The sequence below is a fragment of the Brevundimonas sp. S1H14 genome, assembly GCF_047716865.1.
Lineage (GTDB): Bacteria > Pseudomonadota > Alphaproteobacteria > Caulobacterales > Caulobacteraceae > Brevundimonas > Brevundimonas naejangsanensis.
In genome coordinates, this window is sequence record NZ_CP136679.1 from 492783 (window position 1) to 545960 (window position 53178).

At 67.8% G+C, this 53178-nt stretch carries 61 protein-coding genes, 1 tRNA gene and 1 other RNA gene (1 of these 63 cut by a window edge); 44 read left to right on the plus strand and 19 right to left on the minus strand.

Annotated features, from left to right (window positions below; genetic code table 11):
• The 4 genes in view from atpA to RSD66_RS02310 are tightly spaced (at most 37 nt apart) and all read left to right on the plus strand, a layout consistent with a single transcriptional unit that may run on beyond the window.
• Positions 1-245 carry the end of a F0F1 ATP synthase subunit alpha gene (gene atpA / locus RSD66_RS02295; RefSeq protein ID WP_025976884.1) on the plus strand. 1288 nt of this gene lie to the left of the window's left edge, so only the last 245 of its 1533 coding nucleotides appear in the window; the start codon falls outside the window, past its left edge; it ends in the stop codon at positions 243-245.
• A 37-nt stretch (positions 246-282) separates the two neighbouring features.
• The gene (locus RSD66_RS02300; protein ID WP_415288842.1) at positions 283-1152 is read left to right on the plus strand and encodes a F0F1 ATP synthase subunit gamma; all 870 of its coding nucleotides are present in this window, start codon (positions 283-285) and stop codon (positions 1150-1152) included.
• A 37-nt stretch (positions 1153-1189) separates the two neighbouring features.
• Positions 1190-2710, plus strand: coding sequence for a F0F1 ATP synthase subunit beta (atpD, locus tag RSD66_RS02305; protein WP_415288843.1), 1521 nt, complete (start codon positions 1190-1192; stop codon positions 2708-2710).
• Between the two features lie 3 nt (positions 2711-2713).
• Entirely contained in the window at positions 2714-2983 is a 270-nt protein-coding gene (locus tag RSD66_RS02310) for an ATP synthase F1 subunit epsilon (RefSeq protein WP_003167474.1), read from the plus strand.
• Between the two features lie 99 nt (positions 2984-3082).
• Here the strand turns inward: RSD66_RS02310 and RSD66_RS02315 are convergent, their stop codons facing one another.
• Entirely contained in the window at positions 3083-3559 is a 477-nt protein-coding gene (locus tag RSD66_RS02315) for an RNA pyrophosphohydrolase (RefSeq protein WP_415288844.1), read from the minus strand.
• A 78-nt stretch (positions 3560-3637) separates the two neighbouring features.
• Here RSD66_RS02315 and RSD66_RS02320 point away from each other — a divergent pair, with 78 nt between their 5' ends.
• Complete coding sequence (locus RSD66_RS02320; protein ID WP_415288845.1) at positions 3638-4033, plus strand: Tat pathway signal protein; 396 nt, start codon at positions 3638-3640, stop codon at positions 4031-4033.
• A 35-nt stretch (positions 4034-4068) separates the two neighbouring features.
• On the opposite strand, the gene RSD66_RS02325 is transcribed toward RSD66_RS02320, so the two are convergent.
• Positions 4069-5043: an ABC transporter ATP-binding protein gene (locus tag RSD66_RS02325; RefSeq protein WP_415288846.1), complete on the minus strand. Its 975-nt coding sequence runs from the start codon at positions 5041-5043 to the stop codon at positions 4069-4071.
• A gap of 188 nt (positions 5044-5231) precedes the next feature.
• On the opposite strand from RSD66_RS02325, the gene RSD66_RS02330 reads away from it, so the two are divergent.
• The 13 genes from RSD66_RS02330 (at position 5232) to RSD66_RS02390 (ending at position 14455) form a co-directional block, all read left to right on the plus strand.
• Positions 5232-5522, plus strand: a complete 291-nt coding sequence (locus tag RSD66_RS02330; RefSeq protein WP_024355137.1) for a hypothetical protein — start codon at positions 5232-5234, stop codon at positions 5520-5522.
• Positions 5523-5579: 57 nt separating this feature from the next.
• Complete coding sequence (locus tag RSD66_RS02335; RefSeq protein ID WP_415288847.1) at positions 5580-5819, plus strand: zinc-finger domain-containing protein; 240 nt, start codon at positions 5580-5582, stop codon at positions 5817-5819.
• A gap of 8 nt (positions 5820-5827) precedes the next feature.
• Positions 5828-6268, plus strand: a complete 441-nt coding sequence (locus tag RSD66_RS02340) for a VOC family protein (protein WP_415288848.1) — start codon at positions 5828-5830, stop codon at positions 6266-6268.
• The gene (locus RSD66_RS02345; protein ID WP_024355134.1) at positions 6265-6882 is read left to right on the plus strand and encodes a DUF6655 family protein; all 618 of its coding nucleotides are present in this window, start codon (positions 6265-6267) and stop codon (positions 6880-6882) included. Before RSD66_RS02340 ends, RSD66_RS02345 begins: the two co-directional genes overlap by 4 nt.
• A gap of 139 nt (positions 6883-7021) precedes the next feature.
• Positions 7022-7708 carry a nicotinate-nucleotide adenylyltransferase gene (locus RSD66_RS02350; RefSeq protein ID WP_346524163.1) on the plus strand — a complete coding sequence of 229 codons (687 nt, stop codon included), beginning with the start codon at positions 7022-7024 and terminating at the stop codon, positions 7706-7708.
• 114 nt (positions 7709-7822) lie between these two features.
• Positions 7823-8257, plus strand: a complete 435-nt coding sequence (gene rsfS / locus RSD66_RS02355) for a ribosome silencing factor (RefSeq protein WP_024355132.1) — start codon at positions 7823-7825, stop codon at positions 8255-8257.
• A 26-nt stretch (positions 8258-8283) separates the two neighbouring features.
• Positions 8284-8748, plus strand: a complete 465-nt coding sequence (gene rlmH, locus RSD66_RS02360) for a 23S rRNA (pseudouridine(1915)-N(3))-methyltransferase RlmH (RefSeq protein ID WP_003167484.1) — start codon at positions 8284-8286, stop codon at positions 8746-8748.
• A complete protein-coding gene (locus RSD66_RS02365) occupies positions 8748-9842 on the plus strand; it encodes a murein hydrolase activator EnvC family protein (RefSeq protein WP_119412568.1) in 1095 nt (364 codons plus the stop codon). The genes rlmH and RSD66_RS02365 overlap by 1 nt, the downstream gene beginning before the upstream one ends.
• A 135-nt stretch (positions 9843-9977) precedes the next feature.
• A complete protein-coding gene (locus tag RSD66_RS02370) occupies positions 9978-11420 on the plus strand; it encodes a S41 family peptidase (protein ID WP_415288849.1) in 1443 nt (480 codons plus the stop codon).
• A 121-nt stretch (positions 11421-11541) separates the two neighbouring features.
• Positions 11542-12744, plus strand: a complete 1203-nt coding sequence (locus RSD66_RS02375) for a divergent polysaccharide deacetylase family protein (RefSeq protein ID WP_415288850.1) — start codon at positions 11542-11544, stop codon at positions 12742-12744.
• 83 nt (positions 12745-12827) lie between these two features.
• Positions 12828-13802: a hypothetical protein gene (locus RSD66_RS02380; protein ID WP_415288851.1), complete on the plus strand. Its 975-nt coding sequence runs from the start codon at positions 12828-12830 to the stop codon at positions 13800-13802.
• Positions 13803-13853: 51 nt separating this feature from the next.
• Entirely contained in the window at positions 13854-14051 is a 198-nt protein-coding gene (locus tag RSD66_RS02385; RefSeq protein ID WP_119412572.1) for a hypothetical protein, read from the plus strand.
• A gap of 77 nt (positions 14052-14128) precedes the next feature.
• Positions 14129-14455, plus strand: coding sequence for a hypothetical protein (locus RSD66_RS02390; protein ID WP_415288852.1), 327 nt, complete (start codon positions 14129-14131; stop codon positions 14453-14455).
• On the opposite strand, the gene bioB is transcribed toward RSD66_RS02390, so the two are convergent.
• Positions 14452-15468: a biotin synthase BioB gene (gene bioB / locus RSD66_RS02395; RefSeq protein WP_415288853.1), complete on the minus strand. Its 1017-nt coding sequence runs from the start codon at positions 15466-15468 to the stop codon at positions 14452-14454. The genes RSD66_RS02390 and bioB overlap by 4 nt on opposite strands.
• Before the next feature lie 75 nt (positions 15469-15543).
• The gene (locus tag RSD66_RS02400; protein WP_415288854.1) at positions 15544-17028 is read right to left on the minus strand and encodes a globin-coupled sensor protein; all 1485 of its coding nucleotides are present in this window, start codon (positions 17026-17028) and stop codon (positions 15544-15546) included.
• Between the two features lie 253 nt (positions 17029-17281).
• Between RSD66_RS02400 and ahcY the strand changes: the two genes are divergently transcribed.
• Complete coding sequence (gene ahcY / locus RSD66_RS02405; RefSeq protein WP_415288855.1) at positions 17282-18673, plus strand: adenosylhomocysteinase; 1392 nt, start codon at positions 17282-17284, stop codon at positions 18671-18673.
• 60 nt (positions 18674-18733) lie between these two features.
• Here ahcY and RSD66_RS02410 read toward each other — a convergent pair whose 3' ends face one another.
• The 3 genes from RSD66_RS02410 to RSD66_RS02420 form a co-directional block, all read right to left on the minus strand.
• The gene (locus RSD66_RS02410) at positions 18734-19858 is read right to left on the minus strand and encodes a hypothetical protein (RefSeq protein ID WP_024355122.1); all 1125 of its coding nucleotides are present in this window, start codon (positions 19856-19858) and stop codon (positions 18734-18736) included.
• 113 nt (positions 19859-19971) lie between these two features.
• Positions 19972-20655 (minus strand): Fe2+-dependent dioxygenase, encoded by a 684-nt coding sequence (locus tag RSD66_RS02415; protein ID WP_415288856.1) that lies wholly within the window; start codon positions 20653-20655, stop codon positions 19972-19974.
• 120 nt (positions 20656-20775) lie between these two features.
• Positions 20776-22833: a TonB-dependent receptor gene (locus tag RSD66_RS02420; RefSeq protein WP_415288857.1), complete on the minus strand. Its 2058-nt coding sequence runs from the start codon at positions 22831-22833 to the stop codon at positions 20776-20778.
• 229 nt (positions 22834-23062) lie between these two features.
• On the opposite strand from RSD66_RS02420, the gene RSD66_RS02425 reads away from it, so the two are divergent.
• Positions 23063-23266, plus strand: a complete 204-nt coding sequence (locus RSD66_RS02425; RefSeq protein WP_119412578.1) for a twin transmembrane helix small protein — start codon at positions 23063-23065, stop codon at positions 23264-23266.
• Positions 23267-23299: 33 nt separating this feature from the next.
• Positions 23300-23872, plus strand: coding sequence for a cob(I)yrinic acid a,c-diamide adenosyltransferase (locus RSD66_RS02430; protein WP_024355119.1), 573 nt, complete (start codon positions 23300-23302; stop codon positions 23870-23872).
• Between the two features lie 30 nt (positions 23873-23902).
• Here the strand turns inward: RSD66_RS02430 and RSD66_RS02435 are convergent, their stop codons facing one another.
• Entirely contained in the window at positions 23903-24244 is a 342-nt protein-coding gene (locus tag RSD66_RS02435; protein ID WP_415288858.1) for a hypothetical protein, read from the minus strand.
• A gap of 125 nt (positions 24245-24369) precedes the next feature.
• On the opposite strand from RSD66_RS02435, the gene RSD66_RS02440 reads away from it, so the two are divergent.
• The 5 genes from RSD66_RS02440 (at position 24370) to RSD66_RS02460 (ending at position 29552) form a co-directional block, all read left to right on the plus strand.
• A complete protein-coding gene (locus RSD66_RS02440) occupies positions 24370-25134 on the plus strand; it encodes an electron transfer flavoprotein subunit beta/FixA family protein (protein ID WP_003167502.1) in 765 nt (254 codons plus the stop codon).
• Positions 25134-26063: an electron transfer flavoprotein subunit alpha/FixB family protein gene (locus tag RSD66_RS02445; protein WP_415288859.1), complete on the plus strand. Its 930-nt coding sequence runs from the start codon at positions 25134-25136 to the stop codon at positions 26061-26063. The genes RSD66_RS02440 and RSD66_RS02445 overlap by 1 nt, the downstream gene beginning before the upstream one ends.
• Before the next feature lie 247 nt (positions 26064-26310).
• Positions 26311-26592 carry a DUF167 domain-containing protein gene (locus RSD66_RS02450; RefSeq protein ID WP_415288860.1) on the plus strand — a complete coding sequence of 94 codons (282 nt, stop codon included), beginning with the start codon at positions 26311-26313 and terminating at the stop codon, positions 26590-26592.
• A gap of 116 nt (positions 26593-26708) precedes the next feature.
• Positions 26709-28205, plus strand: a complete 1497-nt coding sequence (locus RSD66_RS02455; RefSeq protein ID WP_415288861.1) for an amidohydrolase — start codon at positions 26709-26711, stop codon at positions 28203-28205.
• A gap of 3 nt (positions 28206-28208) precedes the next feature.
• Positions 28209-29552 carry an amidohydrolase family protein gene (locus tag RSD66_RS02460; RefSeq protein WP_415288862.1) on the plus strand — a complete coding sequence of 448 codons (1344 nt, stop codon included), beginning with the start codon at positions 28209-28211 and terminating at the stop codon, positions 29550-29552.
• A gap of 102 nt (positions 29553-29654) precedes the next feature.
• Here RSD66_RS02460 and RSD66_RS02465 read toward each other — a convergent pair whose 3' ends face one another.
• Positions 29655-30446: an SDR family oxidoreductase gene (locus tag RSD66_RS02465; protein ID WP_415288863.1), complete on the minus strand. Its 792-nt coding sequence runs from the start codon at positions 30444-30446 to the stop codon at positions 29655-29657.
• Positions 30446-30742 (minus strand): 4a-hydroxytetrahydrobiopterin dehydratase, encoded by a 297-nt coding sequence (locus RSD66_RS02470; protein ID WP_024355112.1) that lies wholly within the window; start codon positions 30740-30742, stop codon positions 30446-30448. Before RSD66_RS02470 ends, RSD66_RS02465 begins: the two co-directional genes overlap by 1 nt.
• A gap of 123 nt (positions 30743-30865) precedes the next feature.
• On the opposite strand from RSD66_RS02470, the gene RSD66_RS02475 reads away from it, so the two are divergent.
• The 3 genes from RSD66_RS02475 to RSD66_RS02485 are packed head-to-tail and all read left to right on the plus strand — an operon-like array spanning position 30866 to position 33761.
• Positions 30866-31651, plus strand: a complete 786-nt coding sequence (locus RSD66_RS02475) for a class I SAM-dependent methyltransferase (protein ID WP_415288864.1) — start codon at positions 30866-30868, stop codon at positions 31649-31651.
• Positions 31639-33222 carry a 2-polyprenylphenol 6-hydroxylase gene (gene ubiB / locus RSD66_RS02480; protein WP_415288865.1) on the plus strand — a complete coding sequence of 528 codons (1584 nt, stop codon included), beginning with the start codon at positions 31639-31641 and terminating at the stop codon, positions 33220-33222. The genes RSD66_RS02475 and ubiB overlap by 13 nt, the downstream gene beginning before the upstream one ends.
• Positions 33223-33242: 20 nt before the next feature.
• Complete coding sequence (locus tag RSD66_RS02485) at positions 33243-33761, plus strand: hypothetical protein (RefSeq protein WP_415288866.1); 519 nt, start codon at positions 33243-33245, stop codon at positions 33759-33761.
• Positions 33762-33773: 12 nt separating this feature from the next.
• Here the strand turns inward: RSD66_RS02485 and arfB are convergent, their stop codons facing one another.
• The 6 genes from arfB to RSD66_RS02515 form a co-directional block, all read right to left on the minus strand.
• On the minus strand, positions 33774-34175 hold the full coding sequence (gene arfB / locus RSD66_RS02490; RefSeq protein ID WP_415288867.1) for an alternative ribosome rescue aminoacyl-tRNA hydrolase ArfB: 402 nt from the start codon (positions 34173-34175) through the stop codon (positions 33774-33776).
• Positions 34172-34630 (minus strand): YaiI/YqxD family protein, encoded by a 459-nt coding sequence (locus RSD66_RS02495; RefSeq protein ID WP_415288868.1) that lies wholly within the window; start codon positions 34628-34630, stop codon positions 34172-34174. Before RSD66_RS02495 ends, arfB begins: the two co-directional genes overlap by 4 nt.
• Before the next feature lie 130 nt (positions 34631-34760).
• Positions 34761-36701: a threonine--tRNA ligase gene (gene thrS, locus RSD66_RS02500; RefSeq protein ID WP_415288869.1), complete on the minus strand. Its 1941-nt coding sequence runs from the start codon at positions 36699-36701 to the stop codon at positions 34761-34763.
• Complete coding sequence (yidD, locus tag RSD66_RS02505) at positions 36698-36946, minus strand: membrane protein insertion efficiency factor YidD (protein WP_024355105.1); 249 nt, start codon at positions 36944-36946, stop codon at positions 36698-36700. The genes thrS and yidD overlap by 4 nt, the downstream gene beginning before the upstream one ends.
• 80 nt (positions 36947-37026) lie before the next feature.
• The gene (locus tag RSD66_RS02510; protein WP_415288870.1) at positions 37027-37497 is read right to left on the minus strand and encodes an iron-sulfur cluster assembly scaffold protein; all 471 of its coding nucleotides are present in this window, start codon (positions 37495-37497) and stop codon (positions 37027-37029) included.
• 38 nt (positions 37498-37535) lie between these two features.
• Entirely contained in the window at positions 37536-38348 is an 813-nt protein-coding gene (locus RSD66_RS02515; RefSeq protein WP_415288871.1) for a tetratricopeptide repeat protein, read from the minus strand.
• Positions 38349-38437: 89 nt separating this feature from the next.
• Here RSD66_RS02515 and RSD66_RS02520 point away from each other — a divergent pair, with 89 nt between their 5' ends.
• Both RSD66_RS02520 and RSD66_RS02525 read left to right on the plus strand, forming a co-directional pair.
• Positions 38438-39820, plus strand: a complete 1383-nt coding sequence (locus RSD66_RS02520; RefSeq protein ID WP_415288872.1) for a leucyl aminopeptidase family protein — start codon at positions 38438-38440, stop codon at positions 39818-39820.
• A gap of 80 nt (positions 39821-39900) precedes the next feature.
• Positions 39901-40701 (plus strand): NlpC/P60 family protein, encoded by an 801-nt coding sequence (locus RSD66_RS02525; protein WP_415288873.1) that lies wholly within the window; start codon positions 39901-39903, stop codon positions 40699-40701.
• A gap of 76 nt (positions 40702-40777) precedes the next feature.
• Here RSD66_RS02525 and RSD66_RS02530 read toward each other — a convergent pair whose 3' ends face one another.
• Complete coding sequence (locus RSD66_RS02530) at positions 40778-41479, minus strand: c-type cytochrome (RefSeq protein WP_415288874.1); 702 nt, start codon at positions 41477-41479, stop codon at positions 40778-40780.
• Positions 41480-41627: 148 nt separating this feature from the next.
• On the opposite strand from RSD66_RS02530, the gene RSD66_RS02535 reads away from it, so the two are divergent.
• Positions 41628-42350 carry a 3-deoxy-manno-octulosonate cytidylyltransferase gene (locus RSD66_RS02535; protein ID WP_415288875.1) on the plus strand — a complete coding sequence of 241 codons (723 nt, stop codon included), beginning with the start codon at positions 41628-41630 and terminating at the stop codon, positions 42348-42350.
• A gap of 35 nt (positions 42351-42385) precedes the next feature.
• On the opposite strand, the gene nudC is transcribed toward RSD66_RS02535, so the two are convergent.
• Positions 42386-43303, minus strand: a complete 918-nt coding sequence (gene nudC, locus RSD66_RS02540; RefSeq protein ID WP_415288876.1) for an NAD(+) diphosphatase — start codon at positions 43301-43303, stop codon at positions 42386-42388.
• Between the two features lie 71 nt (positions 43304-43374).
• On the opposite strand from nudC, the gene ffs reads away from it, so the two are divergent.
• The 3 genes from ffs (at position 43375) to RSD66_RS02555 (ending at position 45983) form a co-directional block, all read left to right on the plus strand.
• Positions 43375-43468, plus strand: an RNA gene (ffs, locus tag RSD66_RS02545) — signal recognition particle sRNA small type.
• Positions 43469-43672: 204 nt separating this feature from the next.
• On the plus strand, positions 43673-44062 hold the full coding sequence (locus tag RSD66_RS02550) for a DUF3597 domain-containing protein (protein ID WP_024355097.1): 390 nt from the start codon (positions 43673-43675) through the stop codon (positions 44060-44062).
• 55 nt (positions 44063-44117) lie between these two features.
• Entirely contained in the window at positions 44118-45983 is a 1866-nt protein-coding gene (locus tag RSD66_RS02555) for a DNA polymerase III subunit gamma/tau (RefSeq protein ID WP_415288877.1), read from the plus strand.
• Positions 45984-46017: 34 nt separating this feature from the next.
• Here RSD66_RS02555 and RSD66_RS02560 read toward each other — a convergent pair whose 3' ends face one another.
• Entirely contained in the window at positions 46018-46632 is a 615-nt protein-coding gene (locus tag RSD66_RS02560) for a malonic semialdehyde reductase (protein ID WP_415288878.1), read from the minus strand.
• Positions 46633-46803: 171 nt separating this feature from the next.
• On the opposite strand from RSD66_RS02560, the gene RSD66_RS02565 reads away from it, so the two are divergent.
• The 9 genes from RSD66_RS02565 (at position 46804) to RSD66_RS02605 (ending at position 53159) form a co-directional block, all read left to right on the plus strand.
• Positions 46804-47133: a YbaB/EbfC family nucleoid-associated protein gene (locus RSD66_RS02565; RefSeq protein WP_415288879.1), complete on the plus strand. Its 330-nt coding sequence runs from the start codon at positions 46804-46806 to the stop codon at positions 47131-47133.
• Positions 47133-47750, plus strand: coding sequence for a recombination mediator RecR (gene recR / locus RSD66_RS02570; RefSeq protein ID WP_415288880.1), 618 nt, complete (start codon positions 47133-47135; stop codon positions 47748-47750). Before RSD66_RS02565 ends, recR begins: the two co-directional genes overlap by 1 nt.
• Positions 47751-47810: 60 nt before the next feature.
• The gene (locus RSD66_RS02575) at positions 47811-49025 is read left to right on the plus strand and encodes a DNA recombination protein RmuC (RefSeq protein WP_024355092.1); all 1215 of its coding nucleotides are present in this window, start codon (positions 47811-47813) and stop codon (positions 49023-49025) included.
• 80 nt (positions 49026-49105) lie between these two features.
• On the plus strand, positions 49106-49549 hold the full coding sequence (locus RSD66_RS02580; protein ID WP_415288881.1) for a hypothetical protein: 444 nt from the start codon (positions 49106-49108) through the stop codon (positions 49547-49549).
• Between the two features lie 10 nt (positions 49550-49559).
• Positions 49560-49757 (plus strand): helix-turn-helix transcriptional regulator, encoded by a 198-nt coding sequence (locus RSD66_RS02585; protein ID WP_025976128.1) that lies wholly within the window; start codon positions 49560-49562, stop codon positions 49755-49757.
• A gap of 41 nt (positions 49758-49798) precedes the next feature.
• Positions 49799-50758: a TraB/GumN family protein gene (locus RSD66_RS02590; protein ID WP_415288882.1), complete on the plus strand. Its 960-nt coding sequence runs from the start codon at positions 49799-49801 to the stop codon at positions 50756-50758.
• Positions 50759-50852: 94 nt separating this feature from the next.
• Positions 50853-50927: transfer RNA gene (locus RSD66_RS02595), tRNA-Gly, on the plus strand.
• Between the two features lie 128 nt (positions 50928-51055).
• Positions 51056-51475, plus strand: a complete 420-nt coding sequence (locus RSD66_RS02600; RefSeq protein ID WP_003166833.1) for a TadE/TadG family type IV pilus assembly protein — start codon at positions 51056-51058, stop codon at positions 51473-51475.
• Between the two features lies 1 nt (position 51476).
• Positions 51477-53159 (plus strand): TadG family pilus assembly protein, encoded by a 1683-nt coding sequence (locus RSD66_RS02605; protein ID WP_415288883.1) that lies wholly within the window; start codon positions 51477-51479, stop codon positions 53157-53159.
• The last annotated feature ends 19 nt before the right edge of the window (positions 53160-53178 follow it).

The window sequence follows — 53178 nt, forward strand, 5'->3', positions numbered from 1 at the left end:
AGCAGCCGCAGTACTCGCCGCTGGCCGTCGAAGAGCAGGTCGTGTCGATCTACGCCGGCACGCGCGGTTATCTGGACGGCATCGCTGTTTCGGACGTCGGCCGCTTCGAGAGCGAACTGCTGGCCCGCGTTCACGCCAACCACGCCTCGCTGCTGGAAGGCATCCGCACCAAGAAGGCCCTGACGCCCGAGCTGGAAGCCGAGCTGAAGGACATCCTGGCGGCCTTCGCCAAGACCTTCGCCTGATCGTTCGGCCCTGTAGTCAAAGGAAGAGCAGAGCCGGATGGCTAGCCTCAAGGAAATGCGCGATCGGATCGGAAGCGTCAAAGCGACGCAGAAGATCACGAAAGCCATGCAGATGGTCGCCGCGGCCAAGCTGAAGCGCGCCCAGGAGCAGGCGGAGAACGCCCGCCCCTATGCGTCGCGGATGGCCTCGGTCATCGCCAACCTGGCGGCGGGCGTCGGCGACGACGGCCCGCGCCTGATGACCGGAACCGGCGCCGACCAGAAGCACCTGGTCGTCGTCGCCACGGCCGACAAGGGTCTGGCGGGCGGGTTCTCGACCAACGTCATCCGCGCCGCGCGGGACCACATCAACAGCCTGATCGCCAACGGCAAGACGGTCGAGATCGTGGCTGTCGGCCGCAAGTCGCGCGACCAGTTGACCCGCCTGTTCGGCGACAAGGTCGTCAAGACCTTCGAACTGAGCGAGCACAAGACGGTGGGCCTGCACTCGGCCCAGCCGATCGCCGAACTGCTGGCGCAGAAGTTCGAGGCGGGCGAGGCCGACAAGGTCACCCTCTTCTACAGCCAGTTCAAGTCGGTGATCTCTCAGGTCCCGTCGCTGCGTCAGCTGGCTCCGGCCGAAGTCGACGCCGACGCCTCGGCCGACGCCGGCGCGCTCTATGAATATGAGCCGTCGGAAGAGGACATCCTCGAGACCCTGCTGCCGCGCAACCTGACGACGCAGATCCTGGCCGCCCTTCTGGAAAACCAGGCCGGCTTCTTCGGCGCCCAGATGGCTGCGATGGACAACGCCACGCGCAACGCGGGCGACCTCATCAGCGCCCTGACGCTGCAGTACAACCGTTCCCGCCAGGCTCAGATCACCACCGAGCTGATCGAGATCATCGCCGGCGCTGAAGCGCTCTGATCCCGACACAGCTGACATTCGACACGGACAAGCACCGATGACCGACACCACCGCCCCGAAGAAACCCGCCGCCAAGAAACCGGCCGCTCCCAAGAAGGCCGCCGCTCCGAAGGCCGCCGCCGCTACGGGCCAGGGCAAGATCGCCCAGGTCATCGGCGCCGTCGTCGACGTTGAGTTCGTCGGCTGCCTGCCGGGCATCCTGAACGCTCTGGAAACCCAGAACGTCGACCAGAAGACGGGCGAGCCCTTCACCCTGGTCCTGGAAGTCGCCCAGCACCTGGGTGAGAACATGGTCCGCACCATCGCCATGGACACGACCGAAGGTCTGACGCGCGGCCAGGCCGTCGTCGACACCGGCAAGTCGATCATGGCTCCGGTCGGCCCCGGCACCCTCGGCCGCATCATGAACGTCGTCGGCCAGCCGATCGACGAAGCCGGTCCGATCAAGACCACCGAGTTCCGCCCGATCCACCGCGAGGCGCCTTCGTTCGAAGAGCAGTCGACCTCGTCGGAAATCCTGGTCACGGGCATCAAGGTCATCGACCTGATCTGCCCCTACACCAAGGGCGGCAAGACCGGCCTGTTCGGCGGCGCCGGCGTCGGCAAGACCGTGACCATGCAGGAACTGATCAACAACATCGCCAAGGCGTACGGCGGTTATTCGGTTCTGGCCGGCGTGGGCGAGCGCACCCGCGAAGGCAACGACCTGTATCACGAGATGATCGAGTCGAACGTGAACGTCGCCGGCGGCGGCGAAGGCTCCAAGTGCGCCCTGGTCTACGGCCAGATGAACGAGCCCCCCGGCGCCCGCGCCCGCGTCGCCCTGACCGGCCTGGCCCAGGCCGAGTACTTCCGCGATGAAGAGGGCAAGGACGTCCTGCTGTTCATCGACAACATCTTCCGCTTCACGCAAGCCGGTTCGGAAATGTCGGCTCTGCTGGGCCGCATTCCCTCGGCCGTGGGCTATCAGCCGACGCTGGCCACCGAGATGGGCAACCTGCAGGAGCGCATCACCTCGACCAAGAAGGGCTCGATCACTTCGATCCAGGCCATCTACGTCCCGGCCGACGACCTGACCGACCCGGCGCCCGCCGCCTCGTTCGCCCACTTGGACGCGACCACGGTTCTGAACCGCGACATCGCCGCCCAGGCCATCTTCCCGGCCGTGGACCCGTTGGACTCCACCTCGCGGATCATGGACCCGCTGGTCATCGGCGAAGAGCACTATCAGGTCGCCCGTCGCGTCCAGGAAATCCTGCAGCAATACAAGGCGCTGAAGGACATCATCGCCATCCTGGGCATGGACGAGCTGTCGGAAGACGACAAGCTGGTCGTGTCGCGCGCGCGCAAGATCAGCCGCTTCCTGTCGCAGCCCTTCTTCGTGGCCGAACAGTTCACCGGCTCGCCGGGCAAGTTCGTCGAACTGGCCGACACCATCCGCTCGTTCAAGGCGATCTGCGACGGCGAATACGACCACCTGCCGGAAGCCGCCTTCTACATGGTGGGCGCCATCGAAGAGGCCGTCGAGAAGGCCGCCAAGATGGCTGCGGAAGCCTAAGTCATGGCCGGTAAGCTGAACTTCTCCCTCGTCGCCCCGGAACGCGAAGTCTTCGCCGGTTCGGTCGATCAGGTCGATGCGCCGGGCGTCGAGGGCGACTTCGGCGTCCTGCCGGGCCACGCGCCCTTCATGACCACCCTCCGCGAAGGCGTGGTGACCGTCTATGACGGCGCCCAGCGCCGCCGCTTCGAGGTCAAGGGCGGTTTCGCCGACGTCAACGGCGAAGGCCTGACCATCCTGGCCGAAGAGGCTTCGGAGCTGACCGCGAACTAAGGTTCGCGTGGCGGAAACGATCAAAGGCCCCTCGCTTCGGCGGGGGGCCTTTTGTTTTGTTCGTATCTCAAGCCCTCCCCCTCGATGGGGAAGGGAGCGTCAGGAAGCCCACTCTCCGAACGCCCGCACCACCTGCTCATAGACCGGGCGTTTGAACGGCACGATCAGGCTTGGCGCCTCTTCCAGCCTCCCCCAGCGCCAGGCGTCGAATTCGGGCTCGCCGTGGCCGTTCAGGTCGATCTCGTCGTCGGCGCCGGTCAGGCGGAAGGCGAACCACTGCTGCCGCTGGCCTTTCCAGCCCCTCCAACTTTTCGGGCTCGGCAGCCCTTGCGGGAAGTCATAGGGAATCCACTCGGTCGTGCGGCCCAGAAGAGCGATGGATCGTACGCCCGTCTCCTCATGAAGCTCGCGGCGGGCGGCGGCTTCCAGGTCCTCGCCGTCGTCGACGCCGCCTTGCGGGAACTGCCAGTTCCACGGCTCGGGCGTGTCGGCGCGGCGGCCGAACCAGACCTGACCGGCCGGGTTGAACAGGACGACCCCGACGTTGGGGCGATAGAGGGACAGGTCGATGCTCATGCTCCTTCGCATACGCCCCCGCCATGCCGGGGGCTAGGCGTCAACGTCCGGGAAAGGGAGCGCGTCTAGGGTGGCGTCATGGACAGACGTCAACTGATCGGCCTGACTCTGAGCGGCCTCGCATGGGCGGGCGTCGCCCACGCTTCGCCTGAGAAGGGCGGCGGCGGCAAGGGCGGCTATCTGTCCCTGCCCACGGCCACGGCGACCGTTCTGCGCCGCGACGGGCGGCGCGGGGTCATGACGGTCGAGACAGGGCTCGACATCGCCGACGGCGCCCTGATGGAGCGGGCGCGCCTGTCCCAGCCGCGTCTCAGCGCCGTCTATAATGAGGTGGTCCGCATCGCCGCCGAGCGGCTGCTGCCGGACGCGCCGCCTGATGTCGAATGGCTGGTGGCGGCGCTACAGCACGCGACGGACGCCATTCTGGGCAGGCCGGGAGCGAAGCTGCTGCTGGGCACGGTGATGGTCGCCTGAGGGCAGGGCGGCGACAGGGCGGCGACGCCCGCGCCTCAGTCCTGCGTCGGATCGGGGCGGCTCGTGTCGCCGTAGGTCATGGCCAGGAAGACGTCTTCCAGATCCGGATCCTCGGTGGCGATGTCCTTGATGGTCACGCCCGCTGCGCGCACGGCGGCCAGCACCTGTTCGACGCTGGATTCGCCCGTCCGGTAGGTGACGACGAAGGCCCCGTTGGCGCGCGGGGCGACCGCAAAGCCGTTCAGGGCGGGCAGGGCGTCGGGCGCTGTTTCGGGCGTCACCACGACGTTGCGGGTGTCCAGCCGCCTCAAGAGCTGCTGCGTCGGCTCGCAGGCCACGACCTCGCCCCGGTTGATGATGGCGATGGTGTCGCACAGCTCCTGCGCCTCTTCGAGGTAGTGGGTGGTCAGGATCACCGTCACCCCCTCCTCGTTGATCTTGCGGACATAGTCCCACAGCTGGCGGCGCAGCTCGACGTCCACGCCCGCTGTCGGTTCGTCCAGGATCAGGACCGGAGGATTGTGGACCAGGGCCTTGGCCACCATCAGGCGCCGCTTCATGCCGCCGGACAGGGCGCGGACATAGGCGTTGGCCTTGTCCGACAGGCCCAGCGCCGCCAGCAGCTCGTCCGAGCGGCGCTCGTTGGTCGGCACGCCGTAGAAGCCCGCCTGGACCTCCAGCGCTTCGCGCGGGGTGAAGAAAACGTCGGCGACGATCTCCTGCGGCACCACGCCCAGGGCCGAGCGGGCGTCGCGCGCCTCATGGTCGATGTCGCGATCCCAGATGCGGACCGTGCCCTCGGATTTGTTCACGACCCCGGCGATGATGTTGATCAGGGTCGACTTGCCCGCGCCGTTCGGTCCCAGCAGGCCGAACATCGAGCCGCGCGGAACCGTCAGGTCGACGCCGCGCAGGGCCGTCTTCGGCGGCGACTTGCGCGAGCCCTTGTAGGTCTTCTTCAGCCCCCTGACCTCGATGGCGTTGACGGGCAGGGCGGGGGCTTGGGTCATGGCGCGGACTTCAACTCGGGCAGGGATGAGCGGACCGCATAGGTAGGGGGCGCGGCGCCGTTCGCCAAGGCGTCGTTGCGATGCGAAGACAAGGCTGCGAGACGATATGTAAAAGTTGCTTGACGGCACGCGTAAGGGTGTCTAGCTTGCTTGTCATAAAGACAACTTCCCTTGGATGAGAACACGCCATGACCACCGCCATCGCTCCCCATAAAGCCATGACCCGCACCCGCCTGATCGGCTTCATCGCCATGGGGTTCTGTGTCGTCGGCTACGCCGGTTTCACTCTCGCTCTGCTGGCGGGGAAGCTGGACTATCTGCCTATGACGCAGGCGGCGATCATCGCCGCGGTCGCCGCCGTGATCGGCGAGATCGGCCTGTGGGTCGGCGCGGGCTGCCTGGGCCTGACCCTGTTCAAGAAGCGCAAGGCCCTGTTCGATCGGGTGATGGGCCGCAAGCCCGCCGCTTCGGACGTTTGACCTGACGGTCCGGTCCGCCTAGGAACGGCGCAAAGCCTTTCCAGACCGGACCGGATCATGCCTCCCCGCCATCTCGAAGCCGTCATTCCTCCCCCCGAAGAGATCGTGGTCTCGACCAAGCGCGTCGCCTGCGACGGCGGCGGCGGGGCCCTGGGCCACCCGCTGGTCTATATGGACATGGGCGAGGACGACTTCATCGAGTGCGGCTATTGCGACCGCCGCTTCGTGCTGTCGGCGCATCCGCAGCCGGAAAGCGAATATCTCGACCCGGCGGCGCGTCCGCCCGAGGCGCACTGAGCCTGATCATGCGCTTTCTGCACACCATGGTCCGGGTGAAGGATCTGGACGCCTCGATGCGCTTTTACTGCGACCTGCTGGGTCTGCAAGAGACGCGCCGCGCCGATTATGAGGCCGGGCGCTTCACCCTGGTCTATCTGGCCGCGCCGGCGGACAAGGCTCGCGCCGAGGCCGAGAAATCGCCCGAGGTCGAACTGACCTACAACTGGGACGATCAGGATTACGACGGCGGCCGCAACTTCGGTCACCTGGCCTTTCAGGTCGACGACATCTACGCCGCCTGCCAGCGGCTGATGGACGGCGGCGTCATCATTAACCGCCCGCCGCGCGACGGCCATATGGCCTTTGTCCGCTCGCCGGACGGCATTTCCATCGAACTGCTGCAGGCGGGCGAGCGTCTGGCTCCGGCCGAGCCTTGGGCCTCCATGCCGAACGTGGGCGCCTGGTGAGCGTTTCGGCGCGGCTGATCCTCGGGCTGGCGGTCTTGAGTCTGGGCGCCTGCGCCATGGTGACCGAGACCAATCCGGCGCGGACGGCCACCGATATGCTGCTGGTCAACCGGGCGGCCGACCGCGCGGTCGAGGGCCTGACACTGCCGATCCCGCAGGGCGCGCGCGTCTTCGTCGACGAGACCTATTTCCAGGCTGAGAACGCCCGCTATGCGCTGAGCGCCATCCGCGCCGCTCTGTCGGAAGCTGGCTACGCCATCGTGCGCGAGCGCGGCGAAGCGGACGCCATCTTCGAGGTGCGCGCCGGCGCCCTGTCGCTGGACCAATTGCGCCGCGTGGTCGGGATTCCCGACATGCGGGTGCCGATCAATGAGAGCCTGAACGTCGTCTCCCTGCCCGAACTGTCGATCTATTCCAACCGCGATCGCATGGGCGTGGCCGAGTTTTCCGGCTTCCTCTACGACGCGCGCACGGGCATGCCGCTGGGCGCCGTCACCCCGATGATCGGCCAGTACAAGATCCGCAGCCACAAGGCCTTCATGATGCTGACCTGGGGCCAGCAGCTGGCCCAGCCGGGCGAGCGCGATCCGGGATCGAGCTGGAAGGAATTCTAGGGCGAGGCCAAATCGCCCTTGCGCCGCTCAGTCTGTTCGCGGAGCGAGACAGGCGCGTTCGGCCGTGTTAGGGCGCAAGTGAGCATAAGGCGTTCCGGCCGCGCTCATCTGTTCGCCGCCGCCGCAAGAGACGACGCCCTTGTCCTTCTTCCACGCCGGTCCTGCGCCGAAAGGCTCCGGTCTTCGCCGAGGCGCCCTGCGCGACGGGCTGGACCTGGCGCCGGGGATGAAGGTCGGCCTGTTCGGCGGCTCGTTCAATCCGGCCCACGACGGCCACGCCCATGTGGCGGCCACGGCCATGCAACGACTGGGGCTGGACCGGGTGGTCTGGCTGGTCTCGCCGCAGAACCCGCTGAAGTCCGCCCATGAGACCGCCCCCCTGGCCGAGCGGATGGCCTCGGCGCAGGCGGCGGCCGCGACGGTCGGCCCGGCGATGATCGTGTCGGATTTCGAGACCAGAGCCGGCACGCGCTGGACCGTCGACACCCTGCGCGCCATCGTCGCGCGCCATCCGGGGGTTCAGTTCGTCTGGCTGATGGGGTCTGACAATCTGGCGGACTTCCATCGCTGGCGCGGTTGGACCGACATCATGCGGCTGATGCCCGTGGCGGTGATCGCCCGGCCCGGCAGCCTGCTGGACAGCCGCACGGCGCCGGCCGCGGTGCGTTTCGCCCGCTATCGCGTGCCGATGGCCCAGGCCGGGCTGCTGCCCAGTCTTGAGGCGCCCGCCTGGACCTATCTGTCGGCGCCGCTGAATCATCGCTCCTCGACCGCGATCCGGGCTGCGCGAACCGCGCGGGGCGAAGAGTCGCCGCCAGCCGGGTGACCTTTCACGCCGGGCGTGCTAGACTGGGCTTTTAGTAAATCGCCTTGGAGCCCTCCGCTGACCCCCTCGACCGCGCACGATGCGCAAGACGCCGTTTCGAACGCGGCGCACGAAATGGACCTGATGGATTCCGTCCATTCCGAAGACGGTCAGGCCGAGGACGGCCCCAGTAGCGGCGAGCGCCAGCCCCTGCCGGTCGGCGCGACCGAGCTGGAACAGGCCATTCTCGCCAAACTCGACGACGACAAGGCTCAGGACATCGTCCTGATCGACCTGCGCGGCAAGAGCCCCATGACCGACGCCATGATCGTCGCGTCGGGCCGTTCGCATCGTCACGTCGGCGCCATCGCCGATCACCTTCTGCGCCTGTTCAAGGAGCAGGGGCTGGGCAAGGTGAAGGTCGAGGGCCTGCCGCACTGCGACTGGGTGCTGCTGGATGCCGGCGATGTCATCGTCCACCTGTTCCGCCCCGAAGTGCGCACCTTCTACAACATCGAGAAGATCTGGGCGGTCGACAGCGCCCACCGCGGCGGCCCCGTCCGCGGCTGATCTTTTTCTGAAAACGGGCTGACCTCATGAAGCTGGCGATCGCGGCCATCGGCAAGCCGGGCCGCGGTCCCGAGGCGGCTCTGGCCGACGACTACGCCCGGCGCGCCACCCTGTCGGGGCGGGCGCTGGGTCTGGGCCCGCTCGAACTTATCGACCTTGAGCCGAAGAAGCCCGGCAAGGCGCCCGAGGCTGAACTGCTGCTGGCCGCCGCCGAGGGCGCGCATCTGATCGCCTGTGACGAACGGGGGCGGACCTATTCCTCGCGCGCCTTCGCCGACCATGTGGCCGCCCTGCGCGATCAGGGCGAGCGGCGTCTGGTCTTCGTCATCGGCGGGGCCGACGGTCTGGACGAGAGCGTGCGCCGCGCCGCTCGTTCGACTCTCGCCTTCGGGCCGCAGACCTGGCCCCACGCCCTGGCCCGCGCCATGCTGGCCGAGCAGATCTATCGGGCCGTGACCATTCTGGCCGGTTCGCCCTATCATCGCGACTGATGCGACGCGGGGCCGTTCTTCTTCTGACCTCTTCCAGCCTGCTGCTGGCCCTGGCTGGGCCTGCGGCCAGCCAGCGCGCGGCTCCGTCGAACGCCGAGCTGACCCGGCTTCAGGCCGAGTATCGCGACGAGACCGCCCGCGCCCGCCGTCTGCGCGCCGAGGCCGCGGCCGCCGCCGAGGAGATCGTCGATCTGGATCGACAGTTGCGCGAACTGCGCCGGGCCGAGGCCGAGGACGATGTGCAGTTGGAGGCTCAGCGCGCCCGGCTGAAGGAACTGGCCGAGCGCGAGGCCGCCCTGGTCGCCGCCCTGTCGCGTGAACGCGCGGCTCAGGGTCGGCTGCTGTCCGCCCTGCAGATGATGAGCCGCAAGCCGCCGCCGCCTCTGCTGATCCCGGCCGATCAGGCCGTGGATACGGTGCGCGCCTCCATCCTGATCCGCGCCATCACGCCCGACCTGCAGAAACGCGCCGAGACCCTGGTGGAGCGTCAGGCCGAGATCGGCCGCATCCGTCGTCTCGCCGCCCTGTCCAGCGAGCGCCTGTTCACCGTCGAGAGCGCCCAGAACGACCGGCGCGCCGAAATCGAGGGGCTGACGGCGCGCAAGACGGCCCTGCGCTCGGTGCTGAGGGCCGAGGCCGCGCGGGCCGAGCGCGCGACCAAGGCGCTGGAAGCCCGTATCCGCGAACTGGGCGGGCAGACGCCGCAGGTGGCCGAGGCGCCTGAAGAGGCGCCCGCCGCCCGCCTGCCTGCAGGCCGCAGCCGCCTGACGCCCCCTATCGCGGGGACGCCCTCGCAACGCTTCGGCGGCCGCTCGGCCGGTTGGAGCTGGCGCTCCAGCCATGAAGCGGTCGGCGCCCCCGCGGCGGGCCGTGTCGCCTATGCCGGGCCGCTCAAGGAGTGGGGCGAGGTGGTGATCCTGGACCTGGGCCCCGGCTGGCGCGCCGTGATCGCGGGGCTTGACCGTCTGGAAGTCGAGACCGGCCAGCGCGTGGCCGACGGCCAGACCCTGGGCCGCACCGGCGAGGACGGCGAAGCCTATTTCGAACTGCGCCGCCAGGAACGGCCCATCGATCCGGCGCCGTGGCTGCAGTAGGATCAACCGCGCGAAATTCCTTTCAAATCGGCGCGGACGCTGATTGTATCGACGCAACTGTCGCGCGCGCCTTTGCGGCGCTCGCGCCGCCCTGGACGACCGGAGCCGAAAGCGGATCCGATGGAAAGAGACCGAATGCGTAAACTGCTTCTCGTGGGCGCCGCCGCCCTGGCGCTGGGCGGATCGGCCGCGGCCGTCGCCAGCCAGACTCCGCGCAACGAGACCTTCCGGATGCTGGAGCTGTTCGGCGACGTCCTGGGCATCGTCGAGCAGGCCTATGTCGTCCCTGTCGACAACAAGAAGCTGATCGAAGCCGCCCTGCAGGGGATGATGACGGCGCTCGACCCGCACTCCAACTATATGCCCGCCAAGGCGTTCGGCGATCTGCGCGAGCGCACATCGGGCGAGTATTCCGGCGTCGGCCTGACGATCACCTCCGAAGGCGGGCTGGTGAAGGTCATCTCGCCGATGGACGACAGCCCGGCCGGTCGCGCCGGGGTCCAGGCGGGCGACGTCATCAGCGCCGTCAATGGCCAGAACGCGGCTGGTCTCAGCGTCTCCGAGGTCTCGGACAAGCTGCGCGGCGCCACCGGCACCAGCGTCACCATCACCTTCCTGCGCGATGGCGAAGAGCCGCGCGAGGTCGTGCTGACGCGCGAAGTCATCAAGGTCGAATCCGTCACCGGCCGTCTGGAAGGCGATTTCGGCTATCTGCGCATCTCGACCTTTAACGAGAACACCGGCCGCGAACTGACCGAGACGATCGAGCGGCTGAAGCGCGAGAAGCCGGGCCTGAAGGGCTATGTGCTGGACCTGCGCAACAACGGCGGCGGGCTGCTGACGGCGGCCATCGACGTGTCGGACGCCTTCCTGGAGCGCGGCGAGATCGTCAGCCAGCGCGGCCGCAAGCCCGAGGACATCGAACGCTACGCCGCCAAGCCGGGCGACCTCACGGGCAGTCTGCCTGTCGTGGTGCTGATCAACTACGGATCGGCCTCGGCCTCGGAGATCGTGGCGGGCGCCCTGAAGGATCAGGAGCGGGCGACGGTGGTCGGCCTGACCAGCTTCGGCAAGGGGTCGGTGCAGACGGTGATCCCGCTGCGCGGCGGGCGCGACGGCGCCCTGTCGATCACCACGGCGCGCTATTACACGCCCTCGGGGCGCTCGATCCAGAAGATCGGCATCGAGCCGGATCTGGAGGTGGCCCGTTCCGAGGCCGAGGCGCGCATCGTTTCGCGCTCCAGCTTCATCTATTCCGAGGCGGCCTATTCGACGGCGCTGGACTCCTCCATCGGGGCCGAACGCAAGGGGCCGCACACTCCGCGCGAGGCGCCGGGCGCCGACTACGCCAAGGACAAGGACTATCAGCTCGAGCGGGCGCTGGACGTGCTGCGCGCCGGCGGCGACCTGACCAAGCTGGCCGCTGCGCCGGAAGGCGTGGTCATCACCGAACCGGGGCAGGAAAAAGTCGAGACGGCCGAGGCCGACACGCCCAAGGTCACGGTCGAGCCGAAAGACCCCCCGGCGCCGCAGCGCGCGCCGGAAATCACGCCGGGGAACGAGCCGAAGAGCGACTGAGGCGCGGCGCTCGAACGTGGTGAATGCGCCGTTAGGCTTTCTTAACCGGCGCAGGGCTTAACTGAGGCTGAGGGGCGCCGCGTCTGTGCGGCGCCTGCAAGCCTGAGCCGTCGCCCTGACCATGTTCGCCAAGCGCCAGTCCGCCCTCGCCGCCGCCGCAGGCGCGCCGCCGGAGCCCCGGTCGCGCCTTGCTGTGGACCCGGTCTTCAACGCCTTGAAGAAGCCGCCGGTCGCGGCGGGCGCGGCGGGAGCCTTCGTCATCGGCGCCGCCGCCCTGTTCGTCGCCGTTCTGGGCGATCCGCGCGCCGGCGCACCGACGGCCAGCGCGGTGCTGGAGCGGCCCGCCGCCGCTGCCGCCCCAACCGGCGCCGAGGCCTTCGGCTTCAGCGGTCTGGACATCTATCAGGACCTTGGCCCCATCGACCCGGCCCTGATGGGCGAAGAGGGCGCGGGGATGATGGGCGAGGCCCTCATCACCCTGCCGGACGGCGCCAGCGTGGCCTCGGGGCAGGGCTTCAGCGCCCCGGTGCGCGCTCCGTCCAACCCCCTGCCCAAGGCGCCGATCGCGGGCCTGTTCCAGCCCGGCCCGAACGGTCCCCTGCCGCGCATCGCCGCCGATGGCCGCGTCCCGGCTCAGGCCTACGCCCGGCCTTTCCGCTCGAACGGTAAGCCGATGGTGGCCCTCGTCGTCGGCGGCCTCGGCCTCAACACCGCTACCACCCGCGCGGCGATCGAACGTCTGCCGGCCGAGGTGACGCTCTCCTTCGTGCCCTACGCCGAAGGTCTTCAGACCTGGATCGACATGGCTCGCGCCCACGGCCATGAGGTGATGATCGAACTGCCGATGGAGCCGACCGGCTATCCCGACAACGATCCCGGCCCCTACACCCTGCTGTCGAGCGGCGGGGCCGACGATGTAGCGGTCAAGCTGGACTGGCTGCTGGCGCGCGCCACCGGCTATTTCGGCGTAACCAACTATCTGGGCGACCGTTTCGCGACCTCGGACGAGGGCGTAAACGCCCTGATGACCCATCTGCGCCAGCGCGGTCTGGCCTTCCTCGATGACGGTTCGATGCGCCGCCGCCCCGGCGCCTTCGCCCGCGCCAGCGCCGACCGCGTCATCGACGAGGAACAGACCCCCGCCGCCATCCTGCGCCAGTTCAACGCCCTGGAGGCCGCGGCCAAGACCAATGGCGCTGCGCTGGGAACCGGCTTCTCCTACCCCGTCACCGTCGAGGCCGCCGCCCGCTGGACGGCGGGTCTGGAAGCGCGCGGCCTGCAACTGGCCCCCGCCTCTGCGATGACCCGGCGGCCGGGGCGTTAGGGCGGGGGGCTGCTTCTTCGACTAGGCTAACGGCGTGATGTCGACTAGGGTATCGACGTTCTTGTCAGCAGGAGGTCTGGGAAGTGAGCAGATTGCGTATGGGCGCCCTATGGGCCGCGCTGGCGTTATCGGGGCTAACCTCAACGGTCTGGGCGCAGGCGCAGCCTGACGTCACGGTCCTGCCGGAAGTTACTGTGCAGGGCCGGGCGACGCCTGAGGCTGTGCGTGATTTTGTCGGTCGGGTGGCGGCGCCGTCTCCGGGCCGACCGCTGGCGCAATGGCGCGGTCCGATATGCCCTGGGGTGGTCAATCTGGAGCGCGAGGCCGCCCAGGCGATCATCGATCGCATAAGCCAGACTGCGGCCGAGTTGGGACTTCGGACCGGGAATCCAGGATGCGAGAGCAACCTTGTCGTCGTTTTCGCCGAAGACGGCCGGGCGACGGCTCAGGGTCTGAACCAAGCGAATCCCAAACTCTTCCGTCAAAATGTGACAGGCTGGGATCGTGGGCGGGCAGCGTTCCACGCCTTCCTCTCGGATGAACGACCTGTGCGCTGGTGGTCGCTGAGCATCCCAACCGATCCAGACACGGGGCAGCGCGGCGTCAGGGTGCCGGGGGACCGGTCAGGGGTACAGATCGATCCTCAACTGGCTTCCGTAATCGGGTGCAAGCCGCATGACTGTGCGATAGGAGCCGCTCCGATTATTCAGAGGCGAGAGGGCGCCGCCCGCCTGAACACGGCTTTGGTGGAGACGCTGTTCAAGGTGATCGTCATCATCGACATGGATCAGATCGGGTCCGTCAACACGACGCAGCTGGCCGACTACGTCTCGATGATCAGCCTGGCGCAGATCGACGCCGGCGCTGACACCATGGGGTTTGATACGGTTTTGAACCTGTTTTCGGGGAGCGATCCGGCAGGATTGACGGAATGGGACCGTTCTTATCTGTCGGCGCTTTATGGCTCGCGCGCGCAGCGGGCTTCAGTCTCAGCTCAGACGGAGGCTGTCGCCGCTGTGATGACGCGAGGCGAAATGATTGCGCGACGCGAGCCCTAAAGACGGTGCAAAATCTCAGCCCTGAACGCGCTGCCGTGCTACAGGTCGGGCATGAGCACTGACGACGATCACGCCCCCGCCGCCGGGCCTGCGGACGCTGTTCCCGGCGAAACGCCCGTTCAGAGGGCTTTGCGGCTCAAGAAGGCGGCGCTCGATGCACGGCCCAAGCCGCCGCGCGGCGGACGTTTCCAGCGCGAGCAGGCCGCGCGTATCAAGAGCGGTGCGGCGCGGCCCTGGATGAGCAAATAGGGCGCGCAGCTGGTTCCTGTGTTGATCGCGGATAGGTGTCGTGATCGTCTGCCGATATGACGGCGTTCGCATTGATCATGGCTGCAGCTTTCGTCGCCGTGTTGGCGGCCATGTCCCGACAGGCTGCAAGAGGACTGCCGCGTTCGGCGCGCCTGCCGATGCAGTGGGGCTTTGACGGGCGGCCGACGTGGCGCGCGCCGCGTGACCTGGCTCTCGCCTTTACGCCGACCCTGGCGGCGATCACTCTGTTTCCCACGGCCCTGTTGCCGCTGCTGGGCAAAGCGGGGCGGGGTCTTGGCCTTTACTTCGGCGTTCTGAGCCTTATGGGCGGCGTGGCCTGGGTGGCGGCGCACGCCCTGTACCTGTGGCTGGTGGCGCAGTGGCGCCGGTCCGAGGGCGTTTAGGCTCGCGCCTCGATCTTCAGCGGCATGGGCTTCAGGTCCAGCAGGGCGAACAGCTTGGCGTCGTCGTCCTCTTCCGGGTTCGGCGTGGTCAGCAGCTTGCCGCCGACGAAGATGGAGTTGGCGCCGGCCAGGAAGCACAGGGCCTGCATTTCCGGCGTCATGCCCTCGCGACCGGCCGACAGGCGCACCATCGACCGGGGGCAGACCAGACGGGCGACGGCGACGGTGCGGACGAACTCGATCGGGTCGATCTCGCCTTCCTTCAGCACGCGCTCGCCCAGCGGCGTGCCGCCGACGGGGACCAGGGCGTTGACCGGCAGGCTGTCGGGGTGGACGGGCAGGGTGGCCAGGGCGTGCAGCAGGCCCGCGCGGTCGCGGCGCTTCTCGCCCATGCCGACGATGCCGCCACAGCAGGTCGACATCCCGGCGTCGCGGACGTGTTGAAGCGTCTCAAGTCGGTCCTGATAGGAGCGGGTCGTCACCACCTCGGCGTAATACTCAGGCCCGGTGTCGAGGTTGTGGTTGTAGTAGTCGAGGCCCGCCTCCTTCAGCTGTTTCGCCTGATCGGCGTTGAGCATCCCCAGGGTGGCGCAGGTCTCCAGACCCAGGGCCTTCACGCCCGAGATCATGGCCGCCAGCTTGGGCGTGTCGCGGTCCTTCAGCTCGCGCCAGGCGGCGCCCATGCAGAAGCGGCTGGCCCCGCCCGCCTTGGCCGCCATGGCCTCGGCGATGACGGCGGTCGGTTCCATCAGCTTCTCGGCCTTCAGCCCGGTCTTGAAGCTGGCCGACTGGGAGCAGTAGCCGCAGTTCTCGGCGCACCCGCCGGTCTTGACCGACAGCAGCTGGGATTTCTGCACCTCGTTCGGATTAAAGGTGCGGCGGTGCACGGTCGCAGCCTCGAACACCAGCTCCATGAAGGGGCGGGCGAACAGGGCCTCGACCTCCTCCAGCGTCCAATCGTGGCGGGGGATCGAGAGATCGCGGGCGGGTCGGATCGAAGCGTCGTCAGCCATGAGGCGACGGCTTAAACGACTTGCGGCCGATCCGCCAAGCCTGTCTTGGCCGCACGACGTTGCGCGAAGCGGCCGTCAGGCGACAAGGCGCGGACTGGCCATGTCTGCGACCGAACGGTCCAGTCGGAAGCGGCCGACCTGCTGGTTCAGGCTGACGGCTTCATTGGCCAGTTGACGGGCGGCGGCTGTCGCTTCCTCGGTCATGGCGGCGTTCTGCTGGGTGATGTCGTCCATCTCGCCCATGGCGCGGCGGACGCGGGCCAGGCCCTCGGCCTGTTCCTGAGCCGAGCCGGCGATGCCGCCCGCCAGGCTGTCGACGGCCGTGACCTTGGCGCCGATGCGCTCAAGCGCCGCGCCGGTGCGCTCGACCAGATCGACCCCTCGCGCCACCTGGGCCGAGGAGGTTGCGATCAGGGTGCGGATCTCGCCCGAGGCTTCGGACGAGCGCTGGGCCAGGGCGCGCACTTCCTGGGCCACGACGGCGAAGCCGCGCCCGGCGTCGCCCGCGCGGGCGGCCTCGACCCCGGCGTTGAGCGCCAGCAGATTGGTCTGGAAGGCGATCTCGTCGATCAGGCTGGTGAAGCGAGCGATCTCGGCAGAGGATTCCGCTATGGCGTGGATGGCGGAAACCGCGTCGCCGACCACCTGGGTCGTGTGTTCGACATCGGTGCGGGCGGCGGCGAGGGCCTCGGCGGTCTGGCGGGCCCCGTCGGCGGTGGAGGCCACTTCGCGGGCGATGGCGTCGGCTTCGTTGACGGTGCGCTCCAGATTGGCGGCCTGACGCTCGGTGCGGCTGGCCAGGTCCTCGGAGGCGACGGCCAACTGGCTGGAGCCGGCGCTCAGGCTTTCGACGCTGTCGGCCACGGCGCGCACGGCGGTGCGCAGGGCGCGGGTCGCGGCATGGAAGTCGTTCTGCAGCGAGCGGTATTCCTCGGGGAAGACGTTCGGCAGCGTCACCGACAGGTCGTTGTCGGCCAGGCTGTGCAGGGCGGCGCCAAGCGCACGCACCACTTCGGCCTGTCGCGCTTCGGCGGCGTCGTGTTCGGCCTGGACGCGGTCGCGCTCTTCCTGCAGGGCGTCGAGGTAGATGGAGATGGCCAGATCCATGTCCAGCATGACTCGCTGGTTCAGTTCGGCCACGGCCTCGGCGGTGATGCGGTCATGTTCGCGGCGATTGGCGAACAGTTTTCTGGGCCGCTCGACGATGGCGCGGGTCAGGTGGGCCAGGATCACGCTGTAGCCGCCGATATACCAGCGAGGCTCCAGACCGATGCGGGCGTGAACCCGGCCGATGGTGCGCACCGAGGCGGCGTAGTCCTCGTCGGCCCGGCCGTCGATGATGGCGTCCCAGTGGCGCTGCTGGGCGTTGCTGGCGGCGCTGATGTGCCCTTCGTCGCGGAAGAAGCGGCGCATCTCAGGTTCGGCGCGCACCTTGTCGTAGAAGGCGGCCAGGGCCACAGGCGCGTTCTTGCGCAGCACGCCCGAAACGGCGCTGTAACCGGCGGACGGCCGACCCAGGCCCATGAAGTTCATGCGGCGGTCGATCTCGTGGGAAGCCATGACGCAATACTCACTGCAACGGCAGGGCGGAGGGAGGGCCCTTAATACCCCTTGTCACCAAGAGGGTATTGGCCGGGTTAAGCCGCGGATGCGTAGATTCCCTTAATGAGCAGGCTCAAATCGCTGTGGGAGGCCGAGGCGTCAGCGCCTTGGCGTGGTTCATATAAAGACATCCTTATGTCTTGATTGCTCCACCCGCCGCGTCGCGCTATAGCGGCGACAATCTCCGACAGTGGCCGAAAGACATTTCAGCATGACCGACTACATCGTCCGCGACATCTCCCTGGCCGACTTCGGCAACAAGGAAATCGCCATCGCCGAAACCGAGATGCCGGGCCTGATGGCGCTGCGCGACGAATACGGCGCGTCCCAGCCTCTGAAGGGCGCCCGCATCGCCGGCTCCCTGCACATGACCATCCAGACGGCGGTGCTGATCCAGACGCTGGAAGCCCTGGGCGCCGAAGTGCGCTGGGCCTCGTGCAACATCTTCTCGACCCAGGACCACGCCGCCGCCGCCATCGCCGCGTCGGGCACGCCGGTCTTCGCCTTCAAGGGCGAGAATCTGGTCGAGTACTGGGAATACGCCCACAAGATCTTTGAATGGGCCGATGGCGGCTACCCGAACCTGATCCTCGACGACGGGGGCGACGCCACCCTGCTGTGCGTGCTGGGTCCGAAGGCCGAGAAGGACGCCTCCGTCCTGGACAATCCGCAGAACGAGGAAGAGGAAGCCCTCTTCTCGGTCATGAAGCGTTATCTGAAGGAAAAGCCGGGCTTCTACTCGGCCATCCGCGACGCCATCGGCGGCGTGTCGGAAGAGACGACCACGGGCGTCCACCGCCTGTATCAGATGGCCGAGCGCGGCGAACTGCCCTTCCCCGCCATCAACGTCAACGACAGCGTCACCAAGTCCAAGTTCGACAACCTGTACGGCTGCCGTGAATCGCTGGTCGACGCCATCCGTCGCGGCACCGACGTCATGCTGTCGGGCAAGGTGGCGGTGGTGTGCGGCTACGGCGACGTGGGCAAGGGCTCGGCGGCCAGCCTGCGCAACGGCGGCGCCCGCGTGATCGTCACCGAGATCGACCCGATCTGCGCCCTGCAGGCGGCGATGGAAGGCTATGAGGTCCAGACGCTCGAAGACGTCGCCGACAAGGCCGACATCTTCGTTACCACCACGGGCAACAAGGACGTCATCCGCGTCGAGCACATGCGCGCCATGCGCAACAACGCCATCGTCTGCAACATCGGCCACTTCGACTCTGAGATTCAGGTCGCGGGCCTGAAGAACTTCAAGTGGGACAAGATCAAGGATCAGGTCCACCACGTCGAGTTCCCGGACGGCAAGAAGATCATACTGCTGTCGGAAGGCCGCCTCGTGAACCTGGGCAACGCCACGGGACACCCGTCCTTCGTGATGAGCGCCTCCTTCACCAACCAAACGCTGGCCCAGATCGAGCTGTGGACCAACGCCAAGGCCTACGACAACAAGGTCTACACCCTGCCCAAGCACCTGGACGAAAAGGTCGCCTTCCTGCACCTGGCCAAGCTGGGCGCCAAGCTGACGACGCTGAACCAGGAACAGGCCGACTATATCAACGTGCCGGTCGAAGGCCCGTTCAAGCCGGAACACTACCGCTACTAAGGACCGGCTTCAGGCCTGAAAACAGAACCCCGCGCTGTCGACGGCGCGGGGTTTTCTTTGTCACGCGGCGATATCGCGCGGATCGAACTCGTCCGGTCCGCGTCCCATCAGGCCGGTCTCGAAGTCCATGAAGATGTCGATCAGTTCGTCCACCCCGACCGGCGGCGCCTTGGGGTTGAAGCGGAAGCGCCAGAAGCTGACGATGTGCTGCACCGCCCCCAGCTGGTCGCCCAGCCGGGTGAACATGGCGGGCGCCTCCAGCAGGAAGTCCCTGAACGCCACCGGATTGCCCTCGCGCGTCAGGGCCGCATAGGCGTCGTCGTAATAGCGGAGCGTCCGGCTGACCTCGTCGCAGGTCTTCATGATCCGCGCGCGCAGGACGCCGCGTCCGCGCTGAATATATTCGGCGGCGGCCCGGTCGCTGGGGCCGACGGCCTGCACCGTCACCACCTCGTCGGCGACGTTGACGATATCGGCCATCAGGCTGCTGAGCGCCCATTTGTAATAGAGGAAGCCCTTCCAGCAGAAGACGCCCTCCTGATACTGCTCGGGCTCCAGCTTCAGCGTCAGGCGCAGGGCCTCCAGCCTGTCGCCGGGCGCGTTGGACAGGATCTTGGCCGCCATCCGCGCGGTGGAGCCTGCGGCGACCACGCCGTCGCCGACGCTGAGGGTGACCAGCGGCTCGATCTCGCTCTGGACGAACTCCAGCATCCGCTCCAGGTCGGCCTCGCTGAGGGCGAAATAACAGGCCGCCGCATCCACACTGCCCCGCCGAAGCTGCTCGCGCAGCAGGAAGGGGTCCAGCGACGGCAGCCGGTCCATCAGCCGCAGGGTTTTCAGGTCCGGATGATCGGCGTCGACGCCGAACGCTTCATGCATGGCGCGTTCAAAGCCGATCTGATTGACGAAGATGAAGCGGCCGCCGGTCTTCAGGTCGGTGCTGTCGATCGGCACCACGATCTTGGTCGCCACCTGGCGACGGCCCGGAAAGGCGTCGGTCTCATTGCGGCGCAGGCGGTGTTTGATGATCAGGGCGCGGTTCAGCGCCGGCGTGCGGAACATCGGCCGCTCGGCCCAGTCCTCGGTGTCGCCGTGTTCGTCATAGACCTTGAGCAGGTTCAGCACCCGCGCCGTCGAGGCGGTGCGGCGCAGGTGTTCAAGATTGCGGATGGCGCGGTCGGTCATGGCGACATTGTGCCCGCCAAAGGTGACCAACGGCTTAGTTTGGAGCGCGAAAAAAAAACGGGCCGCTTCCAGCAGGAGGCGGCCCGGTCAGTCGGGGAGGAAAGGGGAAGCGCTCAGCACTCGGCCCAGCGGCGCAGCAGATTGTGATAGACGCCGGTCAGCTTGATGACCTGGGGATCGTCGTTGCCGATGACCGGCACAAGGGCCTGGATGGCCGTGTCCAGATCATAGAGGGTTCGACGCGCCGCCTCGTCGCGCACCATGCTCTGGGTCCAGAAGAAGGACGCCACGCGGACGCCTCGGGTCACCGGCGTCACAAGGTGCTCGCTGGAGGCGGGATAAAGGATCAGGTCGCCGGCCGGCAGCTTCACCCGCTGTTCGCCGAAGGTGTCCTGAATGACCAGTTCGCCGCCATCGTATTCGTCCGGGTCCGACAGGAAAAGCGTCGAGGACAGGTCGCTGCGGATGCGGAAATCGCTTCCGCGCAGAATGCGGATGGAGTTGTCGATGTGAAGGCCGAACGACTGCTCGCCCTGGTAGCGGTTGAACAGCGGCGGAAAGACCTTGAGCGGCAGGGCGGCCGAGACGAACTGCGGCGAGGCGCCGAGCGCATCAAGGATGACGGCGCCCAATTGTTTGGCGAGCGGCGATCCCTCGGGAAGTTGGGTGTTGTTCTTCGCCAGAGCGGACTGCGCGCCGGAGGTCTGGTTGCCGTCCGTCCAGTCGGCGGCGTCCATCAGGGTGCGAAACTGCTGGACCTGGTCGCGGTTCAGGACATTTGGGATGTGCACCAACATGGCCGGGTCTCCGTGCGGCGTGAGGCGTAGGGTTCAAGATCTGCGCCCCCTCATATTCGCAGGGGCGCGCTAATGGAAAACCTCGCCCTCGCAAAAGGACGAGGTTTCCAGCGAACCGCCTTAGAAGTTGAAGTTCAGCGACACGAAGCCGGAGCGGCCGGGGCCGACGTTGGCGAAGAGGCCGACGTGCGAGCCTTCGTAGATCGTCTCATCCGTCAGGTTCTGGATATTGACGCGCACATTGACGTTCTCGTCGATCTCATAGGACCCCATGAGGTCGTAGCGCCAGTAGGCCGGGACCCCCAGGGTGTTGGCGTCGTTCATCCAGCGATCCGACATATAGGTGGCGCCGCCGCCCACGGTGAATTTCTGGATCGTATAGGTGCTCCAGATGCTGAAGCTGTTCTGGGCGATGAACTTCAGGCGCTTGCCGTCGTTGGAGCCTGCGCCGTCGTCCAGCATTTTCGGGTCGAGGTAGGTGTAGCCGCCGTAGACCGCCCAGGCGTCCGTCACATTGCCGGAGAAGCCCAGCTCAAGGCCGCGCGTGCGGTTGTTGCCGATGAGGGCGACCTCGCCCGTGACCGGGTCGGTGGCGCGCTGGTTGGTCTTTTCGGTCTCGAAGATCGCTCCGGTCAGCGACAGGCGGTTGTTGAACACCTCCCACTTCGTGCCCAGTTCGAAGCTGCGGTTTTCTTCCGGGTCCAGGTTCGGACGCGAGCCGCCCAGGCCGCCGCCCGCCGAGCCGTCGGCGCCGCCGGACTGGCCTGCCGTCTCTCCGGAGGGATTGGACGAGGTGCCGTACGACAGATAGATGCTGCCGTTGGAGCGCGGCTTGTAGACGAGACCCGCCTGGTAGTTCCAGAATTTCGAGCGGTTGGCGGCGGTTCCGTCCGTGACATCGTAGTCATCGTAGCGCAGGCCCAGATTCAGGGACCACTTGTCGTTGAAATCGGTGGTGTTGAAGACGTAAACGGCCTGGGTGCGGGTCCGATTGCTCAGGTCGTTGTAATCGTCGCTGAAGTCCTTGAGCGTGGGGCCGCGATAGGCGGGCTCGTTGGCGTTCGGATTCTGCAGGTCGGCGCGGCCGACGGCGAACAGGGCGGCCGCCGGAATCTCGCCGGTCAGCAGCTTCTCTTCGGAGAAGTCGAGGCCAGCGACGAACTGGTTGCGCGTGCCCGCCAGGTTGAAACCGCCACGCAGGGCCGACTGGTTGGCCCAGGTTTCGCTGCGACGGTTGCCGGTGCGAACATCCCGATTCACCTGGCCTGAGGCGACGTGGATCGTCGGTCGCGACATGATGTACTGGCTGGTTGATTCCGCCAGGCGGCTGACGTTGGTGAACTGGAACCCGTTCGAGAATTCGTGCTCAAGCGTCAGGGTGCCGATATCGGCGTTGTTGCGGCGAGCGTCGCGCCCCTTCACGCCATAGAAGTTGTCGCGGCGCACCTTGACCGGCTCTCCGCTGTCGTCGATCGCGAAGGGATGGCCGAGATCGGGCACGTCGTTGGCGCGCAGCATATAGTAGCCGAGATGGATGCTGGTGCTTTCGGAAAGACGATAAGCCAGCGACGGCGCCAAGCCATAGCGGTCGGAATTGACGTGGTCGCGGCCCGGCGTGTCCGCCTGATGGCTCATCAGGTTCAGACGCACGGCGAATTTGTCCGTCAGCATCCGGTTCAGGTCGAGGGTCGAGCGCATGTACTGATCGGTTCCGGCTCCGACCGAGCCGGAGATGAAGTTCTCGGCGCGCGGACGCTTGCTGACCATGTTGATGCTGCCGCCGGTCGAGCCACGGCCGCTGTAGGCGGAGCCGGGGCCCTTGATGATCTCAACCTGTTCGATGTTGAATGCTTCGTGCGCGAAGCGGCCCAGATCGCGAACGCCGTCGATGAAGATGTCGGTGCTGGCTTCATAGCCGCGAATGAAGGGGCGATCGCCGACCGGCGTGCCGCCTTCGCCCGAACCCAGCGAAATCCCCGGCGTCGTGCGCAGCACGTCGGCCAGCGATGCGGCGCCGCGTTGCTCGATCAGTTCACGACTGATGACGGTGACGCTCTTGGGCGTATCCTTGAGGGGGGCCGTGAATTGCGGTCCGGTGGGCTCGCCTGCCCGACGTCCGATCACCTCGACCTCGTCCACCTCCGTAATGGCGGACCCGGCGGTCTGGGATTGCGCCATGGCGGCGCCGGGAACTGCCAAAAGCAGGGCGGCGGACATGGGGGGCAGGAGGCTGGACAAATGAGAACTCCGACTTTCGGACAGGCGGCCGTTAGGCCCTTAAGAAATGAGAACGCTTCTCAACAGCGTTCGAACTTTCTTGGCAATGGGGGTGTGCGAATAGGTCGCATTTGCGCCGTGCTTCCGACACGACTGGCGCGCAAATGCGCTCGGGCCTAAAGAGGCGGTCATGGACATCATCGACATCCTGATCCTGATCGCCGTGGCCGCTGTCGCGATCACCCTGGGCCTGGGCCTGTACAACATGCAGCGCGGGGGCGAGGGCGCAGGCGCTCGGTCCAACAAGCTGATGCGGTGGCGGGTGGCCCTGCAGGCGGTGGCGGTGCTGCTGTTGATGATCGGCATGTGGCTGAAGCGCACGCACGCGGGCTGAGGCCGGCGCTTACGGAAACAGGGAGGGCGCGCCATGGTGACGCTGAACAAGATCTACACCCGCACCGGCGACGCCGGTCAGACGCGGCTGGCCTCGGGCGCGCCGGTGTCCAAGACCGATCTGCGGGTCGAGGCCTATGGGACGGTGGACGAGCTGAACGCCGTCATCGGCGTGGCGCGTCTGAACAGCGGCCAGAATGACCGCATCGACGCCATGCTGGGCCGCATCCAGAACGAGCTGTTCGACCTCGGCGCCGATCTGGCCACCCCGCTGGACCCGGCCCCGAAATGGGAGGCGCTGCGCATCATCGCCTCACAGGTCGAGCGGCTGGAGAAGGAAATCGACTGGATGAACGAAAGCCTGAAGCCGCTGGACAGCTTCATCCTGTCAGGCGGCTCGCCGTTGTCGGCGCATCTGCATCTGGCGCGCACCGTGTGCCGTCGGGCCGAGCGCGACGCCGTACGGCTGGTGGAAAGCGGCGAGACGGTGAATCCGGACGCGGTCCGCTATCTGAACCGCTTGTCAGACCATCTGTTCGTCGCTGCCCGCCGCGCTAACGCCAATGGCGCGGGCGACGTGCTGTGGCGCCCCGGCGCGACGCGCTGAGGCTGAGCACAGACTGAAGATCAGGGGGGCTTAGCGCCCCTGAAGCGCCTTGACCCGCTCGCGCTCGGCTTCGGTGGCGGCGGCGCGGGCGCGTTTGTCGGCGGCGATCTGGTCTTCCAGCTTGACCAGGTCGCGGTTGGCCTCGGCCGAGGCCTCGGCGCGCGTCATGCCTTCGGGCCGTTTGGTGATGTCGGGAAGGTAGACGGGCTGGGCGCAGATGCGCGTCTCCATGTCGTACCAATAGCCCTTGGCCGTACAGCGATCGCCCGGATCGACCCAGAAACGCTGCAGGACGAACAGCCCCGCCAGCGTCACCGCAAACAGGCTGAAGAAGATAAAGCTGAGGCGACGGATCGTCAGGAAGCGTTTCATGCCGGTCTCAATAGATCAAAAATGCGTCCGCGACACGACCGCACTTCACGTAGCGTTACGTTGACAGGTCGGCCTCGTCGGTCCAATCCCTCGGCCGATATTTCGGTGACCAAGCGGATAGTCTCATGAAGGTACTCGTCCCGGTGAAACGGGTGATCGACTCCAACGTCAAGGCTCGCGTGAAAGCGGACCAGACCGGCGTCGACCTCGCCAACGTCAAAATGAGCATGAACCCCTTCGACGAAATCGCCGTCGAAGAGGCCGTGCGTCTGAAGGAAGGCAAGGAACACCATGCCGCAGGCACGGCGACGGAAATCGTCGTCGTCTCCATCGGCGTGACCCAGGCTCAGGAAACCATCCGCACCGCCCTGGCCATGGGCGCCGATCGCGGCGTCCTGGTGCAGTCGGACACGGACCTGGAGCCGCTGGCCGTCGCCAAGGTGCTGAAGGCGGTCGTGGACGAGGAGAAGCCGGATCTGGTCCTGCTGGGCAAGCAGTCGATCGATGGCGATAACAACGCCGTGGGCCAGATGCTGGCCGCCCTGCTGGACTGGCCGCAGGCCACCTTCGCCGGCAAGCTGGCGATCGAAGGCGGCAAGGCTGTCGTCACGCGTGAAGTCGACGGCGGCCTGCAGACCGTCTCGGCGGAACTGCCCGCCGTGGTGTCGGTCGACCTGCGCCTGAACACGCCGCGCTATGCGTCGCTGCCCAACATCATGAAGGCCAAGAAGAAGGAGATCGCCATGAAGGCGGTCGCCGACTACGGCGTCGACACGGCCGACCGCCTCAAGGTGCTGAAGGTGACGGAGCCGCCGAAGCGTTCGGCGGGCGTCAAGGTCGCCGATGCGGCCGAACTGGTTTCCAAGCTCAAAGACGCAGGGGTTCTGTAATGGCCGTTCTCGTCATCGCCGACCACGACGGCTCGGCCGTTCGCGACACCACCAACAAGACCGTGACGGCCGCCCTGGCGTTGTCGTCCGACGTGGACGTTCTGGTGCTGGGCAAGGACGCCAAGGCCGTGGCTGACGCCGCCGCCAAGATTTCGGGCGTGCGCAAGGTCTTGCTGGCCGAGGGCGACGCCGTTGCTCACGGTCTGGCCGAGGCCGTCGAGGCCACCGTCCTGCCGCTGGCCGGAAACTACGACGCCATCCTGACCCCGGCCAACACCGACGGTAAGAACTTCGCTCCGCGCATCGCGGCCAAGCTGGATACGGCGCCGATTTCGGACATCGTCGAGGTCCTGTCGTCTGATAGTTTCGTGCGCCCGATCTATGCGGGCAATGCGCTGGAGACGGTCCAGTCGGTCGACGCCAAGAAGGTCATCACCGTGCGCCCGACGGCCTTCGCCGCCGCCGCTGAAGGCGGTTCGGCCCCGGTCGAGAGCGTCGCTGCGGGCGAAGCGCCCAAGACCGCCTTCGTCTCCGAGGAAATGGTCAAGTCGGACCGCCCCGAACTGGGCGCCGCCAAGATCGTCGTCTCGGGCGGCCGCGCCCTGGGCTCGGCCGAAGAGTTCCACGCCGTCATGGACCCCCTGGCCGACAAGCTGGGCGCCGCTGTCGGCGCCTCGCGCGCGGCGGTCGACGCGGGCTACGCTCCCAACGACTATCAGGTCGGGCAGACCGGCAAGGTCGTGGCGCCGGGCCTATACATCGCCATCGGCATCTCGGGCGCCATCCAGCACCTGGCCGGGATGAAGGACTCCAAGGTGATCGTCGCCATCAACAAGGATGCCGACGCCCCGATCTTCCAGGTCGCCGACTACGGCTGGGTCGCCGACTACAAGACCGCCGTGCCGGAACTGATGGCCGCTCTGGGCTAAGGGCGAGCGTCACGCTGAGTTGGAAGCGCGCCGGGCGAGGGATCGTCCGGCGCGTTTTCTTATCCGCCTTCTATATCCGCTCATCCCGGCGGACGCCGGGACCCAGTAAGAGCTACGCGCTCCACGGTGGAGATATCCGCAGGCTTCCTGCGCGGCGCCTGAAGCCAAAGCACTGGATCCCGGCGTCCGCCGGGATGAGCGGGAAGGTTAGCTTGGCGCTCTCGCGTGAATGGGCCAAACACGCTGCATGACCGCCCGCCTCGCCATCAAACTGACCCCGCGCGCATCGGCCGATCGCATCGACGGTTGGGATGTCGACCCGGACGGCCGTCCGATGCTGAAGGTCCGCGTTCGCGCCCAGCCGGTCGAGGGCGAGGCCAACGCCGTCCTGACCGCTTTCTTGGCCAAGGCGCTGGGCGTGCCCAAGCGCGACGTGACCCTGGCGCGCGGCGGCCAGTCGCGGCTGAAGATGGTCGAGGTCGACGGCCTGACTGACGCGGAGGTCCGCGCGCGCTTGCCTGCCGATTGAGCGCCGCGCTGACTTTGCCGCGAGCAACCGCTTTTAGAGCTTTACCCTGACGGAAACAGGCGATTGTATACGCGCCATTGTTTGCCCGCCGTTCGCGGGCGCGAGGGGGCTCGCCCATGTTGTTCAGTCGCCTGCGGGGGCCAAGCCTCGCTGTCCTCACCTGCGCGCTCGGCGCGCTCAGCCTGTCGGCCTGCGCCACGACCGGCGAGGCGTCGCCCAAGACGCAGACCGCTTCGACTTCGTCGTCGTCCAGGGACCGCACGATGGCGCCGGGTCTGGACGGCTGGGCCAATCAGGACCCCTATCCCTCGACCTATCGCGGCCTGCCGCGCCAGAACATGGCCATCGTCGGCGCCACGGTGCTGACCGGCGCGGGCCAGAAGATCGAGGGCGGCGTCGTCGTCGTCACCGACGGCCGCATCGCCGCTGTCGGCGGCGCGGACACTCCGGTCCCGGCGGGTCACCAGGTGGTTGACGCGCGCGGCCGCTTCGTCACGCCTGGCATCATCGACATTCACAGCCACCTGGGCGTCTATCCCTCGCCCGGCGTGCAGGGGATGAGCGACGGCAACGAGGCCACCAACCCCAACACCGCCCAGGTCTGGTCCGAGCACTCGATCTGGCCTCAGGATCCGGGCTTCAACACCGCCCGCGCGGGCGGCGTGACGACTGTGCAGATCCTGCCCGGCTCGGCCAATCTGTTCGGCGGTCGCGGCGTGACCCTGCGCAACGTCCCCTCGGTCACCATGCAGGGGATGAAGTTCCCCAACGCCCCCTACGGCCTGAAGATGGCCTGCGGCGAGAACCCTTCGCGCGTCTACGGCGGCCGCAATCAGTCGCCCGCCACCGGCATGGGCAATGTCGCCGGCTATCGCGCCGGCTTTATCGCCGCGCGCGACTACAAGGCCAAGTGGGACAAGTGGCGTGAGGACGGTCAGGGGACGCCCCCGACCCGCAACCTGCAGCTTGAGACCCTGGCGGGCGTGCTGGACGGCTCGATCCTGGTCCAGAACCACTGCTATCGCGCCGACGAAATGGCTGTGATGCTCGATGTGGCCAAGGAGTTCGGCTACAAGGTCACCACCTTCCACCACGCGGTCGAGGCCTACAAGATCGCGCCGATGCTGGCGCGTGAAGGCGTCTGCGCCGCCATGTGGACCGGCTGGTGGGGCTTCAAGATGGAGGCCCTGGACGGCATCGAGGAGAACGCCGCCCTGACCGACGCGCCCGAGGGCTCGTGCGCCGTCATCCACTCGGACGACGCCGAACTGATCCAGCGCCTGAACCAGGAAGCCGCCGCCGCCCTGTCGGCCGGTCGGCGCGCCGGGATGAACATCTCTGAAGAACACGCTATCGGCTGGATCACGCTGAATGCGGCCAAATCCATCGGCATCGACAAGGAGACCGGCTCGCTGGAGAACGGCAAACGCGCCGATGTGGTGATCTGGAGCGCCGATCCCTTCTCGATCTACGCTCGCGCCGATCAGGTCTTCATCGACGGCGGCCTGGCGTTTGATCGCCAGAACCCCGCCTTCCAGCCCGTGTCCGATTTCGAACTGGGCCAGCCCGGCTTCGGCCTGTCCGCCGCCGGCGTCGCCCAGGGAGCCCGCTGAACCATGCGTATCAAAACTCTGCTTGCGGGCGCAGTCGCAGCCTTCGCACTGACCAGCCCCGCTCTGGCCCAGGACGTGGCCATCACCGGCGGCCAGGTGCTGACCGGGACCTCGGTCATCGAGAACGGCACCGTCGTCATCCGTAACGGCAAGGTCGTTTCAGTCGGAACCGGTGCGGCCCCGGCCGGTCTGCGGGTCATCGACGCGCGCGGCAAGGTGGTGACGCCGGGCTTCGTCGCCGTGGATTCCGGTCTCGGCGGCACCGAGGTCGGTTCGGTGCGCGGTTCCAACGACCTGGCCAACCGCGCCAACACCCTGACGGCGGCCTTCGACCTGTCCTATGGGCTGGATCCGTGGTCCTTTACCCTGCCGGTCGCGCGTCTGGGCGGCGTCACGCGCGCCGTCGTTACGCCGCAGCACGGCGGCTCGGGCGGCGGGCACAGCCATGACGACAGCGACTTCGCCGGCGCCGGGGCGGGCGGCTTCCAGACGCCGGGCCTGTTCGCGGGTCAGGCGGCGGTCATCAAGCTGGGCGGCGACGACATCCTGGTGAAGCCGCGCGTGGCGATGGTCGCGCCCTTCGGCGAGGCCGGCAAGGCGGTGGCGGGCGGCGCGCGCGGCGCCGAGTTCGTCCTGTTCAAGGAGACCCTGGCCGAGGTGCGGACCTACGCCCGCAACAAGGCGGCCTATGAGCGGGCCGACATGCGCGCCCTGTCGCTGTCGCGCGCCGATATGGAGGCCCTGATCCCGGTGGCCGAGGGGCGTATGCCGCTGATCGTCACCGTCAACCGCGCCTCGGACATCCAGCAGGTGCTGCGTCTGGCGCGCGAGGAAGGGATCAAGATCATCATGGACGGCGCCGCCGAAGGCTGGCTGGTCGCCGACGAGATCGCGGCGGCGAACGTGCCGGTCCTGCTGCACCCGATCACCAACCTGCCCTCGAACTTCGAGATGCGGGCGGCGCGGATGCAGAACGCGGCGGCGCTGAACGCGGCGGGCGTCGTCATCGCCATCAAGGGCAACGAGGGTTCGGCCCACCGCGCCCGCGACATCCGCTACAACGCGGGCAACGCCGTCTCGCACGGCCTGCCCTTCGCGGCGGCCATTCAGGCGATCACGGTCAACCCGGCCCGCATCTTCGGCTTCGACGGCCAGTTCGGCGAGCTGAAGGCCGGAGCGGCGGGCGACGTCCTGGTCTGGTCCGGCGATCCGCTGGAGCCGCTGAGCCAGCCGTCAGCCGTGCTGATCGACGGGGTGGAGCAGCCGCTGCAGGCGCGCAACCTGCTGCTGCGCGACCGCTACCGCACTGGCGGCGAGGGCGCCATGCCGCCCGCCTACGGCAACTGAGGCTTCACGGCCTGAAGACGGAAGGGCGCTGCGGGAGACCGCGGCGCCCTTCTTTGTATTCCTGATGTCCGCCGGGATGAGCGGGTATGCAGGCCCGCGCCTCTACTGAGCCGTCAGCCCGCCGTCGATCTTGAACTCGGCGCCGGTCACGAACTTCGATTCATCTGACGCCAGATACAGCACGCAGTACGCCACATCGTCCGGCTCGCCGATCCGTTTCAGCGGAATGCCGCGCGCCAGCTTTTCGTGCGCGCTCGCCTCGTTCCCGCCGGCCATGACGACGAAGGGATCGAGGATCGGCGTCTTGATGAAGACCGGGTGCACCGAGTTGGCGCGCACGTTCCAGCCCGCCTTGGCCGCCTCCAACGCCACTGTCTTGGTGTAGAGCCAGACCGCCGCCTTGGTGGCGTTGTAGGCGCCCATGCCCGGCGCGGCCGCCAGCCCCGCGATTGAGGAGATGTTGACGATCGACCCTGCGCCCGAGGCCCGCAGCGGCGCCATGGCGTGTTTGCAGCCCAGCATGACGGATTCCAGGTTGATCGCCTGGACCTTGCGCCAGTTCTCCAGCGTGTCCTGCTCGGCCCACAGCAGTTGGCCGCCGATCCCGGCGTTGTTCACCAGAATCGACAGACCGCCCATGTCCTCGACCGCCGCGTCCACCACGCGGACCCAGTCGTCCTCGCGCGTGACGTCGTGCTCATAGGCGAAGGCCATGCCGGGATGTTCGGCGTTGATCGCCTCGGCCAGGGCGCGGACGCCGTTCAGGTCCAGATCGCTGAGCGCGACCTTGGCGCCCTCGCGGACCAGCATCCGCGCCATCGCCTGGCCCAGCCCGCCGGCGGCGCCGGTGATCAGGGCCGCCTTGCCTGCGACGCGTCCGTGACGGGGGGCCATTACTCGACCAGCCCCTTGACCGCTTCGTCGATGAAGCGGGCCATCGCCACGTCGCGCTCCGTCACCCCGTCCGCGTCATGGGTGGTCAGCAGCACCTCGACGCGGTTGTAGACGTTCGACCACTCTGGATGGTGATCGACCTTGTCGGCCAGCAGGGCGACGCGGGTCATGAAGCCGAAGGCGGCGTTGAAATCGGCGAAGCGCAGGGTCCGCGCGATGGCCGGGCGCGGATCGTCGGCGCGGCGCCAGTCGGGCAGGCCCGCCAGAACTTCGGTCACGTCGAGGGCGGCGGTCATGGGCGTCTCCTTGTATTTTGTTCAGGCGTATCGCGCGCCCCGTGACGCGACAAGCCGTCGCCTGCGTCAGATGCGACGCTTCCCCGGATGACGGCGGCGGCGGGAGGCGTTACACCCGCATCCATGACCCAGGCCGATCCCTCCTCCGACGCTTCCGGCAAGACCTCCTCCTTCGGCTTCCGCGACGTGGACGCCAAGGAAAAGGTGCAGATGGTGCGCGGCGTGTTCAACTCAGTCGCCTCCAACTACGACCTGATGAACGACCTGATGAGCGCGGGCGTTCACCGCATCTGGAAGGACGCGACGGCTGCCAAGCTGAACGTCCGGCCGGGCGAGGTGGTGCTGGACATGGCTGGGGGCACCGGCGACATGGCTCGCCGCTATTCGAAGATGGCCCGCGCGGCGCAGGAACGGCGCGGCGGCGAGGACGCCATTGTCATCGTCATGGACTACAATGCCGAGATGATCCTGAACGGCGTGGCCAAGGGCGGCGAGCCCGAGATGGCCTGGGGCGTCGGCGACGCCATGCACCTGCCGCTGCCCGACGCCTCGATAGACGCCTATTCGATCAGCTTCGGCATCCGCAACGTGGCTGACATTCCGCAGGCCCTGCGCGAAGCGCGTCGCGTGCTGAAGCCGGGCGGCCGCTTCATCTGCCTTGAGTTTTCGCGGCCCACGACCGGCGCGTTGAGGAAGGCCTATGACGCCTGGTCCTTCCACGCCATTCCGCGCATCGGCCAGCTGGTCGCCAAGGATCGTGATTCCTACCAGTATCTGGTCGAGAGCATCCGCCGCTTCCCCGATCAGCAGACCTTCAAGCGGATGATCGAGGAGGCGGGCTTCAGCCGCGTCAGCGTCACCAATCTGTCGGGCGGGATCGCCGCCATCCACCACGGGTGGGCGATCTGAGCCGGCTGACCTTCAACGCTCCGCCGCCGACGCCTCAGGCCCAGCCGGTCCGCCATCCGGTGGGCGCGGCCTTCCGCATGGTCCGCTGGGGCTGGGTGCTGGCGCGCCACGACGCCCTGATCCCGCGCGAGGCCAATCCCCTGTTGCCCGCCTGGGGGCGTCCGTTCGCCCGCCTGATCCAGATGTTCGCCAGCCGCAAACATCGCGCCGGGCGGCCCGGCCAGCGCGTCGGCGAAGCCTTCGAGCACCTTGGCCCCGTCGCCATCAAGCTGGGCCAGGTGCTGGCCACCCGCGCCGACATCTTCGGTCTGCAGTTCGCCCAGGATCTGGGGCGTCTGAAGGACAAGCTGCCGCCCTTCCCGCTGGAAGAGGCCAGGCGCGAGATCGAGCGGTCGCTGGGCCGTCCCGCCGAGAGCCTGTTCATTGATCTGAGCGAACCGATGGGCGCCGCGTCGCTGGCTCAGGCGCACCCGGCCTGGCTGGCCGATGGGCGCAAGGTGGCGGTCAAGGTGCTGCGTCCCGGCGTCGAGCGCCGCGTGGCCCGGGGACTGGACGCCATGCGTCTGGGCGCCAAGCTGGTCGACCGCTTCGTCGAGCCCGCCCGTCGGCTGGAGCCGCGCGCCTTTGTCGAGATCATCGCCCAGTCCTTGCAGTTGGAACTGGACATGAGGCTGGAGGCGGCGGCCGCCTCCGAACTGGCCGAGGTCATGGCCAAGGACGGCTATATGTCCGCGCCCGCTGTGGTCTGGGACGGGGTGGGCAAGCGGGTGCTGACCCTGGAATGGGCGCAGGGCCTGCCGATGACGGACCCGGCGCTGGTCGAACTGCCGGGCCTCGACAAGGATGCGCTGGCCGACAAGGTCGTGCGCGCCTTTCTGGTGCAGGCGCTGGACCACGGCGTCTTCCACGCCGACCTGCACGAGGGCAATCTGTTTGCCGACGCGCCCGCGCAACTGACGGCCATCGACTTCGGCATCGTCGGGCGGCTGGGCCCGGCCGAGCGCCGCTATCTGGCCGAGATTCTGTGGGGCTTCATCAGCCGCGACTACGACCGCATCAGCCGAGTTCACTTCGAGGCTGGCTATGTCCCGCCGCATCATTCGGTTGATACCTTTGCGCAGGCGTTGCGAGCGGTGGGCGAACCGGTGATCGGCCGTCAGGCCAGCCAGGTGTCGATGGGACGTCTGCTGGGCCAGCTGTTCGAGATCACCGCCCTGTTCGACATGCATATGCGGCCCGAGCTGGTGCTGCTGCAGAAGACGATGGTCTCGGTCGAGGGGGTGGCGCGCCGCCTCAACCCTGATCACGACCTGTGGGACGCGGCCAAGCCGGTGGTCGAGCGCTGGATTCGCCGCGAACTGGGGCCCGCGAACCAGGCCAAGGAGGCGATGGAGGAAGCCGTCGCCACGCTGAAAGCCCTGTCGCGTCTGGTGCAGAACCCGCCGCCGTCTCAGACGTTGGTGATCGAGAAGGCCGGAACGCGGCCCTGGGTGGTCGCCGCCGTCACCGTCGCTGTCTGTGCGTCGGTCGCCGCCTTGGTGCTGACGCTTTGGCCGATGATCGTCGCCTGACGTTTCTTCGGAGCCTGCGCATGAAGACCTTTTCTCTGACCGCCGCCCTGATGGGCGCGACCCTGCTGGCCGCCCCCGCCCTGGCGCAACAGGCGCCCGCCCGGCCCGCAACCGGCCCCACGACAGGCCCCACGACAGGCTCGGGCGCGGCGGCGGCCACCCTGCCTGAAGCCTTCGAGGGCGATGCTGCTTCGGCTCGCCCGCAAGCCGCGCCGCCCGCGCCTGCTACCACGGCGACCGCGCCTGATATCGCCCGTTCAGAAGAGGCCCTGCGCGCCGTCATCGCCGCCATGCAGGCCGGTCAGATCGACTATACGGTGTTCACCCCCGATCTGGCCGAGCAGATTCGCGCCCAGTCCGGCGCGGTGGCGCCCCTGATCCAGCAGTTCGGCCCGCTGAAGTCTATTTCGCACCTGGATCAACAGAACGGCGCCGATGTCTTCCGCGTCCTGTTCGACAAACAGGCCACGGACTGGATTATCGGCTTCAACGAGGACGATCTGATCGCCGCCCTGCTGTTCCGTCCGGCGCAGGACTGACGGGCGGCGCCTTCAATCCAGCGACGGCTTGCCGCGTCCGCTCTTGATCGACGATCGGCTGGATTTGGCCTGCAACCGACGCTCCTTGGATGCCCGCGTCGGGCGGGTCGGCACGCGATAGACCGGCTTGATCGAGGCTTCGGCCACCATGGCCTCCAGCCGTTCGATGGCGTCGGCGCGGTTGCGTTCCTGGGTGCGGAAGCGCGCGGCGCTGATGACGATCACCCCGTCCAGCGTCAGGCGGCTGCCCGCCAGCTTCATCAGCCGCGCCTTCACCGGCTCGGTCAGGCTGGGCGAGTTCTTGACGTCGAACCGCATCTGCACGGCGGTCGAGACCTTGTTGACGTTCTGCCCGCCCGGTCCGCCCGCGCGGAAGAAGCGGAACTCCAGCTCGTCCTCGGGAATGCGGCTCATGACGCTTCTCGGCGCGCCCGCGCCACGGCGGCGTCCAGCGCCTGCAGGAAGCGCGAGCGGTCGGCGGCCGAGAAGGGCGGCGGCCCGCTGGTCGGCACGCCCATGGAGCGCAGATGCTCGCCGATCATCCGCCCGGCCAGGGCCGAGCCGATGGAGTCGGCCGTGAACGGCTGGCCGTTCGACTTCAGCGCCTGCGCGCCCGATTTCAACACCCGGTCGGCCAGCGGAATGTCGGCGGTGATGACGATGTCGCCGCGCTTGGCGCGCTCGGCAATCCAGTCGTCGGCCACATCCGGCCCGGCGTCGACGACGACCTGTTCGATCAGCGGTTCGCGCGGGGTGTTGATCCAGGCGTTGGACACCACGAAGACCTTCAGGCCGCAGCGGCGGGCCACGCGGTACACCTCCTCCTTCACGGGGCAGGCGTCGGCGTCGATGTAGAGGGTGGTGGCCATGACAGGCTTATGGCCCGAGACGGGCGAGGGGAGAAGGTCGCTTGATGCTGGGTCGCGGTCAGAAAGCTCCGCCTTCTCGACCCGACGCGACCATCTCCTCCCCCACGAAGGGGGGAGGAGGCAGGCGGTATCAGGCCTGGCCGTCGCGGATGCGCTTCAGGTCCGGCGCCAAGGCCTCGTCCGTCAGCAGGGCGATGGCTTCCTCGACCGTGACGATGGTCTGGGCCTGCGAGCCGAAGCGGCGGATGGCGACCTTGCCTTCCTCGGCCTCCTTGCGGCCGACCACGGCGATGGCGGGCACCTTGGCGACCGAGTGTTCGCGGATCTTGTAGTTGATCTTCTCGTTGCGCAGGTCGATCTCGGTGCGCAGACCCGCCGCCCGGAACTTCGCCAGAACCTCTTCGGCATAGCCGTCGGCGTCGGACGTGATGGTCGCCACCACGGCCTGCGTCGGCGCCAGCCACAACGGGAAGGCCCCGGCGTAGTTCTCGATCATGATGCCGATGAAGCGCTCGAACGAGCCGAGGATCGCGCGGTGCAGCATGACCGGGCGGTGCTTCTGACCATCCTCGGCGATGTAGGTCGCGTCCAGACGTTCGGGCAGGACATAGTCCAGCTGGATCGTGCCGCAGGTCCATTCGCGGCCGATGGCGTCCTTGACGATGAAGTCCAGCTTGGGCGCGTAGAAGGCGCCGTCGCCCTCGGTGACGACCGGCTCGGTTCCGGCGGCGCGGGCGGCTTCCAGCATCTGGGCCTCGGCCTTGTCCCAGAATTCCTCGGTGCCGGCGCGCAGCTCGGGGCGGGTGCCGAGGCTGATGTATTTGGTCTCCATGCCCAGGTCGGCGTGGACCGAATAGGCCAGCTTGATGAACTCGGCCGTCTCCTCGACGATCTGGTCCTCGCGGCAGAAGATGTGGGCGTCGTCCTGGGTGAAGCCGCGCACCCGCATCAGGCCGTGCAGCGAGCCCGACGGCTCATAGCGGTGGCAGGCGCCGAACTCGGCCATGCGCAGCGGCAGTTCGCGATAGGACCGCTGGCCCTGATCGAAGATCTGCACGTGACCGGGGCAGTTCATCGGCTTGAGGCTGAGCGTCTCGCCCTCGACCGTCTCGCAGACGAACATATTGGCGCGGTACTTGTCCCAGTGGCCCGAGGCCTCCCAGAACTTCCGGTCCAGCACCTGCGGCGTCTTGACCTCGACGTATCCGGCGGCGTCCAGACGGCGGCGCATATAGGCTTCCAGCACGCGCCAAAGCACCCAGCCCTTGGGGTGCCAGAAGACCATGCCCCGGCCCTCTTCCTGCATGTGGAAGAGCTCCATGGCGCGGCCCAGCTTGCGGTGGTCGCGCTTCTCGGCCTCTTCGATGCGCAGCAGATAGGCGTCCAGATCCTCCTTGGTCGCCCAGGCCGTGCCGTAGATGCGCTGCAGCTGGGCGCGGCTGGAATCGCCGCGCCAATAGGCGCCTGCCAGCTTGGTCAGCTTGAAGGCCTTGCCCACGAACTTGGTCGTCGGGAAGTGCGGCCCGCGGCACAGGTCGGCCCATTCGCCCTGCTTGTAGACGGTGATCGTCTCGCTGCCCGGCAGGTCGCGGATCAGTTCGGCCTTATAGGTTTCGCCGAGCGTCTCGAAGTGGGCGATGGCCTCGTCGCGGTTCCAGACCTGACGCTCCAGCGGGGCCCCCCGGTCGATGATCTCGGCCATCTTCTTCTCGATCTTGGGGAAGTCGTCGGTCGAGAAAGGCTCGTCGCGGGCGAAGTCGTAATAGAAGCCGTCCTCGATGGCCGGGCCGATCGTCACCTGAGTGCCGGGGAAGAGTTCCTGCACCGCCTGGGCCAGCACGTGGGCGGCGTCGTGACGGATGGTCTCCAGCGCCTCGGGATCGTCGCGCATCAGCAGGCGGAAGTCGCCGTTCCCGTCGATGACGCGGTCCAGGTCGCGCTGCTCGCCGTTCCAGACGACCAGGGCCGCCTTCTTGGCCAGAGAGGGCGAGATGGCGGCGGCCACGTCGCGGCCCGTCGAGCCGGCCGGATACTGACGCACGGCGCCGTCGGGGAATTTCAGTTCGATCATGACGGTCGTTCTTTTTCGGTCTTGGCGGGCGGGACGGGATCATAGCCCGAACCGCCGAAGGGATGGCATTTACAGAGGCGCCGCACGGTGAGCCATCCCCCCCGCACCGGACCGTGCCGGATCAGGGCGTCGCGCCCGTAATCCGAACAGGTCGGCATGAACCGGCACTGCTGGCCGATCAGGGGGGACAGCGTCAGCTTATAGCCCCGATGGGCCGCGCGGACGCTGCGTTCGTAGAGAGACATCTGTCCCTTCGCCGGGGGCTCTGTTTCGGGTTCGTCGCGCTTATCCCTCTTCACAGCAGGGGGATCAACCGACGCGCCGTTCAGGCCGCGCCGGCGAGGCGAGTTCGCGTATCGGTGTGGTGTTTCGCCAACGCCTGTCTGACGGCGTCCAGCGTCGCTTCAAGCGCCACCATGGTCGAGGCGTGGCGGGCGGGGTAGTCGGCGACCTGCTTCAGGACGCGCAAGCCTTCGAAGCGGCCCTCGGGGCCTTCTGCGCCGGATTTCAGCATGGCCGACATGGCGTCGCGCGCGGCCTCGATCTCCTGAACCGAGGCGCCGAGGATGTTTTCCCCGACCACGCCCGCCGCCGCCTGGCCCAGGGCGCAGGCCTTGACCGTCTGGGCGAAGTCGCTGACGCGGCCGTCGGCGTCCAGCACAACGTCGACGATCGCCTTCGACCCGCACAGTTTGGCGACCCGTTCGGCCGAGCCTTCGGGCGCAGGCAGGCGCCCGCTGTGCGGCAGGTTGGCCGCCAGCGACAGGATGCGCGCGCTGTAGAGGTCGTCGATCACGGTATGAAGATAGGCGCTGCGGCGGCTTTAGAGAAGGGTCATCCGCCCTGCAGAGAGGACCATGTGCGCGCCGTCGGCGACGCCTCAGTGAGGGCGGGGGAGGGCACCTGACCCGGCCGCATCCGCGCGGCCAGCCAGCGCAGGTTCTGGTCGGCGGCCTCGGGCGGCAGGTCGCGGCGCAGGATGGCTTCGGCCTCGGCGGTCTTGCCCTGCAGGCCCAGCGCCAGGGCCAGGTTCTGGCGCACCTGCAGCCCGGCGCTCGGCTGGCTCGCGGCGCGGCGCAGCAGGATTTCGGCCGAGGGCGCATCCCCCTCGCCGATGCGGGCGATGGCGGCGTTGGTCAGGACATCGGCGTTGTCGGGCGACAGGCGCAGGGCCTCGTTCCACGCGGCGCGGGCGTCGTCGGGGCGGCGTACCTGCTGATAGGCTACGCCCAGAAGCGACAGGGGCCGCCAGTCGCGCGGCGCCGCCGCCTTCGCCTGCTCCAGCGCGGCGATGCCGTAGAAGGCCTGACCGCGCGCGATGTGGGCGCGCCCGACCTCCAGCATGGCTTCGACATTGGCGGGCTGGACGACCAGCACTCCCTGGGCCGTCTCGGCGGCGCGGTCGAACTGGCCCAGTTCGCGCAGGGCCTGCGACAGCTTGACCCCAGCGACGGGGTCCATCGGGTTGAGCTGCTGCTCATTGGTCCAGAAGACCGACCGGCTGAGGGCGTCGGCGCGGTCATAGCCCGCGCGCGTCACGGCGTCGGCAGGGGCGCGGACGGCGAGCTCAGTCTGGCTCAGGGCCGGGGCGGCGAGGGCCAGAAGCGTCAGGCTGACGGTTGCGGCGAGGACGGCGTTGCGCGACATGGAAGGGGTCCGTGGCGGTTCAGCCCCTAGGGTCGCGCCGACGGGTCAAGGTTTGGTTAATCGACGTTAAGCGTCGGAAAGGTCGCCCCATGTCCCCTCAGTCCGAACTGCTGATCGCCGCCGCCGAGACCGCGCGCCCGGTCCGCATCGTCAAGGCGGGCGCGGCGCTGGAGGGGCGTATCGCCGTCTGGGCCGAGGCCAACGGCTTTACCGGCAAGGCGGGACAACTGCTGGTCGTGCCGGGGGCCGACGGCGCGCCGGAACTCGCCCTGTTCGGCGTGGGCGAGGCCTTTGACCCCATGACGGCGCGCGGCCTGCCGACGCGGCTGCCTGAAGGGGACTGGCGACTGGAGGGCGTCGAGGGCGAGGGCGCGCATTCGGCGGCGCTGGCCTTTGCCTTGGGGGGCTATCTGTTCGACCGCTATAAGGCCCGGCCTGAGCGTGGCCGCGCGCGTCTGGTCGCGCCGGAAGGGCTCGACCTGACGGCGACGCTGAACATCGCCGCCGCCTGCGCCCTGACGCGAGAGATGGTTGACACCCCCGCCGCCGACATGGGGCCGCTGCAACTGGAAACCATCGCGCGCGAGATCGCCGAGGGTGCGGGCGCCAGCCTGACCGTCACGACCGGCGACGCCCTGCTCGAAGAGAACTATCCGGCTGTTCACGCCGTCGGCCGCGCCGCCGCTCCGCACCGCGCCCCGCGCGTGCTGGAGATCGGCTGGAACCTGGACAATGCGGACCTGCCGCTGGTGGCCCTGGTCGGCAAGGGGGTGGTGTTCGACACCGGCGGTCTGGACCTCAAGGGCGCCGCGGGGATGCGCAACATGAAGAAGGACATGGGCGGCGCCGCCCACGCCCTGGCGCTGGGTCGCCTGATCATGCAGGCCGATCTGCCGGTACGGCTGGTGGTGCTGGTCGCGGCGGTGGAGAACGCGGTGTCGGCCGACGCCTTCCGGCCGGGCGACATTCTGTCGAGCCGCAAGGGCCTGACCATCGAGATCGGCAACACCGATGCCGAAGGACGCCTGATCCTGGCCGACATCCTCACGCGGGCGGGCGAGCATGAGCCGGACCTGACGCTGGACTTCGCCACCCTGACCGGCGCGGCCCGCATCGCGCTGGGGCCCGAACTGCCGCCGCTCTACACCGACGACGACGCCCTGGCCGAGGGCGTCCTGAGGGCGGGCCGCGCCGTGGGCGATCCTCTGTGGCGGATGCCGTTGTGGTCGGGCTACCGCGCCTCTCTCGACAGCGAGATCGCCGACGTTCGTAACGATTCCGCCGCCTGGGCCCAGGCCGGATCGGTGACGGCGGCCCTGTTCCTGCAGAAGTTCGCGCCGACGACCGGCAGCTGGGCCCACATGGACGTCTTCGCCTGGAATCCGCGCGCCCGGCCCGGCTGGCCCGAGGGCGGAGAGGCGCAAGGCTTGCGCGCCTGTTTCCGCTACCTCAGCGACAAATTCGTCAAATAGCCAAGGCTGTTAACGCCCCCTTTGGGATCGGCGCCTAGGGTCAGCGGTTCGATTTGTCCGAGCCGTCCAGAGACCGCCGCTTGACTGATGTTCTGGCCCTTTTGCCGCCTGGCGCGCCCCTGATCCTGCGGGACGGGGACCGTGTGGTGCTGGCCGAACAGGCGCTGGAAGGGCTGATGAGGGCTGAGGCCTATCGCCGGACCGACCCCTTCCATTGCCGCCTGCCGCTCGCCGATATCGTCGCGGACGACGGCCAGCGCATCGACCAGCTGCTGTTCGGCGAAGCCTTCGATGTTCTGGAACGTCGCGAGGATCGCGCATGGGGCCGGGCGCGCCGCGATGGCGTGGTCGGTTGGGTCGCGCTGGCGGCGCTGGCTCCGGGCGCGCCGCTTGCGTCGCGCCGCGTGGCTTCTGTTTCCGCCAGCCTGCCGTTGAACGCCCTGATTGGCGACGATGCGCACGATCTGGCCGAGACTGACCTGGAATCCGTCGGCGCGTTCGAGCGCGACCTGGTCGCCGTGGCCGAGCGTCTGGTGGGCCGACCTCATGCTTTGGGCGCCCGCTCCTCTGTCGAGACCGACTGTTCGGGGCTGGTGCAGCAGGCCCTCTTCGCCTGCGGCCTGCCCGGTCCGCGCCGTGCGGCCGATCAGGCTGAGCTGGGCCGAGCCGTGGATCGAAACGAGGCCAGGCGCGGCGATCTTGTGATCTGGCTGTCCTCGGCCGAGGGCGACTGGACCGGCCATTCCGCTCTGATGATCGACGCCGAGCGCATCATCCACTCCACGGGCGCGCGCGGCGGGGTGGTGATCGAGGCCTTGGCCGAGGTCGAGGCGCGCCTGACCGCTGACGGCTTGGCCTCCGCGATTTTCCGCCGGGTCTGAGCCTCAACCTGATCCCCGAAACGAAGAAAGGCGGCCCCGAAGGCCGCCTTTCCGTCGTCTGTCCTGTCCGTCAGCCTCAGGCTTGCGGCGCCGGGTTCGTCGCCTGGGTCGCAGGCGCGTCGGCGGCCGGGGCGTCAGCCGGAGCCGAACCGGCTTCGGTCGCGGCGTCGCCTTCAGCAGCCGGGGCCTCGCCCTCGGCCGGGGCGGCGGCGCCCGGTTGGCGTGCGGGGTCCGGCGCCGGGATGGCGTAGCCGCCCGAGCCCTGCGTGCGCAGCCAGGCGATCAGGTTGATGCGGGTCTTCTCATCACGGATGCCGGCGAACGACATCTTGGTGCCCGGCACATAGCGGCCCGGGGCGTTGATGAAGTGATCCAGTTCGTCATAGTTCCAGTTCGGGGCTTCGGCCTTGTGTTTGGCCATGGCGTCCGAATAGGCGAAGCCTGCGCGGTGCATCGCGGGGCCGCCGACCACGGCGAACAGGTTCGGGCCGATGCCGTCGGCGCCGCCCGAGTTCACCGTGTGACAGGCCTGGCAGCGCGCGAAAGCGGCTTCACCGGCGGCTAGGTCGGCGGTCGGCAGGACCGTGCCCCAGTCGATCGGCAGCACTTCTTCAGCCGCACCCGCAGCCGATTCATCCGGCGCGTCGACGAAGTAGCCCATCTTTTCGGGCTGTTTGGTGTGGTAGACCATGCCCGAAACCTGCTGGACCACCAGGATCGCAAAGGCGGTGCCCAGGCACGCGCCCATAATCTTGTTCCACTTCAGATCGCCGCTCATTCCGCGTCGTCGCATCCCGTCTCTAGATGAGCCCCCCGACCGCAGAGCGGCGCTCAGGCATATTCTTGCGTGGGCGTCTCTTACACGCTAGCGCGACCTTCGCAACCGGCCCGGACGTTTCCGGGCGTTTTCAAGGCGCTTGGCGACCATGAAACCCCTGATAATGATACCCGCTCGCATGGCTGCGACCCGTTTGCCCGGCAAGCCCCTGGCCGACATCGGCGGCAAACCCATGATCGTGCGCGCCTGGGAGCAGGCCAGCCTGTCCGGCTTCCGCGTCGCCGTGGCGGCGGGCGACCCTGAAATCGTCGCGGCGGTTCAGGCGGCGGGCGGGGAGGCGGTGCTGACTGATCCAGATCTGCCCAGCGGTTCGGACCGCATTCTGGCGGCGGCCCAGGCGGTCGATCCTGACGGCGTGCATGAGGTGGTCATCAACATTCAGGGCGACATGCCCTTCGCCTCGCCGGGGCTGGCTCAGGCCTGCGCCGAGCTGCTGGCGCGCGAATCAGCCTGCGACATCGCCACCCTGGTCGCGGCCGAGGCGGACGTGTCGGACCGCGCCAATCCCGATGTGGTCAAGGCGGTGCTGGCCCTGCCGGAGAACGGGACCAGCGGCCGCGCCCTCTACTTCACCCGTTCGACACTCTACGGCGAGGGTTCCGTCTGGCGCCACGTCGGCATCTACGGCTATCGCCGCCAGGCCCTGACCCGCTTCTGCGCCGCCCCGCCGTCGCCGCTGGAGAAGCGCGAGAAGCTGGAGCAGCTGCGCGCCCTGGAGATGGGGCTGCAGATCTGGGCCTCAGTGATCGACGAGGCGCCGCTGTCGGTGGACAATCCAGCCGACCTGGAGGCGGCGCGAGCGCTGGCGTGACCCTGCTGTCCTTCTCCCACAAGGGGAGAAGGGCTTTATTCCGCCGCCCAGCTTTCCAGCAGCCGTCGCGCGATGGCGTAGGGCGGTGGGGCGTGGATGGTCGGGTGCGTCTCGTCCAGAACGGCGCGCGCCTCGGCCTTGGTCAGCCAGGCGACGGCCTCAAGCTCGGTCTGGTCGGGGGCGGCCTCGTCGGTCGTGACCTCGGCGATCAGGCCGATCATCAGCTGGGCCGGGAAGGGCCAGGGCTGGCTGGAGTGGTAGCGCACGTCGCAGACCGTCAGCCCGGCCTCCTCCATCACCTCGCGGGCGCAGGCCTCCTCGATCGCTTCGCCCGGCTCCATGAAGCCCGCCAGAGCCGACATCCGACCGGCGGGCCAGGCCGCCTGACGGCCCAGCAGGCAAACCGGCTCGGCGCCGCCCTTATAGACCGGCAGCATGATGACAACCGGGTCGACGCGCGGGAAATGCTCGGTCCCGCAGGCCGGGCAGACGCGTTTCCATCCGCCGGACGCCTGATCCGTCGCCTTGCCGCAGGCGGCGCAGAAGCCGTGACGACGGCGCCAGTCGAACAGGCTCTTGGCCGTGGCGGCGATGGCGGCGTCGGCTTCGGGCAGGACGACCGCCGCCTCGCGCATTTCGACAAAGCGGCCCAGGCCTCCGGCGGGACCGCTGGTCGGGTCGATGGAGCCCTCGAACTCGGCTGCGAAGACCGGCGCCCCCTTCCACAGCCCCAGAAATACATCCCGATCGCGCGCCAGATCGCGCGCATGGCCCAGCGACAGCCAGACCAGCCGCTCGGCGCCCTCATGGGTTTCGATCAGCGGCCGACCCTCCCACAGGATCATGGCCAGGGCTTCGGGATTGGCTTCCTGCTCGGCCAGCCAGGCGGCGTCGTTGCGAAGGTCGCCGGAGCGGTTGAGCGGATTGCCGGAAAAGGCGTTGCGATAGGGCATGCCGCTTCATAGCCCTGACGGCGCGTACAGGGGAGGGCTTGATTCCCGCGCCGTCCGCCTTCATATCCCCTCTCGGAGATCGCGGGCGAAGGCTTCGCCAACCTGGTCAGGGCCGGAAGGCAGCAGCCACAACGAATTCACCTTCGGGTCGCGGTCTCTACCTTTCCTGATTTTTAGCGCGCTATCGTCGATCACGCGGTGATCGACTGCTTGAGCGCGTTTGTGCGTTTTTTGTGCGCTATCGCTCGGCTCGCGGAGCCTTGCTGTTTGAGCGCGCTATCGTCTGCATCTACCCCGTCGTCCAAGCTTCACGGAACCGGCGCGCGCCTCATTCGCTGAAAGGGCTTCATCCCTTTCAGGAGCAGGCGAATGAGCATTCTCGGCAAGATTCTCGGCGGCGTCTTCAAGAAGAAGGAGGCGACGCCCGCGGCCCCCGCCCCCGAAGCGTCGGCCCCGACTCCGGCGCCGTCCCCCACCGCAGCCGCCGTCGCGCCCCAGCCCGCGCCCGAGGTCGATGTCGCCGGCATCCTGGACTTCATGAACGAGCAGCGCGCGCAGAAGCTGAACTGGCGCACCTCCATCGTCGACCTGATGAAGCTGGTCGGCATGGAGTCCTCGCTGGCTGAGCGCAAGGAACTGGCCGACGAACTGGGTTACACCGGCGACAAGTCGGACAGCGCCAGCATGAACATCTGGCTGCACAAGCAGGTGATCCAGAAGATCCGCGACAACGGCGGCCAACTGCCCACCGATCTCTGAGTCTCTCTGGCGCGAGGGGGTGCGCGACAGCCCCCCTTCGCGCTAAGACAGGACCATGAGCGACGCCGATCACAGTCTCGATGGTCCTCCGTGGGAGGAAGACGCGCCCGAAGTCGAGGAGCGCGACCCCAACACCGACGACATGTTCGGCGCCCCGCCGCCTGTCGCGGCGGCTGAACCGGCCCCTGAAACGAAGGCTGAGCCAGCATCTGTTAACGCCCCTGAAGCGTTCGAGGCGCCGCCCGCGCAGGGCGAGGCCTACACCGTCCTGGCCCGCAAATACCGCCCGCGCGCGTTTGAAGACCTGATCGGTCAGGAGGCGATGGTCCGCACCCTGACCAACGCCTTCGCCACCGGCCGGATCGCCCACGCCTTCATGCTGACCGGGGTGCGGGGCGTCGGCAAGACGACGACCGCCCGCCTGCTGGCCCGGGCGCTCAACAACGAAACCGATGTCATCGACAAGCCGTCCCTGGCCCTGACCGCTCACGGGCGGCACGACGCCGCCATTATGGCGGGCCAGCACATGGACGTGATGGAGATGGACGCGGCGTCGCACACCGGCGTCAACGACATCCGCGACATTCTTGAGAGCGTCCGCTACGCCCCGGTCGAGGCCCGCTACAAGGTCTATGTGCTGGACGAGGTCCACATGCTGTCGACGCAGGCGTTCAACGCCCTGCTGAAGACGCTGGAAGAGCCGCCGCCCCACGCCAAATTCATCTTCGCCACCACCGAGATCCGCAAGGTGCCGGTGACCATCCTCAGCCGCTGCCAGCGTTTTGATCTGCGCCGCGTGGAGCCTGAGGTTCTGGTCGGGCATCTGGGCCGCGTCGCCGAGCGCGAGGGCATGAAGATCGAGCAGGAAGCCCTGGCCCTCATCTCTCGCGCGGCCGAAGGGTCGGTGCGCGACGGCCTGTCGCTGCTCGATCAGGCGCTGGTTCAGGCTGAACGCGGTACGGTGGTCGAGACGGCCACGGTGCGCGACATGCTGGGTCTGGCCGACCGCACCCAGACCATCGCCCTGTTCGAACAGACGATGGCGGGCAAGACGGCCGAAGCTCTGACGACCTTCCGCACCCTCTATGGTTACGGCGCCGATCCGGTGCAGGTGGCCAACGACCTGCTGGAGCACTGCCACGCGGCCTCGGTCGCCAAGATGCTGGGGCCGAACGCCACCCGCCTGCCCGGCGATCAGGCGCAGAAGCTGGCCGCCCTGGGTGCAGCCATTTCGGCGGGGACGCTATCGCGCACCTGGCAGATGCTGCTGAAGGCGCTGGACGAGGTGCGGCGCGCGCCCAATCCTGCCGATGCGGTGGAGATGGCCATCGTGCGGCTGGCCTACGCCGCCGACCTGCCCGGCCCGGAAGAGGCGCTGAAGGCGATCCAGTCGGGCGGCGTCCCCGGCGGCGGCGCTGGCGGTCCTCGCGGCGGCGGTTCTGGCGGTGGAGGCGGCGGCGCCTCGGCCATGCTGGCGGCGCGGCCGATGACGGCGCCCGCCCTGCCGGATCCGCAGAGCTTCGAGGCCGTGGTCGCCCTGATTGGCGAGAAGCGCGAGATCACCCTGCAGATGGACGTGGAGCGCTACGTCCGCGTCGTCAGCTTCCGCCCCGGCGCCATCACCTATGAACCGGCCGAAGGCTCGCCCCACGATCTGGCGCGGCGTCTGGCGGGTCGGCTGAAGGAATGGACCGGCCGCACCTGGCTGATCGCCGCCAACGGCCAGGGCGGCGGCGAGACCCTGATCGAGGTCGAGAAAAAGGCCCGCATCGCCCGCCGCGCGGCGGTCGAGGCGGACCCCTTCGTCGTGTCGATCATGCAGGCCTTCCCCGGCGCCGAGATCAAGGAGATCGTCACCCTGGCCCCGGCCGTCGAGATGCCCGCCATCCCCGAGGACGGCGAGGCGGGCGACGACGACTGATAGTTTCCGCTCCAGTCGCTGGGGAGGAGGGGCGTTACAGGATCTGCGCGGCTTCCTCGAAGTCGAGGCGGGGCGAGCGCGGGAACAGGTTCTCGTCCGTGCCATAGCCCAGGTTCATGATGAAGTTCGGCTCGACATTGCCGTCGGGGAAGAACTCGGCCTTCACGCCTGCCGGGTCGAAGCCTGACATCGGACCGACATCCAGACCCAGCGCCCGCGCGGCGATGGTCAGATAACCGCCCTGCAGCGAGGCGTTGCGGAAGGCGGCCTCGCGCCGACCGGCCTCGTCCAGGAACCAGTCGCGGACGCCCTGGGCATGCGGAAACAGCTTGGGCAGGGTGTCGTGGAAGTTGATGTCCTGGGCGATGATCAGGTTGACCGGCGCGGCCAGGGTCTTGGCTCGGTTGCCCTCGGCCATGTGCACGGACAGACGCGCCTTGGCTTCCGGCGAGGTGACGAAGACGAAACGGGCCGGGGTCATGTTGACCGCCGTCGGGCCGAACTTGGTCAGGTCGTACAGCTTGCGGATCAGCTCTTCGGACACCGGCCGGTCGCTCCAGCCGTTGCGCGTACGCGCTTCGGTGAACAGTTGGGCCAGAACGGCGTCGGCGACCGGAACGTCACGGGTGGAAAGGGCGTCAAAGGCCATTACGGCTTCTCCAGAAACTGATTGGTAACTTCAAGTGTGGCTAATTAGGGAGAGGCGGCGAAGGCGTCAAGGGATCGGCCGATGATTTTCTGCGAAATATCTACAGAGGCGGGCGGACGCTTTCTTCGCCTGGGTCTGGAGCCGCGCGGCGCTTGGCCCTATCTAAGGGGCATGAAAGATCTCAACGCCCTGATGCAACAGGCCCAGGCGATGCAGCAGAAGCTGCAGGACGCCCAGGCTAAAATGGCCGAATCCACCGCCGAGGGCACGTCCGGCGGGGGCCTTGTGACCATCGCCCTGAAAGGCCCCGGCGAGATCACCTCGGTGAAGATCGACGACAGCCTGATGACCCCCGGCGAGGGCGAGATCCTGGCCGACCTGATCGTCGCGGCCCACGCCGACGCCAAGCGCAAGCTGGACGAGGTCAACAACGCCCTGATGCGCGACGCCGCCGGGCCGATGGCCGGGATGAACATCCCCGGAATGCCGAAACTCTTCTGATGGCCGCCTCCGCCGGGCCGGAAATCGAACGGCTCATCAGCCTGCTGGCCAAGCTGCCGGGCATGGGGCCGCGCTCCGCCCGGCGCGCGGCGCTGGCCCTGTTGAAGCGGCGCGAGCAGCTGCTGGTCCCGCTGGCGGCGTCTCTGGCCGAGACGGCGGCAAAGGTCGTCAACTGTTCGGTCTGCGGCTCGCCCGATACGCGCGATCCCTGCTCGGTCTGTTCGGACCAGACCCGCGACAACGCCCTGATCTGCGTGGTCGAAGAGGCCGGCGCTTTGTGGGCCATGGAGCGTTCGGGCGCCTTTCGCGGCAAGTATCATGTGCTGGGCGGCCTGCTGTCGGCGCTGGACGGCGTCGGCCCCGAGCAGCTGCGCATCGCCGAACTCATCGGCCGCGTCAAAGGCGGCGAGATGGGGGGCGGCGAGGCGAGGGAAGTCGTTCTGGCCCTGCCCGCCACGGTCGACGGCCAGACCACGGCCCACTACCTGGCCGAGCGCCTGTCGGCGGTAGGGGTGCAGGTCACGTCCCTGGCGCGCGGGGTCCCCGTCGGCGGCGAGCTGGACTGGCTGGACGACGGCACCATCATCCAGGCCCTGCGCGCGCGTCGCCCGGCCTGAAGCCGCTCCCATCGGGAGTGATAACTTCCAACCGCCACCGACTCCCGCTAGGAACGGAGCATGAACACGCTCGAACTCATCCTGCTGGTCGTCGCGCTCATGGCGGGCGGCGGTTTCCTCTGGGCCTATATGGGCTGGCAGAAGGCGCGCGGCGCGCTCGACGCCGCTGACGCCCGGCTGGAGCTGATGGAGGAGAGCCGCGACTCCATGGCCGAGTTTCTCAAGGCTCAGGCCTCGCAGTCGGCCGAGGCGGTCGCGTCAAAGCTGGTCGCGCGCGCCACCGAGACCTTTCAGGCCCAGGACCGCGTCGCGCGCGAACGGATGGAGGCCCAGCTCAAGCCGGTCTCGGAAACCCTCGCCAAGTTTCAGCAGCACGTCACGGCGCTGGAAAAACAGCGCGCCGACGAGAACGGCGGGCTGAAGGAGCAGCTCAACCTGTTGATGGCCGCCTCCACCGCCACCCGCGACGAGGCGCGGCGCCTGACCGAGGCGCTGAAGGGCAACACCGGCCGTCGTGGCCGCTGGGGGGAGCAGACCTGCCGCAATGTGCTGGAAGCCGCAGGCATGGCGGGCCGCTTCGACTTCGAGGAGCAGAACTCTTCGGCCACCGAAGAGGGCCGCCAGCAGCGCCCGGACTTCATCGTCAAACTGCCCGGTGGCGGCATGTTCGTCATCGACGCCAAGGTGTCGCTGGCCTTCGCCGACGAGGCGGACGGCGACGAGGAGGCCCAGGCCCGCGCCATGTCGCTGCGCACCGCCGCCAGCATGAAGACCCATGTGCGCCAGTTGTCATCCAAGGCCTATCAGGACCAGTTCAAGCCCAGCCCCGACTTCGTCGCCATGTTCGTGCCCGGCGACGCCTTCCTGGCCGCCGCGCTGGATCATGAGCCGGACCTGATGACCACGGCGATGGCCTCGCGCGTGGTCATCGTCACGCCCACCACCCTGTTCGCCCTGTGCAAGGCGGTCGCCTATGGCTGGCGCGCCGAGGAGCAGGCGAAGAACGCCGAGGACGTCGCCAGGCTGGGCAAGGAGCTCTACAAGCGGCTGTCGGTCATGGGGGGGCACGCGGCTTCGGTCGGCAAGGCGCTGGATGCGGCCGTTTCCCGCTACAACCAGTTCGTCGGCTCGCTGGAGAGTCAGGTCATGGTCTCGGCGCGCCGCTTCGAGGACCTGAAGGTCGACCACGAAGGCAAGGAGCTGCCCGAACTGAATGCGGTCGAACAATCCCCCCGCGCCCTCAGCCGTCCGGAGTTACTGAACGCCCCGGAGTGACGTCGGAATGTGACAAACACGCTTGACGTTCCGCGCTGGGACTGACAAACAAACTTGTCTGTTTCTGCTTGAGAGCGCTGATGTCGTTCAAATCATTCAAACCGCTGGGAGTTCGCGGCGCCCTGCTGGTGTTCGCGGTCTCCCTGGGGCTGGGCCTGATCGGCGGCGTCCTGGGCGTCATCCTGTCCGAACAGCCCGGCGTGGCCGGGTTCGCCATGACCGCCGTGATGCTGAGTCTGGTGATGGCGGCGGCGCTGTCGATCTGCGTCTGGTGGTGGCGTCATCTCGATGAGGCTGCGCGTGAGGCTCACAAATGGGCCTGGTTCTGGGGCGGAACCAGCGGCATGGCGGTCGGCGCGGTGCTGCTGATGGCCCTGTCGCTGCGCCGTGACGAAGTCGTCCTGCCTCAATGGGCGGGCGAGACGCCGCCGGAGCTGCTGTTGAACGGCATGATGGCCATTCTTCTGTTCCAGCTCGTCGGCTACGGCCTGGCCTGGGCCTGGTGGTGGCTGGGACGCCGTTGAGGAGGACGCCGTGAAGAACCGCCTCAAGGTATTGCGCGCCGAGCGCGACTGGAGCCAGGCGCACCTGGCGCAGGAACTGGGCGTGTCGCGCCAGACGGTGAATGCGCTCGAAACCGGCCGCTATGACCCGTCCCTGCCGCTGGCCTTCAAGATCGCCCGGCTGTTTGAAATGCCCATCGAGTCCATCTTCATCGACGAAGAGGGCTGACGCGCCATCCGCTTTTTCTGCGACCCCTTGGGAGTCTGACCATGATCCGCCGCCTTTGGAGCCGCGCCTCCGTTTCCGTCGCCGCCTCGACCGCAGTTCTGGCGGCCGCCCTGTTGGCGCCGACCACGCCCGCCTTCGCCCAGGCGGCGCCCGCCGCCGTCGATCCCGCCGCGGTAGTGGCCGCTCCGGCCGGATCGGGTCCGCGCCTGTGGGTGGTGAAGGACGAGGATTCGACCCTCTATCTGTTCGGCACCGTCCATGTGCTGAAGCCCGAGACGCCTTGGGGCAGCGCCAAGCTGGACCGGGCCTTCGCCAGCGCCGACGAATACTGGTTTGAAATCGCCGATCTGAACGATGTGGCCGGCGCCGTGCCGATCTTTCAGGCCAAGGGCGTGTCGCCCGACCGCCCCCTGTCCAGCCTGCTGACGGCTGAAGAATTGGCCGACCTCGACGCCGCCGCACGCCAGGTCGGTTCCACGGGGGCCGCCCTGGATCCCTTGCGCCCCTGGTTCGCGGCCCTGCAACTGGCGATCGCCAGCATCAGCAAGGCCGGCTATCTGCCGCAGAACGGCGGGGATCAGGTGCTGCACGCCCGCGCCGCCGCCACCGGCAAGCCGATCAAGGGCTTTGAGACCATGTCGCAGCAGATCGGCTTGATCGCCGACATGTCCGAAGAGGCGCAACTGGCCATGCTGCGCTCCGGCCTGAAGGAGTTCGATCAGGCGCCCGAGTTCCTGGGTCGCATGGTCGGCGCCTGGTCGACCGGCGACGTTGATGGCCTTGACGCCCTGATCGGCCGGGAGATGAAGGACCAGTCTCCCGAGATGTACGACGTCATGCTGACGCGCCGCAACGCCGACTGGACCCAGCAGATCATGACCCTGCTCGAAGGTTCAGGCACGGCCTTCATCTCGGTGGGCGCGGGCCATCTGGCAGGCGCCGACAGCGTCCAGGCCATGCTGGCCAAGCGCGGCGTCAAGGTCGAGGAAGTGCGCGACTAGGCTCGTCGCCTGATCTGAGAAAAATCAGGGGCCCGGTTCGCCGGGCCTTTTCTTTTGCTCCGCGCCCTATATCTTCCGCGCTCGCCTAGGCGATGCGGGTATAGTTCAGAGGTAGAACGTCAGCTTCCCAAGCTGAATGTCGCGAGTTCGATTCTCGCTACCCGCTCCAACACTTCGCCAGCGCTTTCTCCAGCACGCAGAGCTCCGACGCAGCGGTAGGGCGCGCGAGTTGTTCAGCGCCTACATTCTCCTTTAAGTTGTGTTTCGCATGATCGCTGCTCAGTCAGGAGCGCGACGATGCAGAAGGCGTGTGGTTCTGGTGTAGCGGGCAGGCGTAGAGGCGCGGCGGCGATCGAGTTCGCTATCGTCGGTCCCTTCTTCCTGCTGCTGGTCGTCGGCATGATCGTCTACGGCGGCTGGTTGTGGATGGCCCATTCTGTTCAGGCGGCGGTGTCGGAGGGCGCGCGCGCGGCGGTCGCGGGGCTAGATGCAGTCGAACGGGAGCAGTTGGCCCGTGATGGGGTCGCGGGACATCTGCGCAACCTGGGACTGAGGAGCGCGGACGCTACCGTCGAGACCAGCGTTGACGGTCGGTTTTTCCGCGTCGTGGTGGCCTATGACGCCGGTCATCACCCTCTGATGGCCCTGGCCCCGCTGACGGTGTCGCCGCCCAAGGTCATCCGTCGCGCCGCCGTCATTCAGATCAATGAGGTCTGAGATGGCTAGTTCTAAGACTGTACGCAATCTGATCGTCCGTCTGGGACGAAACCGGCGCGGCGGGGTGACGATCATGTCGGCGGCCGCCGGCGCGCTGATCTGCGTCAGCGCCGCCCTGGCGGTCGATGTGGGAATGGTGGTCCTGAAGGGGCGGGAGTTGCAAGGCGCAGTCGATCTGTCAGCCCTGGCGGCCGCGGGCTCGCTTCAGCGCGCCGAAGCGGCGGCGGAGGCGACGGCGCGGGCCAATCTGGCGGATATCGCGACCCTGAGCGTGCAGACTGGCGTCTATACGCCGGACCCCAGGCTGAAGCCGTCGCAGAGGTTCGTCGCGGCCGCAGGGCAGGTCAACGCGGCGCAGGTGACGGCGACGGCGCCCGCCCCCTTGTTCTTTGGCCGCGTCGTTCTGGGGCGTGATGCGGTGTCGGTCACCAAACAGGCGACGGCCGCGCGGCCCGGCGGCGCGCCGACAGCCATGTTCTCGATTGGGTCGCGGCTGGGGTCGGTTGATGGGGGGCTGGCCAACAGTCTGTTGTCGGGCCTCTTGGGCGGCCGCGTGTCGCTGACCCTGATGGATTACAGAAGCCTGCTCGACGCCCAGGTCAGCCTGTTGCAGTTCTCGGACGCGCTGGCGGCGGACCTGGGGGTGACGGCGGGGGACTATGACGCCCTGCTGAAGCATGAGGTCGAGACGGGGCGTGTCCTGCGCGTGCTGGAGCGGATTGCAGGCTCGGGGCCCAGCAGCGCGCTGAGCAAGCTGGCGGGCGCACCCGCGGACGCCCGTTTGAAGCTCGGCGACCTGATCGGCGTGGAGGCCGACGCCCGTCAGGGATTGCGTGAGCGGTTGAACGCTCAGGTGTCTGTCTTTGATCTGCTGATGGCGACCCTGCAAACGGCGAACAAGGAACGCCAGTTGGCGCTGGATGTGGGCGCGCGGCTCGGCATCGCCGACCTGGATGTCATGCTGGCCATCGGCGAGCGACCGAACCGGTCGCCCTGGCTGACGGTGACCAGCAAGGGCGAGCCGATCATCCGCACGGTGCAGACGCGGCTTTATCTTGAGGCGACGACCGCCAAGGCCCTGTCGGATCTCACCGCGATCAAACTTCCTGTCCTGATCGAAGCGGCGAGCGCGGAGGCGCGGCTGAAGCAGATCGACTGCGGCCCCGGGCCCGGCGTAACGCTGGAGGTCAAGCCGGGCGTGGCGCGGGCGGCGATCGGCGCCGTCGACAAGACCAAACTGCGGGACTTCAAGTCGAAACTGAACGTCACGCCTGCGCCTCTCGTGTCGGTCCTGGGGCTTCTCGGTCTCAAGGTGGCGAATGTGACCGGTCGGGCGGACATAGAGGCGGCCGACCCTGATTGGCGCCAGGTCCGCTTCACCGCTGCCGATATCGGCGCGGGCGAACCCAAGACTGTGGGCTCGAAACAGTTCGGCCAGGGGGTGATCGTGAGCCTGCTGACGAAACTGGACCTGAAGGTCGAGTTGCTGGGGGGGCTGATAAGTTTGCCGGTCAGCGAACTGTTGGGGACCGTCCGGGGGCTGTTGACGCCGCTAGGCCCCGTTCTGGACGGGGTGGTTCAGCCCCTGCTGGAGCTTCTGGGCGTGCGTCTGGGCGAGGCGGACCTTTGGGTACACGGCGTGCGGTGTCCGAATCAGGAAGGCGCGCCGCAACTGGTCGGTTGAGGCGCGACTGTCGCCCGGC

Bases quoted from the DNA above. Each gene is read 5' to 3' on its own strand.
- RSD66_RS02370 (WP_415288849.1), top strand. From the start codon at position 9,978: ATGCGTAAACTGCTTCTCGTGGGCGCCGCCGCCCTGGCGCTGGGCGGA.
- RSD66_RS02565 (WP_415288879.1), top strand. From the start codon at position 46,804: ATGAAAGATCTCAACGCCCTGATGCAACAGGCCCAGGCGATGCAGCAG.
- RSD66_RS02315 (WP_415288844.1), bottom strand. From the start codon at position 3,559: ATGAGCATCGACCTGTCCCTCTATCGCCCCAACGTCGGGGTCGTCCTG.
- RSD66_RS02560 (WP_415288878.1), bottom strand. From the start codon at position 46,632: ATGGCCTTTGACGCCCTTTCCACCCGTGACGTTCCGGTCGCCGACGCC.
- RSD66_RS02445 (WP_415288859.1), top strand. From the start codon at position 25,134: ATGGCCGTTCTCGTCATCGCCGACCACGACGGCTCGGCCGTTCGCGAC.
- RSD66_RS02475 (WP_415288864.1), top strand. From the start codon at position 30,866: ATGACCCAGGCCGATCCCTCCTCCGACGCTTCCGGCAAGACCTCCTCC.
- recR (WP_415288880.1), top strand. From the start codon at position 47,133: ATGGCCGCCTCCGCCGGGCCGGAAATCGAACGGCTCATCAGCCTGCTG.
- rlmH (WP_003167484.1), top strand. From the start codon at position 8,284: ATGAAGCTGGCGATCGCGGCCATCGGCAAGCCGGGCCGCGGTCCCGAG.
- RSD66_RS02435 (WP_415288858.1), bottom strand. From the start codon at position 24,244: ATGAAACGCTTCCTGACGATCCGTCGCCTCAGCTTTATCTTCTTCAGC.
- RSD66_RS02470 (WP_024355112.1), bottom strand. From the start codon at position 30,742: ATGACCGCCGCCCTCGACGTGACCGAAGTTCTGGCGGGCCTGCCCGAC.
- RSD66_RS02515 (WP_415288871.1), bottom strand. From the start codon at position 38,348: ATGTCGCGCAACGCCGTCCTCGCCGCAACCGTCAGCCTGACGCTTCTG.
- RSD66_RS02440 (WP_003167502.1), top strand. From the start codon at position 24,370: ATGAAGGTACTCGTCCCGGTGAAACGGGTGATCGACTCCAACGTCAAG.
- RSD66_RS02300 (WP_415288842.1), top strand. From the start codon at position 283: ATGGCTAGCCTCAAGGAAATGCGCGATCGGATCGGAAGCGTCAAAGCG.
- RSD66_RS02495 (WP_415288868.1), bottom strand. From the start codon at position 34,630: ATGGCCACCACCCTCTACATCGACGCCGACGCCTGCCCCGTGAAGGAG.
- arfB (WP_415288867.1), bottom strand. From the start codon at position 34,175: ATGAGCCGCATTCCCGAGGACGAGCTGGAGTTCCGCTTCTTCCGCGCG.
- RSD66_RS02580 (WP_415288881.1), top strand. From the start codon at position 49,106: ATGTCGTTCAAATCATTCAAACCGCTGGGAGTTCGCGGCGCCCTGCTG.
- RSD66_RS02365 (WP_119412568.1), top strand. From the start codon at position 8,748: ATGCGACGCGGGGCCGTTCTTCTTCTGACCTCTTCCAGCCTGCTGCTG.
- RSD66_RS02485 (WP_415288866.1), top strand. From the start codon at position 33,243: ATGAAGACCTTTTCTCTGACCGCCGCCCTGATGGGCGCGACCCTGCTG.
- RSD66_RS02555 (WP_415288877.1), top strand. From the start codon at position 44,118: ATGAGCGACGCCGATCACAGTCTCGATGGTCCTCCGTGGGAGGAAGAC.
- RSD66_RS02390 (WP_415288852.1), top strand. From the start codon at position 14,129: ATGGCTGCAGCTTTCGTCGCCGTGTTGGCGGCCATGTCCCGACAGGCT.
- RSD66_RS02425 (WP_119412578.1), top strand. From the start codon at position 23,063: ATGGACATCATCGACATCCTGATCCTGATCGCCGTGGCCGCTGTCGCG.
- RSD66_RS02520 (WP_415288872.1), top strand. From the start codon at position 38,438: ATGTCCCCTCAGTCCGAACTGCTGATCGCCGCCGCCGAGACCGCGCGC.
- RSD66_RS02590 (WP_415288882.1), top strand. From the start codon at position 49,799: ATGATCCGCCGCCTTTGGAGCCGCGCCTCCGTTTCCGTCGCCGCCTCG.
- RSD66_RS02410 (WP_024355122.1), bottom strand. From the start codon at position 19,858: ATGACCGACCGCGCCATCCGCAATCTTGAACACCTGCGCCGCACCGCC.
- RSD66_RS02330 (WP_024355137.1), top strand. From the start codon at position 5,232: ATGACCACCGCCATCGCTCCCCATAAAGCCATGACCCGCACCCGCCTG.
- RSD66_RS02320 (WP_415288845.1), top strand. From the start codon at position 3,638: ATGGACAGACGTCAACTGATCGGCCTGACTCTGAGCGGCCTCGCATGG.
- RSD66_RS02530 (WP_415288874.1), bottom strand. From the start codon at position 41,479: ATGAGCGGCGATCTGAAGTGGAACAAGATTATGGGCGCGTGCCTGGGC.
- RSD66_RS02310 (WP_003167474.1), top strand. From the start codon at position 2,714: ATGGCCGGTAAGCTGAACTTCTCCCTCGTCGCCCCGGAACGCGAAGTC.
- RSD66_RS02415 (WP_415288856.1), bottom strand. From the start codon at position 20,655: ATGTTGGTGCACATCCCAAATGTCCTGAACCGCGACCAGGTCCAGCAG.
- RSD66_RS02420 (WP_415288857.1), bottom strand. From the start codon at position 22,833: ATGGCGCAATCCCAGACCGCCGGGTCCGCCATTACGGAGGTGGACGAG.
- ahcY (WP_415288855.1), top strand. From the start codon at position 17,282: ATGACCGACTACATCGTCCGCGACATCTCCCTGGCCGACTTCGGCAAC.
- nudC (WP_415288876.1), bottom strand. From the start codon at position 43,303: ATGCCCTATCGCAACGCCTTTTCCGGCAATCCGCTCAACCGCTCCGGC.
- RSD66_RS02465 (WP_415288863.1), bottom strand. From the start codon at position 30,446: ATGGCCCCCCGTCACGGACGCGTCGCAGGCAAGGCGGCCCTGATCACC.
- RSD66_RS02535 (WP_415288875.1), top strand. From the start codon at position 41,628: ATGAAACCCCTGATAATGATACCCGCTCGCATGGCTGCGACCCGTTTG.
- yidD (WP_024355105.1), bottom strand. From the start codon at position 36,946: ATGTCTCTCTACGAACGCAGCGTCCGCGCGGCCCATCGGGGCTATAAG.
- RSD66_RS02325 (WP_415288846.1), bottom strand. From the start codon at position 5,043: ATGACCCAAGCCCCCGCCCTGCCCGTCAACGCCATCGAGGTCAGGGGG.
- thrS (WP_415288869.1), bottom strand. From the start codon at position 36,701: ATGATCGAACTGAAATTCCCCGACGGCGCCGTGCGTCAGTATCCGGCC.
- RSD66_RS02575 (WP_024355092.1), top strand. From the start codon at position 47,811: ATGAACACGCTCGAACTCATCCTGCTGGTCGTCGCGCTCATGGCGGGC.
- RSD66_RS02375 (WP_415288850.1), top strand. From the start codon at position 11,542: ATGTTCGCCAAGCGCCAGTCCGCCCTCGCCGCCGCCGCAGGCGCGCCG.
- rsfS (WP_024355132.1), top strand. From the start codon at position 7,823: ATGGACCTGATGGATTCCGTCCATTCCGAAGACGGTCAGGCCGAGGAC.
- RSD66_RS02550 (WP_024355097.1), top strand. From the start codon at position 43,673: ATGAGCATTCTCGGCAAGATTCTCGGCGGCGTCTTCAAGAAGAAGGAG.
- RSD66_RS02430 (WP_024355119.1), top strand. From the start codon at position 23,300: ATGGTGACGCTGAACAAGATCTACACCCGCACCGGCGACGCCGGTCAG.
- RSD66_RS02340 (WP_415288848.1), top strand. From the start codon at position 5,828: ATGCGCTTTCTGCACACCATGGTCCGGGTGAAGGATCTGGACGCCTCG.
- RSD66_RS02455 (WP_415288861.1), top strand. From the start codon at position 26,709: ATGTTGTTCAGTCGCCTGCGGGGGCCAAGCCTCGCTGTCCTCACCTGC.
- RSD66_RS02385 (WP_119412572.1), top strand. From the start codon at position 13,854: ATGAGCACTGACGACGATCACGCCCCCGCCGCCGGGCCTGCGGACGCT.
- RSD66_RS02335 (WP_415288847.1), top strand. From the start codon at position 5,580: ATGCCTCCCCGCCATCTCGAAGCCGTCATTCCTCCCCCCGAAGAGATC.
- RSD66_RS02400 (WP_415288854.1), bottom strand. From the start codon at position 17,028: ATGGCTTCCCACGAGATCGACCGCCGCATGAACTTCATGGGCCTGGGT.
- RSD66_RS02600 (WP_003166833.1), top strand. From the start codon at position 51,056: ATGCAGAAGGCGTGTGGTTCTGGTGTAGCGGGCAGGCGTAGAGGCGCG.
- RSD66_RS02450 (WP_415288860.1), top strand. From the start codon at position 26,311: ATGACCGCCCGCCTCGCCATCAAACTGACCCCGCGCGCATCGGCCGAT.
- RSD66_RS02605 (WP_415288883.1), top strand. From the start codon at position 51,477: ATGGCTAGTTCTAAGACTGTACGCAATCTGATCGTCCGTCTGGGACGA.
- bioB (WP_415288853.1), bottom strand. From the start codon at position 15,468: ATGGCTGACGACGCTTCGATCCGACCCGCCCGCGATCTCTCGATCCCC.
- atpD (WP_415288843.1), top strand. From the start codon at position 1,190: ATGACCGACACCACCGCCCCGAAGAAACCCGCCGCCAAGAAACCGGCC.
- RSD66_RS02460 (WP_415288862.1), top strand. From the start codon at position 28,209: ATGCGTATCAAAACTCTGCTTGCGGGCGCAGTCGCAGCCTTCGCACTG.